Origin of the sequence: Parazoarcus communis SWub3 = DSM 12120, assembly GCF_003226565.1 — a bacterium.
Lineage (GTDB): Bacteria > Pseudomonadota > Gammaproteobacteria > Burkholderiales > Rhodocyclaceae > Parazoarcus > Parazoarcus communis.
The window spans coordinates 1-56,762 of record NZ_QKOE01000021.1 but is presented as its reverse complement, the minus strand read 5'-3'; the positions used below and the strand labels follow the sequence as shown (position 1 = coordinate 56,762).

Here is a 56,762-nt window from a genome sequence, read left to right as displayed (position 1 = left end):
GTGTAGCCGCCGTCAATCACGAGTTCGGCACCCGTTACCCAGCGCGCTTCATCCGACGCCAGATACACGGCGCCCCAGGCAATGTCGTCAGGGGTGCCGGTGCCGCCCAACGGGTGCAGGGCGTCCAGATGCGCTTTGGCAGCGTCACGTGCAAGCCCGTTATCCTGAACGTAACGGTCAACCAAGGGGGTGAACACGAAGCCCGGGTGAATTGAGTTGAAGCGGATGCGCTCCTTTGCGTAAAGCAAGGCATCGTTCTTGGTCATTGTCCGCACCGCGCCTTTTGCCGCGTGGTAGGGCGGAATGTCCCCACCACCGACGATGCCGTAGATCGACGATATGTTGATGACGGAACCACCGCCTACTTGGCGCAGATGGGGAATCACATGTTTCGTGCATAGGAAGACGGCTGTCACATCCACCGCCATCACCCGGTTCCATTCTTCCAGGGTCAGGAGGTCTGTAGGTATGTTCTCCCCTTCGATTCCAGCGTTATTGACCAGTACGTCGATACGTCCGAAATGGGTGGCTGCGATCCGCATCGCCTCGCAGACCCGTTGTTCATCGGTCACGTCGCCTTGCACGAAGAGTGCCTTGCCTCCGGACGAGCACATGGCGTCCACCACAGCCTGCCCTTGAGGATCGCGGTCAAAGATGACGACTGACGCCCCCTCCTCGGCCATACGCCGGGATATGGCGAGTCCGAGTCCACTGCTACCGCCGGTAACGACGGCTGTCCTGCCGGAAAGTCGATCCATGATGTTCTCCTTTCCGCTCAGCGCATCGCAAAGCCAGGGTAGCCCTTGCTGGCCAATTCGTCGCATTGGCTGTTGTAGTTGCCTACGCCGCCGATGTACGAGATCAGACGGCGCGGCTTGCCGTCCACATTCGAGCCCATGTACCAGGAATCCGTCTTGACCACCAGCGTCTTGGCGGCGGTCTCATCGTGGTGCCGTACCCAGTCGTCCTCGAACTCTTTCGTCGCCTCCACCACCTTCTTGCCGTTCTCGCGGGCATAGGCGATGCAGTCGGTGATCCAGTCCACCTGCTGCTGAAGGCAGGTGGTCATGTTGCAAAGGGCCGCGGATGGAGCGAGGGGGGCTCCGGTGGTGAATAGATTGGGATACCCGTGTACCTGCAGACCCATGGAGGTTCGGATCTCCTTGCTCCACTGTTCCTTGAGGGAGCGTCCATTACGCCCGCGGAAGTCGATTCGGGTCAGCGCACCGGAGCCGGCGTCAAAACCGAGGGCGAGGATGATCACGTCAACCTCGTGCACCTTGCCGTCGGCGGTCTGGATGCCTTCCGGTACGACGCGCTCAATGGGGGCTCTTTGACAGTCCACTGCCTCCACATTGGGCTGCAGATACACCTCAAGGTATTTGTTCTCCAACGGAACGCGGTGGGTACCAAAGCCGTATTCCTGGGGGATCAGCAGATCGCAAAGGTCTTCCCGGTTCTGCAGGCGTTCGCGCATCTTGGCTCGAACGAACTTCGACACTTCCTCGCTGACCTCCTCATCGACGAACATTTCTGGGAAGGACGCCAGCCACAGAGCCAGAGAGCCATCGTTCCACAGGCGTTCAAGAACCTCTGCGCGCTGTTCAGGAGTCTGCTCGTGCCACGGACCGGCGTCGAAGTCATAATCAAAACCAGCAAAGGTCGTGCGGACGCGCTTCTTCAACTCGTGGAAACGTGATCCCCATTTCGCCCAATCCTCCCTGGTGTACTTGGGATTTCGCATGGGAATGACATACTGGGGCGTACGCACGAAGATCTTCATGGAGCCGACGTCGGGAGCGATGGTCTGGATCACCTGAATGCCGGTGGCTCCGGTGCCCACAACAGCTACCCGCTTACCTTTCAGGTCTACCGGTTCCTTCGGCCACAAGCCAGTAATGTAAAGCTCGCCTTTGAAGGAAGCTTGGCCGGGGAAGCGCTCGACAATCGGTGCTGACAGCATGCCGCAGCAGGCGATCAGAAACTGCGCCGTCACGCGTTCTCCATCGGCGGTGGTGATACGCCACACGTCGTCTTGTTCGTCATAGTGCGCCGAGGCGATCCGGGTATTGAACTGGATATCCTTCTTCAGATCGAGCTTGTCGGCAACGTAGTTCAGCCAGCGTTCTGTTTCTGGCTGGGCAGGGAAGCGTTCCGAAGGCTGCCAGGATTTGTATAGCTCCTCGGAGAACCAGTACTGGTAGATCTCTGCCTGTGAATCGAAACGTGCCCCGGGGTAGCGATTCCAATACCAGGTGCCGCCTACTCCGGAGGCGGTCTCAAAGGCGCGGACGTTCATTCCCAATTCCCTCAGGCGGTGCAGTTGGTAAAGACCAGCCACACCCGCCCCAATTACGACGGCATCAAAATGTTTTGAGGGGGTTTGATTCTGAACTGCTGGGCCTTGGCTGTGGGCGATGTTCATATTGTCTCCTTCACATTGTCGAACGGTAGCGTTGCCCGTGGTTTCGGGGCTTGCTCGATGGCACGGACTGACGCTTGAGTAGAAGCGACAGGTTCCGTGTTGTGAGGGAATGTATGGGTGGGGCGCACATTGCATCTTGTCCATTCTTGGCGTTTTCTTGAATGAACGGTGGAAGCCTCCGATATTTCCTTTGGCCTATGGAGGGCATCAACTAGATTTCCATGCGGCCGAGCCCCGGAGTGGACTAATGGCAAGAGAAAACACTTCTGGATGGGGAGGCTGAATTGGAACGATTAGTTGGCGCCATTCCTCGCTGAGTCACCGCCGAGCCTTTCGGTAGAGCAGATCGGATGTGCGCCCCCACCAAAGGAGACATTTCTCGTGAAAAAAATAGCCGTACAGGTATCTGCAGTCAGTTCCTATCCCCGTCTCGCCGCTCGGGTCTGTCATGGCGCCAAGAAACGTTCTGGACGCATCATTGCTGGGTTCTTGCTACTTTTCATGTCACCGCTCGTGTTAGCAGTGAGTGTCGATGCAGGAGACTATGATTACGTGCCTGCAGGCACTCAGCTGGGATTGCTCTACTATCAGTATTCGAGTGGAGATTCTCTATATGCTGGAGGACGCAAAGTTTCTGACGATGCGCGCGCGCGGGCCCAAGTAGGGATCCTGCGGGTGGTCAAGTATTTGGATGTTGGAGGGGTCACGGTTGCACCCCAAGTCCTTCTACCCTTCGGGGCTGTTCAGACGGCAGGCGATCTCGACGGAGCCAGCGTACGTAACGGTATGGGTGATCTGATACTGGCGAGCACGGTTTTTCTCTATAAGGACGATCAGCGGCGAGTGCTTGGGATAACCCCTTGGCTGTGGTTACCTACTGGCCAGTACGACCGAAGCCGTACGTTGAATCCCTTTGGCGAGAATCGGTGGAAGTTTGCGCTTCAGGTCGCGGGGGTGTTGCCACTAGGGGAGTCCGTTACTCTGGACCTCGTGGGTGACGTGCAATTTTATGGCGATAACCGTGACTTCGGCCCGTCAGGCCAGATATTGAGCCAGCGCCATAGTTGGGACTCTCAGGCGCACCTGCGATATCACCTCTCTGCAGCGACGGCCTTCAGCGTCAGCATTTCCCAGTTAAATGGTGGCGAGACCGAACTCGATGGGGTGCGTCAGAACGATAGACAGCGTCGCAGCCGTGTTTCTGTTGGTGCGTCACATTTTTTGACTTCAGGCTGGCAGATCCTTGGTACGCTGGGCAAGGATCTATCAGTCGAAAACGGTGTGCGTGAGGATGTTCGTATGAACCTGCGCTTGCTTTACGTCTTCTGAGGGCTTCCTGGTTGAACTGGGGTTCGGCGCCTGGTTTTGCCCGCTTCAGTGAAGAGCGCTATCGAAGTCCCGACGGTAGCGCGATTCCTGAAGCCGAGCGTGTGGTGTGTAATCGTTCCCGATGTGAGGAGGCTGGTCGGAAACGCTCCGTTGTGGCCACGTGCTCACCCGCCAAGCACCGTGTCCATCATCATCATCGTAATGAAGCCGACCATCAGGCCGCCGGTGGCCAGGGTTTCGTGACCGCGGCGATGGGATTCCGGAATGATCTCGTGGCTGACCACGAACAGCATGGCACCCGCTGCACCTGCCAGCCCCCAGGGCAATATCGCGGCTGAGACCGATACCATCATCGAGCCTGCAATGGCTGCGATCGGCTCCATCAGGCCAGTGACGGCGGCTACCGCGAAGGCAAACAGGCGGCTGTATCCGGCCGTGACCAGCGCGATCGCCACAATCAGGCCTTCCGGCACATTCTGCAGCGAGATGCCGGTCGCAACTGCGTCACCATTACCAGCGCCCGTACCGTTCATGCCTGCGGCGACGCCGATCGCGAGCCCTTCCGGAATGTTGTGTACCGCAATCGCGAATACGAACAGCCAGACGGCAGTGCTGCTGCGTGAGCCATCCGGCGAATGGTTGTGGGGCAAGGCGCGGTCCATGCCAAGTAGCAGGGCGGCACCGACGGCGAGGCCGACTGCGACCAGCATCGCCGCACCCGTGTCACCCATGCCCTGTTCCTGCGCCGCAGCGAAGGCTGGCAACAACAGCGAGAACACGCTGGCAGCCAGCATCACGCCGGCCCCGAAACCGAGCAGCATCCCTTGAGCGCCCGCACTGATCCGGCGCATCACCAGCAGTGGCAAGGCGCCTAGTGCGGTTGCCGCTGCGGCCATGGCGCCGCCGGCGATGGCGCCATCCATCGCCTGATCGAACCCTTCCAGCTTGCCAGCAAGTTGTGCGATGAGCAGGGCCAGACCCGTCAGCACGATCAGCCAACCGCTGAGGGCGCGTAGGGCACCGACCGGGCTCGCTGGTAGGAAATGCAATTGGGCGACTTTGGCAACCATGACTCGACTCCTGTGACAATGTCGTTTCGCGCATGATGCGAATGACCTGAAGTCAGTATGGCGTGGGTTGTGGAATAGTTCTAATTAAATGAATCTAATAAATTGATAGTTTTCTGTGTAGCGGAGACATGCCCGGCGCGAGCGTTGTTGCGCTGATCGCTTTTCGGTGGCCTGTGTCACGGGCGCAGGTAACCACCAGGTACGCCACGTGGTGACAGCACGATCTGCCAGAGCTGATTGCTGCGTGCTCGAAAGGTGCCTGCGCAGGCCAGCAGGTAGTAGCGCCACATGCGATGGAAGCGCTCTCCATAGCGTGACTCGAAACGGGGCCAGGCGGTCTCGAAGCGCTCGTGCCAGGCCATCAAGGTGCGATCGTAGTCGGCGCCGAAGTTATGCACATCCTCGATCACAAAGTGGTCCTCGCTGGCATCGGCAATCTGGCTGAGCGAGGGAAGGTCGCCGTTGGGAAAGATGTAGCGGTCGATCCACGGGTCGGTGGGGGTGCGACGCACGTTCTTGCCAATGGTGTGCAGCAGGAACAATCCATCGCTCTCGAGGCTGCGCGCGGCAACTTCGAAAAAGGCGGGATGATTCTTCTGGCCGACGTGCTCGAACATGCCGATCGAGGCAATCCGGTCGAAGCGTTCGCTGCCGCCACGGTTGAACGGGCGATAATCCTGCAGCCGGAAGCTGATCGGCAGGCCGGCGCAGCGTTGTTGACCGTACTCCGCCTGTTCGCGCGAGATGGTCAGCCCTACGCAGCTGACGCCGTAATGTTCGGCCGCGTATTTCATCAGGCTGCCCCAGCCGCAACCGATGTCGAGCAGGCGCATGCCTGGCGCCAGACCAAGCTTGCGGCAGATGAGATCGAGCTTGGCGGCCTGGGCGTCCTCCAGGGTGTCAGCCTCTTTCCAGTAGCCACAGGTATAGGCCATATGACCGTCCAGCATGGCTTCGAAGAAGTCGTTGCCAAGGTCGTAGTGCAGTTCGCCAACCTGCCAGGTGCGGCGCAGGTTCTGCAGGTTGAACAGGCGGGCACGCAGGCCCTGTACCAGCAGGGCCGTGCCGCCGACCTTTTCGTCCAGGCGGGCGATCAGCACGCGGGCGATGAATTCGTCCACCCGGGGGCAGTCCCACCAGCCCTCCATATAGCTCTCACCCAAGCCCAGACTGCCCCGTGCCAGGATGCGATCAGCAGTCTGGGGGTGATGGACGGTCATGTCCCATGGGCGACCGCCTCCGATCTCGATGTCGGCTTCGGCCAGCAGGGCCGCAATCGCTGCGAGTGCCGGGTCGCGTGTATCGGTCCGCTCGCGAACTGAGGGCGGGGACGGCAGCGATTTCGATCGGTGCTGGGGCGGGGGCATGCGGCGCTCCTGGTCAGTGGGTGAGTGTCTCCGTGGTTCTGGGGTGCGGCCGTGATTGGCGGTCCCGCACATAATCAGAAGTTGTAGGTGAATGCTGCGCAAAATTCGCAAAGCAGTTCGAAGACCGAGTCCTGTGCAAGGTTCGACATGATTCATGCTCCCCGAAGATGGAGGTGGGTGTTGAATCCAGCATAGGAAATCGGCTTTGATAGCGCCAATTGATAGAGCCAAACTCCCGTATTGGTTTTTTTGATTGAGGGCCTCGATGGTCTCCGGCTTGGTGCGGGGGCTCTGCTAGAATGCCGGCCATGAGCTATCAGGTTCTCGCACGCAAATGGCGGCCCAGATCATTCGGCACGCTGGTGGGGCAGGAGCACGTGGTCCGCGCGCTGTCTCACGCGCTGGAAACGGGCAGGCTGCACCATGCCTGGCTGTTTACCGGGACGCGGGGGGTTGGCAAGACGACAATCTCCCGCATCCTGGCCAAGGCGCTCAATTGCGAAACCGGCATTACTGCCGAACCCTGCGGTGTGTGCGACGCCTGCAAGGCGATCGATGCCGACCGCTTCGCCGACTATGTCGAGATGGACGCCGCTTCCAACCGTGGGGTGGATGACATGGCGGCCTTGCTGGACAAGGCGGTGTATGCGCCGGTACAGGGGCGCTACAAGGTCTACATGATCGATGAAGTGCATATGCTGACCGGGCATGCCTTCAATGCAATGCTGAAGACGCTGGAAGAGCCGCCCGAGCACGTCAAGTTCATCCTGGCGACCACCGATCCGCAAAAGATTCCGGTCACCGTGCTGTCGCGCTGCCTTCAGTTCAACCTGAAGCAGATGCCGCCCGGGCATATCGTCGATCACCTGTCGCGCATCCTCGAAGCTGAGGCGGTGCCGTTCGAGGCTGGGGCGCTGCGGCATATTGCCAAAGGGGCCAGCGGCTCCATGCGTGATGCTTTGTCCCTGCTCGATCAGGCGATTGCCCATGGTGCGGGCAAGGTACTGGAGGAGCAGGTCACTCACATGCTGGGTACAGTGGGTGACGATCATCTGCATGCGGTGCTGGATGCGCTGGCGGCAGGTCAGATGGACGCGATGCTGGCGGTGGCCGATGCGATGGAGGCGCGAAGTCTGTCCTTCGATGCCGCCCTGCAGGCTTTGGCGTCCTTGCTTGGGCGGGTGGCGCTGGTGCAGTTTGCGCCGACGGCCGTTGCTGACGAGGTCGAGCGTCAGCGTTTGCTGGCGCATGCAGCCCAATTCGACGCCGAGTTCCTGCAGCTGGCTTATCAGATTGTCATTCATGGCCGTGACGAACTGGCGCTGGCGCCGGATGAGTACACCGGCTTTGCGATGACCTTGCTGCGTCTGCATGCCTTCCGTCCGGAACAGCCGCCGGCCTTGGGCTCGTCAGGGGGGGCAGCACCGCAGGGTGGCACGACGATGGCTCGCAAGCTTCCTCCATCGGCCAGCGCGTCCGGTCGGGCTGCGGTCTCAGGTGAGGCGTCGAGCCGAGCTTCGGTCGGTCTTTCTTCCGCCGCGGCGGGGAAGGCGGCGGTGCCTGCAGCATCGGATAGCGCTCGGGTCGCCTCTGAGGTGGCCTCACCCGTGGCGGCGTCTGCCTCGCCGATGCCGGGCCCGTCGCGCGACGTCGCGCCTTGGGAGGATCTTCCGCCTGAGGCACTGCTGCAGGATGACTCCTACACAGGGCAGGTGGGCGCACCGGACGAGGTTGTCGAAGAGCCTTCGCAACTCCCACGGCAGCCAAAACCCGCCGAAGCGTCGCGTCAGCCACTCGGGCCGCGTGACGGCGGCGCGCTGCGGACCTTGACTCCGCCTGCAACCGGCGCGTCTGCCGAGGTGGCCGGGTCGGGGCCCGATACGCCTGCGCTCCGTCAGGCATTCGACCGGGCCGACTGGAGGGGGGTGATTCGTGCGCTGGGGCTGGGTGGCCTTGTTCGTGAGTTCGCCCAGCATTGCGAGTGGCTTGGGTTTGCCGATGACCAGCTTGATCTGCGGCTGTCGGAAACGCATCGTCATCTGCTGGAGATGAATCGGGCTGCGGTTGACCGGGTCCAGGACATGCTTTCGGCCGGACTGGCTCGTCCGATCCGTGTGCGTATTGCAACTGGAGCCATCGCCGGCGAGACGCCGGCGCAGCGTGACGAGGTCGAGCGCCGGGCGCGCCATGCCGAGGCTGTGGCTGCGCTGGAGTGCGATCCTTTTGTACGCGAGTTGATCGAACGTTTCGATGCCACCCTGGTTGAGGCTTCGGTCCGACCGCTTTGAATTCTTCGTTCTTGTTCATTGTTCTATTGGAGTTGTCATCATGATGAAAGGCGGTATTGCCGGCCTGATGAAGCAGGCCCAGCAAATGCAGGAAAACATGAAGAAGATGCAGGACCAGCTCGCCAGCGTCGAGGTCGACGGTCAGTCTGGTGCTGGCATGGTCAAGGTCGTGATGACCTGCAAGTACGACGTGCGCCGGGTGTCGATCGACGAGTCGGTGATGGACGACAAGGAAATGCTCGAGGATCTGGTGGCTGCCGCCGTCAATGATGCGGTTCGCAAGGTCGAGTCGACCACGCAGGAAAAGATGGCAGGCTTTACCTCGGGTCTGAACCTGCCGCCGGGCTTCAAGCTGCCGTTCTGAGATGAAGTGCTCTGTATCCGCGGGGCTGCAGTTGCCGTCAGTGCCGGAAGGCGGGGCGGAGCGCGTCTGAAACATGTCTCCCTCCAGCCTTGATGAACTGATCGAAGCATTGCGCTGCCTGCCAGGGGTTGGGCCCAAGTCTGCTCAGCGCATGGCGTATCACCTGCTGCAGCGCGATCAGCGCGGTGCTGCCCGGCTGGCGGTGGCGATGCGTCGCGCGCTCGAGGTGTTGCGTCATTGCGAGCGCTGCAATACGTTCTCCGAAGACGCCATCTGTCCGCGTTGCGTCAATCCGCGGCGCGACGCCGGCTTGCTGTGTGTGGTCGAGATGCCGGCCGATCTGGCCATGATCGAACAGACGCAGAGCTACAACGGTCTTTACTACGTGCTGATGGGGCGGGTGTCGCCGCTCGATGGCGTAGGGCCGCGTGAGCTCAAGCTTGACAAGCTGCTGGCGCGGGCGACCGATGGCAGCGTTCGCGAGGTGATCCTCGCCACCAATTTCACCAATGAAGGCGAAGCGACCGCCCATACGCTGGCGACATTGCTTGCTGCTCGTGGTATTGCGGTCAGCCGACTGTCACGGGGGGTTCCGGTGGGTGGTGAGCTTGAGCACACGGATATCGGTACTATCGCGCAGGCGCTGGTGGAGCGTCGCTCGCTTTAGATGTTTCATGCTGCGGCGCAAGATTGCGCCGTGTCCTGGCTTGCATGCTTCCCGGGCAAAGCCTTGTCGGCTCAAGGTTTTGGCATCATCAGCTTTCTCTGCTGCAGCGAGTCCGCTATAATCCTGTGGTTTTTGTATCCAGGTCTTTCGTTTTCCATTTTGGGAAGAGGGTCATGAGCGTTGATCAAAAGATGGACAGCGGCCGCCGCACATTGTTGCTGGCGACGTCTGCCGCAGGCGGGGTTGCCGCCGTGGCGACGGCAGTGCCGTTCGTTGCCAGCCTGACGCCGTCCGAGCGTGCCAAGGCTGCCGGGGCGCCGGTCGAAGTAGACGTGGGCAAGCTCGCGCCGGGCGAGATGATGACGGTCGAGTGGCGCGGCAAGCCGGTATGGATCCTGCGCCGTACCGAAGACATGCTGGCTTCGCTCGACAAGGCGGAAGACAAGGTCAGCGATCCGTCGTCGGACAAGCCGATGCAGCCGGCTTACGCCAAGAACAAGCATCGCTCGATCAAGCCCGAGTTTCTCGTGGCGGTCGGTATCTGTACCCACCTGGGGTGCTCTCCGTCCGAAAAGTTCAAGCCGGGTGCCGAGGGTGGCATGAGCGCCGATTGGCCGGGCGGCTTCCTGTGTCCCTGTCACGGTTCGATGTTCGATCTCGCCGGTCGTGTTTACAAGAGCATGCCGGCACCGGACAACCTCGAGATCCCGCCGCACCAGTACCTCGCGGATACCACCATCCTCGTCGGTGAAGACGGAAAGGCCTAAGTCATGACGACCAAAACCCAAGCCTTGCTGAACTGGGTCGACGAGCGTTTTCCGCTGACGTCGTCCATCAAGGGTCATCTGACCGAGTACTACGCGCCGAAGAACTTCAACTTCTGGTACTTCTTCGGTTCGTTGGCGCTGCTGGTGCTGGTGATCCAGATTCTGACCGGTATCTTCCTGGTCATGCACTACAAGCCGGATGCCTCGCTGAACGCAGCAGGTGTGCCGGTGGCCTTTGCGAGTGTCGAGTACATCATGCGCGAAGTGCCGGGTGGGTGGCTGATCCGCTACCTGCATTCGACCGGGGCGTCGGCCTTCTTTGTCGTGGTGTATCTGCACATGTTCCGTGGCCTGCTCTACGGTTCCTACCGCAAGCCGCGTGAGTTGATCTGGATCTTCGGTACGCTGATCTTCCTGGTGCTGATGGCTGAAGCCTTCATGGGCTATCTGCTGCCGTGGGGGCAGATGTCGTTCTGGGGTGCTCAGGTCATCGTGAACCTGTTCTCCGCCATTCCGATCATCGGGCCGGATCTGTCGCTGGTCATCCGCGGTGACTACGTGGTGTCCGACGCGACGCTGAACCGCTTCTTCTCCTTCCACGTCATCGCTGTGCCGCTGGTTCTGATCGGCCTTGTTGCCGCGCACATCATTGCGCTGCATGAAGTCGGTTCGAACAATCCGGACGGCGTCGAGATCAAGAAGAAGAAGGACGCCAACGGCATTCCGCTGGACGGCATTCCCTTCCATCCCTACTACACGGTGAAGGATATTGTCGGTGTCGTGGCTTTCCTGTTCTTCTTCAGCGCAGTGGTGTTCTTTGCGCCTGAGGCAGGTGGCTACTTCCTGGAGTTCAACAACTTCCTGCCCGCAGATCCGCTGACCACGCCGCCGCACATTGCGCCTGTCTGGTACTTCACGCCGTTCTACTCCATCCTGCGCGCGGTGACCTATCCGCTCTTTGGCCTGGATGCGAAGTTCTGGGGTGTGGTGGCCATGGGGGCGTCGGTGGTGATCATCGCCTTCCTGCCCTGGCTGGACCGCAGTCCGGTGAAGTCGATCCGTTACAAGGGGCCGATCTTCAAGTTTGCGGTCGTCGTGTTCGTGATCTGCTTCTTCATCCTTGGCTACCTCGGTGTGTTGCCCCCGACCCCGGGTCGCACCCTGGTGTCGCAGATCTGCTCGGTGCTGTATTTCGCGTTCTTCCTGGCGATGCCGTGGTACAGCAAGATCGACAAGTGCAAGCCCGAACCGGAAAGGGTGAATTTCAAATGAGCATTCGAGTCATCAACTTCATTAAGCGTGCGGCAGCGGTGCTGCTGTTCGCTCCGGCGGTGGCGTTTGCAGCCGGTGCTTCCGTGCATCTGGACAAGGCACCGGTCAGCACTGACCCAGCTGCCCTGCAGCATGGTGCGAAGCTGTTCGTCAATTACTGTCTGAACTGCCACAGCGCCTCGTTCGTGCGCTACAACCAGCTGGAGAACATCGGGCTGTCGGAGCAGTTGATTCGTGACAACCTGTTGTTCGCGGGCGAGAAGACAGGCGATCTGATGAAGATCGCAATGCGCCCGGACGAGAGCAAGGTGTGGTTTGGCAAGGCGCCGCCTGATCTGACCCTGGTTGCGCGTGCGCGCGCATCGGGCGATGGTTCGGGCGCAGACTGGCTCTATACCTATCTGCGTCAGTTCTACCGTGACACCGAGCGTCCGACCGGCTGGAACAACGTGATCTTCTCCAACGTCGGCATGCCGCACGTGTTGTGGGAGCTGCAGGGCGAACAGGTGGCCAAGGTCACCCAGAACGCCGATGGCACGACCACAACGACACTGGAGCTGGTCAAGCCTGGCAAGCTGTCGCCTGCCGAGTACGACAAGGCGATGGCCGATCTGGTCTCCTTCCTGGTCTGGATGGGTGAGCCTGTAGCCGAAAAACGCAAGTCGATCGGTGTTGTGGTGCTGATCTTCCTGGCTGGCCTGTTTGTCCTGTCCTATGCTCTGAAAAAGAACTACTGGAAGGATATTCATTGATTGGAGCAGTGATGGGCCGAAAGGCCTGACACCTGTTTCCGTCAGACGCACCGCGCAGTGATATGCGTGGTGCGCTTTTGTTTTTGTATCCGGAGTCGCAACATCATGATGAATCTGTATTCCGGCACGACCGATCCCTTCAGTCACCGCTGCCGGATCGTGCTCTTCGAGAAGGGCATGGATTTCGAGGTGATCGATGTCGACCTCTACAACAAGCCCGAAGATATCGCGGTCATCAACCCATACAACCGAGTACCGGTTCTGGTTGATCGCGATCTGGTGCTGTACGAGTCGAACATCATCAATGAATACATCGACGAACGTTTCCCGCATCCCCAGTTGATGCCGCCTGACCCGATCATGCGTGCGCGTGCACGGCAGTTGCTGCATACCTTCGAGCACGAACTGTTCTCGCACATCGAGGCGCTGGAGGCGAACCAGAAGGGTGTGGACAAGACTCGTACGCATGTGCGTGATCATCTGACCCAGTTGGCGCCGATCTTCACCAAGCAGAAGTTCATGTTGGGTGATGAGTTCTCGATGCTGGATGTGGCGATTGCACCGCTGCTTTGGCGTCTGGAGCACTACGGCATCGAGCTGCCCAAGGCAGCTGCGCCGATGATGAAGTACGCCGAGCGCATCTTCAGTCGTCAGGGCTTCATCGATGCGCTGACCCCGTCAGAGAAGGTCATGCGTCGCTGATCTGGCCGTTGTCATGGGCCGGCGTGCGGGTCTGACTCGCCGCCGGTTGATCCACAGGTGAAGAGGTAGACATGGTCTCCACCAAGCCTTACCTGGTCCGGGCCATCTACGAGTGGTGCATGGACCAGGGTTTCACGCCTTTCATTGCTGCACGGGTCGATGCCAATACCCGGGTTCCGCCCGGCTATGCGCGAGATGGTCGGATCGTACTGAATGTCGCGCCCGATGCGACTCATCAGCTGTCGATGGATAACGAGTTGGTGAGTTTCCAGGCACGCTTCAATGGCGTAGCGCATCACTTGTCGATTCCGATGGGCAACGTGGTGGCGATCTACGCACGTGAGAACGGCCACGGTATGGCTTTCGAGCCTGATCTAGAGGATGGAGCCGCGCCGGAGGATGTGCGGGATGACGATGGGGCTCTGGTTGAGGAGCCCCCCCGGTCAGCGGCGGCAGAAGGCCACGAGCCAGAGCCGCCGGCGAAAGGAAGTCACCTCAAGGTCGTCAAGTAAGGCTGTCAGGCGGGATGCAGGCGTCCTCGGGCCGCCTGGTGATTGCTGATCCAGGATCCGTAAAGTTCCACCAGTCGTCCACTGAGCGTCTCTGTCCGCCACGTTCTGGCATATCGTCGCGCCTCGCGCCCCAGTGCTTGCAAGGTGGCCTGGTCCTGTAGCAGTTGACCGACCACGGTAGCGAACAGCGCAGGATCGTCCGGTGCAATGCGGCACCCTTGCTGGGACTCGAGGATGTCACGTGTTCCCATTGCGGCGAGTGCGACCACAGGCGTGCCCAGGGCCATTGCCTCCAGCAGCACCAGCCCCTGGGTTTCGGTTCGGGACGCAAACACGAAGAGGTCGGCTGCACGGTAGCAGTCGTGCAGTTCGCTGTCCCGGTCCAGGTAGCCCAGGAAGCGTACATGCTCGTCCAGTGCAGCCTGCTGTACCTGGAGCTTCAACCCGTCGAGTGCGGGCCCCTCGCCGGTGATCAGCAGCAGCGCCTGAGGTTCGCGCTGGCGCAGCATGCTCATCATTTCGATGAGAAAGCCAATATTCTTTTCATGCGCGACGCGCCCAACGAACAGCAGTAGTTTGCGCTCTTTCGAGATCTGGTAGCGTTGGCGGAAGTGGCACCCATCGCCGCCATGAAATTGCTGCTCCGAGAGGCCGGTGGGCAGAATATGTACGGGCCGCTGCACGCCGTAGTCCGCCAGTGTGCTTGCCATCGCGCGTGAGGGAACGATCACTGCGTCCAACTGGTTGCACTGGCCGCGTGAGAAGCGCCGGGCCAGTCCCTTGAGCCAGTCCTTGGGCAGGAAGGGGATGTAGTGGAACAAATACTCTTCGAAGAAGGTGTGATAGGTCGCCACGCAGGGCACGCCGAGCTTCCTGGCCAGTTCGATGCCCGCATAGTGGGCGACGAACGGGGTGTGAATATGAACCAGGTCGAAACGTCGCTGGGTCAGGGTTGCATCCAGGCTGCGGATTGCGCTGCGCCGCATCATCCTGTCTTCCGGGTCGAGGGGGACCTGTCGTGATGGCACGCGCAGCAGGGTTTCGCTGTCCGGTGATGTGCGGTTGGGATAATCAGGGGCGATCAGCGTGCTGTTCACGCCAAGGTTATGTAGGGAGTTGCGGAAGGTGTCGATCGATGTGCTGACCCCGTTGATGCGGGGAAAGAATACATCGGAGATCATCAGGATATTCATGGCAGGACCGGACTTCAGGTTCAGCCAATGTAGGCCTCCGGCATGACGCGCGTGTTGCAGCGGTACGGGGGGCTTGATGTCCATCATGTCGCCGCTGCAGCGTTTACGCTATAAAGCGGGCGAGTCGGGTATCGGAAGTCTTACAGGAGAGTGGTGCATGGCGCAGATGCAATGGACGGAGCAGCTTGAGCTGGGTTTGGGCCGGATGGACGATACGCATCGCGAGTTCGTCGATCTCTACAATCAGGTTGCCAGTGCGCCTGCCGAGCAGTTTCTGGCGCGACTGGATGCGTTTATCGAACATACCGAGGCCCATTTCGACCAGGAAAATCGCTGGATGGAAAAGGTCAATTTCCCTGGCTGTCATCGTGCCGAGCACGATCGGGTAATGGTGGTGCTGCGTGACGTGCGCAATCGTGTCGAACGCGGCGACGGTTTTCTGGGCCGACGCTTGATTGAGGAGTTGCCCGCCTGGTTCGACAATCACGTGGGCGGCATGGATGCAGCGCTGGCCTTTCACCTGGACAGTATCGGCTTCGATGTCGAGACGTGCGAAATTCGTGGCGATGCCGCTGCAGCGTGCGCAGATGGACGCACGTCAGGCGGTTGTGCGTGTGCGACTCCCTCTGCCGAAGGCGTTGAGGCTGCAGTAGCACAGGGCTGATCCACTCGAGTGACTGGCAGGCCGGCAGTATGGCCAGTCGGTTCAACGTGGCGCCAGCACCGGGAAGGCCGGTACCGGCTGTTGATGGCTGCCCATCAAGGCGCTGAGGACTTGCGCTGATCCGCAGGCCAGGGTCCACCCTAGTGTGCCGTGGCCTGTGTTGTACCAGAGATTGAGCAGGCGACTCTTGCCGATGATGGGCAGGTTGCTGGGGGTGGCAGGGCGTAGCCCTGCCCATAGTGTGGCTTGGCCTGGGTCGATGGCGCCGGGCAGGCACTGTTCGACCCAGTCGAACAAAGGACGGCCGCGCGCTGGGTCGATGGCTGGATTGTAACCGTTCAGTTCGGCTGTGCCAGCAATCCGCAGCCGCTCTCCTAGGCGTGAACAGACAATGCGCCGCGATTCGTCCGTGAGGCTGACCTCGGGTGCATGCGTCGGGTCGGCGACCGGGGCGGTGATCGAATAACCCTTGACCGGATAGATCGGCAAGCGCTCGCCCAGCGGGCGCACCAGCAACGGGCTGTAGCTACCCAGGCAAAGTACGTAAGCATTGGCAGTCAGTGTACCGGTACGGCCTTCACGGTCGCTGACTTCCACCCCCTCGATCAGGCCGTTGCTGCTGCACAGCCGTTTGATTGTTGTGCCGAGATGGAAGGTGACGCCTTTTTGTCTTAGTACTGCTGCCAGTGCCTGGGTAAATTGCATGGCATCGCCTGACTCGTCGTTCGGCGCGTAGAGTCCGCCAGCCAGGTGGTGTGCGCGTGCAGCCAGTGCAGGCTCGATGGCGATGCATTCTTCCCTGGTGCAGGTGCGTGCAGCAACACCGAGTTCGTTCAGGATGCTGGCGCGAGTTTGGGCGTGGGCAAAGTCGGCGTTGCTGAAGAACAGGTGCAGGATGCCCTGCTGGCGGGCGTCGTATTGAGTTTCGATGCCAGCTTCGCGGCGCACGAGCTGCAACTGGCGCTGGCTGTGCAAGGCCAGGGCGGCAATCGCAGCGGTATTGCGGCGCGCACGCCAGGGCAGGCATTCGTGCAGAAAGCTCATTGCCCAGCGCCACTGACGAATGCTGGCGCGGGGGCGGAAGCGCAAGGGCGAGTCCTCCCTGCCCAGCCAGCGCAGGACGAGGAAAGGCGTTGCCGGATTGGCCCAGGGTTCCGGGTGGCTGACCGAGATCTGACCGCCATTGGCAAAACTCGTTTCCTGGGCGGCTGCGTCCTGACGGTCTACAATGCTGACATCGTATCCGGCCTGTCTGAGATACCAGGCAGTGGTGACACCGGTAATGCCGGCGCCGAGAACCATCACATGCATATGCGGGGCTGTGCTCGAATTGGGTACAGTGGTACGAGCCTGCGCCGGGGCAAGAGTTCCACAAAGCGCAGGATGATAACCGCGGATATGTGTATGCGTGCAACGGGGCGTGCGCATTGTGTCAGGAATCCGGATAATCCGGTCTGTTCAGGCTGTTTCAACTCATTTATCAGCGCTCGGGAGTTCACTCAATGCGTCGTGTCACCCTAACCCAGTTTCTTATCGAGCAGCAGCGCGCCGGCCGCGTCTCGGCCGATTTGCGTTTGCTGCTTGAAGTCGTTGCCCGTGCGGTCAAGGCGATCAGCGTCAATGTATCGAAGGGCGCGCTTGCGGGTGTGCTCGGCGAGGCTGGTACGGACAATGTTCAGGGCGAGGCGCAGAAGAAGCTCGACGTGATTGCCAATGAAATTCTGCTTCAGGCCAACGAGTGGGGGGGGCATCTGGCTGGCATGGCGTCGGAAGAGGTTGAGACGGTGCACCAGATTCCCTTCGATTATCCGAAGGGTGGCTATCTGTTGTTGTTCGATCCGCTTGATGGCTCGTCAAACATCGACATCAACGTTTCGGTGGGGACCATCTTCTCGGTGCTGCGGAATCCGGAAGGGCGCACCGATGTGACCGAGGACAGTTTCCTGCAGCCCGGCAGCGAGCAGATTGCAGCGGGTTATGCAGTGTACGGGCCATCCACCCAGTTCGTCCTGACGGTGGGGCACGGCGTGCATGCCTTTACGCTCGATCGTGAGATGGGTAGTTTCATCTATACCCATCCGTTCATGACGGTGCCGGACGAGACCAGCGAGTTCGCCATCAATGCCTCCAACGCGCGCCACTGGGAGGCGCCCGTCAAGCGCTACATCGACGAGTTGCAGCAGGGCAAGACCGGGCCGCGCGGGCGCGATTTCAACATGCGCTGGGTCGCGTCGATGGTGGCCGACGTGCATCGTGTGCTGACTCGGGGAGGTATCTTCATGTATCCGCTGGACGAGAAGTGCCGGGCGCAAGGCGGCAAGCTGCGTCTGATGTACGAGGCGAATCCGATGGCCATGCTGATCGAGCAGGCAGGTGGTGCCGCAACCACCGGCCGCGAGCGCATTCTCGATGTGGTGCCTGGCAAGCTGCATCAGCGTGTGCCGGTCATCCTGGGTTCCAGGGCCGAAGTCGAGCGGGTGACGGCCTATCATCTTGAGGGCTGAGTACTGCGCCGGGGCGCGCAGTTGCTTGCTTGCGTGCCTCTTTGCGTTTTGCTCGGGAGCGCTTCAGGCTCAGACCGGTGTCACGGTTGCGCTGGAGGCTCCTGCCTCTGTGCGCCCTTTGTTGACCCAGCACCTCCGCTTGCTGCGGGAGGCGACGGTGGACGTTCCCGAACTTGCGGCGGATCGTCTTGCGCTGGTGCGTCGTACCCGGCGTGAAGTGACGGACCTGCTTGCAACCGAAGGGTTTTTCAGTCCGGAGGTCAGGCTCGATCGCAGTGAGCAGGGCCGCTGGTTGCTCACTGTCGAGCCGGGTGAGCGTGCCCGCATCGATGCCGTTGATATCCAGTTTGAAGGCGAACTGGCGCACAACGAGGCTGACACCGCATTTCGCGATGCCTTGCGTCAGGCGTGGGGGCTGGGGGTGGGGCAGCCGTTTCGACAGGCAGATTGGGATCGCGCCAAGCAGCAGTTGCTCGACAGCGTCAGCCGGAAGAGATTTGCTGCTGCACGTTATGCGGCCACCCGCGCCGAGGTGGATGCCGAGGCCGCCCGCGTCAGGCTGGCATTGGTGGTCGATAGCGGTCCGGTGTTCCGGCTGGGTGAGTTGCAGGTCAGCGGCCTGCGTCATCTGCCGCTGGATCTGGTCGAGCGCTACCGTCGATCGAATCCGGGCGACGAGTATGATCGCGACGCCCTGCTGGCCTTTCAGAGCGAGCTTCAGTCCGCACCACAGTTTGCGTCTGTGATCGTCGACATCGATCGTGATCCGATGCGCGCATCCGCAACGCCGATTCGCGTCCAGGTGTCCGAGGCGCAATCCAGGCGGCTGGGCTTTGGTGCCGGCCTTTCGAGCAATACCGGCTATCGGGTTGAAGCCAGCTATCGGGACGTCAATCTGCTCGACCAGGCCTGGGAACTCTCTACTGCGCTGAGGCTGGAGCAGCGCCGTCAGTCGCTGTTCGCCGACGTGTTTCTGCCGCTGGAGCGTGCGCGCCATCGCGACAGCTTTGGTGTGTTGTTCGATCGCAGCGACCTGGAAGGCCTCAAAGTGTCGAGTCAGGCCATCGGTGCGACGCGGACCACCATACGCGGTGACATCGAGACGCAGCTTGGCCTGCGATTGCAGCACGAGGCCCTGCGGCCTGATGGTGCGGACCCGAGTTCGCAGAATACGCTGACCGCGAATTGGGGCTGGGTACAGCGCGCGGTGGATGATGTGCTGGATCCACGACGTGGTTATGTGCTCGAGGTCCAGGTCGGTGGCGGCGCCAGCGTTGCGCTGGCCGAACAGGATTTCGTCAGGGTCTATGCGCGCTATCAGCATTACCTGCCGGTGGCCGAGCGGGATGTGCTGATCTTGCGCACCGAGGCCGGCGCAACCCTTGCTCCGTCGCGCGATGGCATTCCCCAGGATTTCCTGTTTCGCACCGGTGGAGCGCAGTCGGTGCGTGGCTACGCCTACCAGAGCCTGGGGGTGAAGGAGGGCGAGGCAACCGTAGGTGGGCGCTACCTGGCGACTGCCAGTGTGGAGTATGTCCGCTGGTTCGCGCCGGACTGGGGGAGCGCGTTCTTCATTGATGCGGGTGATGCCGCTGATTCACGTGAGAGCTATCGCTTGCGCACCGGCTACGGCGTGGGGGGGCGCTGGCGCAGTCCCGCCGGGCCGCTGGCCATTGATCTGGCCTGGTCTCATGAGGACCAGCGCCTGCGTCTGCACTTTGGCGTGGCTGTCGCGTTCTGAGTGCGTAGCGTGAGATGAGGCGGGGGTGCCTGCCGATTTTGTCGTTCCCGCCAGGTTGGGTTCGCTGCGCACAATGTTGATTCAATATCTTCGCCAGCTGGGGCCAGCTGTCTATTGGCGGGTGCTTGGGGTGAGGGGCCTGATCGGCACATCGTTGCTTGCTGAGAGCGGGGGCAGACACGAGCAGTGCGAGACGTTCAACGTGGGCTGTGATAAAAATTTCTCGTGATGTGGCACTTGAAATCGCTTATGCCCGTCCCTATTATTAGCACTCGTTGGCAGTGAGTGCTAACAAGCCTGGAGCCGCTCCAGGTCACTGCGAATTTTTCACGGCGAACACTGTTCGCCAACGTTGAACTGAACCAAGGAGTGAACTCGATGAAGATTCGTCCCCTGCACGATCGCGTGATCGTCAAGCGTCTGGAAGCCGAACGCAAGACCGCCAGCGGTATCGTGATCCCCGACTCCGCCGGTGAAAAGCCCGATCAGGGCGAAGTGCTGGCTGTCGGCAACGGCAAGATCCTGGACGACGGCAAGGTTCGTCCGATGGCCGTCAAGGCGGGCGACAAGGTGCTGTTCGGCAAGTACGCCGGCCAGTCGGTCAAGGTCGATGGCGAAGAGCTCCTCGTGATGCGCGAGGAAGACATCATGGGTGTGGTCGAGGCCTGAGCCTCCCCCGTCCTGCATCGATCCACATCTGAATAATCTAGGAGTTTCACAGCATGGCTGCTAAAGAAGTCAAGTTTGGCGATTCCGCGCGCGAGCGCATGGTTGCTGGTATCAACATCCTGGCCAACGCGGTCAAGGTTACCCTCGGTCCCAAGGGCCGTAACGTGGTGCTCGAGCGCTCGTTTGGCGCCCCGACCGTGACCAAGGACGGCGTGTCCGTCGCCAAGGAAATCGAACTGAAGGACAAGTTCGAGAACATGGGCGCTCAGATGGTCAAGGAAGTGGCTTCCAAGACCTCCGACATCGCGGGTGACGGCACCACCACCGCCACCGTGCTGGCGCAATCCATCGTCCGTGAAGGCATGAAGTTCGTTGCCGCCGGCATGAACCCGATGGATCTGAAGCGCGGCATCGACAAGGCTGTCGTCGCCACCATCGAAGAGCTGAAGAAGCTGTCCAAGCCCTGCTCGACCAACAAGGAAATCGCCCAGGTCGGCTCGATCTCGGCCAACTCCGACGCCGATATCGGCGGCATCATCGCCAACGCGATGGAAAAGGTCGGCAAGGAAGGCGTGATCACCGTTGAAGACGGCAAGTCGCTGAACAACGAACTGGACGTCGTCGAAGGCATGCAGTTCGACCGCGGCTACCTGTCGCCCTACTTCATCAACAACCCGGACAAGCAGGTTGCCATCCTCGACAACCCCTTCGTCCTGCTGTTCGACAAGAAGATCTCCAACATCCGTGACCTGCTGCCGGTGCTGGAGCAAGTGGCCAAGTCGGGCCGTCCGCTGCTGATCATCGCTGAAGATGTCGATGGCGAAGCACTGGCCACCCTGGTGGTGAACAACATCCGTGGCATCCTGAAGACCTGCGCCGTCAAGGCTCCGGGCTTTGGTGATCGTCGCAAGGCCATGCTCGAAGACATCGCCGTGCTGACTGGCGGTCAGGTGATCGCCGAAGAAGTCGGCCTGACCCTCGAGAAGGCAACCCTGGCTGAGCTGGGCCAGGCCAAGCGCATCGAAGTGGGCAAGGAAAACACCATCGTCATCGACGGTGCTGGCGACGCCTCGCGCATCGAAGCCCGCGTCAAGCAGATCCGTGTGCAGATCGAAGAAGCCACCTCCGACTACGATCGCGAGAAGCTGCAAGAGCGCGTGGCCAAGCTGGCCGGCGGTGTTGCAGTGATCAAGGTGGGTGCGGCGACCGAAGTCGAAATGAAGGAAAAGAAGGCCCGCGTGGAAGACGCCCTGCACGCCACCCGCGCTGCAGTGGAAGAAGGTATCGTCCCCGGCGGCGGCGTTGCCCTGCTGCGTGCCCGTGCCAATCTGGCTGGTCTGAAGGGTGACAACCACGACCAGGACGCCGGCATCAAGATCGTGCTGCGCGCCATGGAGCAGCCGCTGCGCGAGATCGTTGCCAACGCTGGCGACGAGCCCTCGGTGGTGGTCAACAAGGTTGTCGAAGGTTCGGGCAACTTTGGCTACAACGCCGCGACCGGCGAATACGGCGACATGGTCGAGATGGGTGTGCTGGATCCCACCAAGGTGACCCGCACCGCGCTGCAGAATGCTGCTTCCGTTGCTGGCCTGATGCTGACCACTGACTGCATGGTCGGTGAGCTGGCTGAAGACAAGCCCGCCGGCGGCATGCCGGGTATGGGCGGCATGGGTGGTATGGGCGACATGGGCATGGGCATGTAATTGTTGCCTGACCCAGCCTGAGAGAAACCCCGTGGAAACACGGGGTTTTTTTACGTCTGTGTGTCTGGATTGGCGCTTTCGACTCGCTAGCAAGGGCTGGGGCGAGCACGCGCTGTCGTCTTCGGTCGTGGCATCAGCAAACGCTAACGCGGTAGATCGAAGGCGTGGAATAATGAAGGGCTGGCGAAAAGGCGGCAGGGAGCACCACCGCACGCAGCAGGCGATGCTCCCCGGAGCGACGTGGCACGGATGCCGGGGTCGCTCCCGAAGACCGAGTAAAAGGAGAACAGCGGAGCTGACTCTAATGGCGTCCGCTTACATTGAACTTACATCCGGAACCCTATGCGCATCCTGCTTGCAGAAGATGATCCAGTCATTGCTGACGGGATTTGCCGGGCGCTCAAGCGCGGTGGCTACGCGATCGACCATGTTGCAACCGGGAGCGACGCCGATGCCGCGCTGGCCTCGCAACCCTACGATTTGCTGATCCTTGATCTGGGCTTGCCCAAGCTGCCGGGCATCGAGGTGCTCAAGCGCCTGCGGGCGCGCAAGTCTGCCATTCCCGTGCTGATCCTGACGGCTCAGGACGGGGTCGAGGACCGCGTGCGCGGACTGGATGCCGGGGCCGATGATTACATGACCAAGCCTTTTGCCTTGCCCGAGCTTGAAGCACGGGTGCGGGCGCATACGCGCCGCGGTACCGGTCAGCCACGTTGCATCGAGATCGGCAACCTCAGCTACGATCAGGCCGATCGTGTGGTCAAGATCAATGGTCAGATGATCGAACTGTCGGCACGTGAGGTCGGCTTGCTCGAGGTCTTCATTCTTCGTGTGGGTAGACTGGTCAGCAAGGATCAGTTGGTTGACCACCTGTGCGGTTGGGGTGAGGAGGTCTCGAGCAATGCAATCGAAGTCTATGTACACCGTTTGCGCAAGAAGCTCGAGGATAGTGGCATCCGCATCGTGACGGTGCGTGGCCTGGGGTACTGCCTGGAAAACCCCGATGTTCTCCAGACTGCGAAAGTCTGAACGTAACGCCAAGGGGCAGCGTGCCACCGGACAGCCCAATTCGCTGTTCGGTGAGATTCTCGACTGGATGCTGGCGCCACTGTTGTTCCTGTGGCCGATTTCCATCATCGTCACGCACAACGTCGCTGACAACATTGCCAATCAACCCTATGACCGTGCAATGGCGGACAGCGTGCGGGCGCTTGCAAGACTGGTCACCGTGGAGAACGACCAGGTCGTGGTGCATTTCCCGGCGCCGCCGCGGGCCCTGTTCCGCGCCGATCAGGACGATACGGTCTACTACCAGGTGGCGGATCAGTCTGGTCAGCTGATTACCGGTGACCGCGAGATTCCATGGGCACCGGCGCCGGCAACCGTGCTGGCAGAAGAGGTCAGATACCGCGATGAGGTGATTCATGGCGAGGAGGTTCGGGTCGCCTATCAGTTCGTGCGCGTATGGCCGGAGCCTGCCAGTCCCTTGGTGCTGGTCCAGGTCGCCGAGACTCGCAACAAGCGTTCGGATCTGGCGTCGCGGGTGGTCACTGGCGTGTTGTTGCCACAGTTCGCGATCATTCCACTCGCAGTGGTACTGGTGTGGGTTGGGCTGACGCGCGGCATTGCACCGCTGAATCGGCTGCAAAGCCTGATCCGCAGGCGTCGGCCGACCGATCTCTCGCCGATTGTGCCAGCCAGCGTGCCGGAAGAGGTTCGCCCGCTGATCATTGCCTTCAACGACATGATGGCTCGCCTGGAGGAGAACCTGCAGGCACAGCAGCGTTTCATCGCCGATGCCGCGCACCAGATGAGAACCCCGCTGACCGGGCTCAAGATGCAGACCGATCTTGCCTTGCATGAGAGCGATCCCGAACAGTTGCGGCTATCGCTGACCCGGATTGCAGACAGCACCGAACGTGCCAGTCATCTGATCAACCAGCTGCTCTCACTGGCACGTGCCGAGGCCAGCTTCGAAAAGCTTTATGTGGTGGAGATCCTGGATGTCGAGGCGGTCGTGCGTGAGGTCGCGCAGGATCTGTTCCCACGGGCGTTGGCCAAAGGCATCGACCTGGGTGTGGAGGGAAGCGGTCAGGGCATGCTGGTCGAGGGGAACCCCGTACTGCTGCGCGAGATGATCAAGAACCTGATGGACAACGCAATCAAGTATACGCCGCGTGGCGGCAGCGTGACGGCGCGCACCCGGCATGCTGGAACGCCCATCCTGGAGATCGAGGATACCGGCGAGGGTATTCCCGATGCGGATCGTGAGCGGGTGTTCGAGCGCTTCTATCGAGTGCTGGGGAGCGGTGCCGATGGTTCGGGCCTGGGCTTGCCGATCGTCCGGGAAATTGCCGACCTGCATCGTGCGACCGTCACCCTGTGCCCCAACCCTGCGGGGCAGGGGACGCTTGCGCAGGTGGTGTTCCCCCGCAGCCAGTTGCAGCCTCCACCGCCTGTACATGGGGATTTTTATCCGCTCGGATAAATTATGCTTGACGCTCCGTGTAGGTCCGCTATAATGCGCACCTCGTTGGCCAGTTAGCTCAGTTGGTAGAGCAGCGGATTGAAAATCCGCGTGTCCGTGGTTCGATTCCGCGACTGGCCACCAAAAGACAAGAAAATGCAAAAAGCCTGGTCGAATAGATCAGGCTTTTTGCATTTTTCTTTGTGTCTCTGGGTGTGGTGTCCATTCAAGAGTCAGCGCGTAAGGCCAATCACGCCCAGTTCCCGGTAGATGCCTTCCGCCATGCGCGCATAGCCTGCCGCGTTAGGATGTATTGGATCTGCACGAAGTTCTGGCGTTGCCAGTGTCTCGGAAAATACGCCCGGAATGAGTGGCGTGCCCTCCTCTTTGGCCAGTTCGGCATAGAGCGGGGCGTCGGATGGGCGCTGAGCGACGATGCTCAGCAGTGAGGCTGCGGGTACGGCAATCAGTACCGCGTGGGCGCCTGCAGCCTGGGTGGTGCGAATGATCTGGCGGATGTCTTCCTTGACCGCGCTTGCGGGCCGGCGGCGGATGAAGTCGTTGCCGCCGATCTCGATGAGCACCAGGCGGGGCTGGTGTTCGGTCAGCAGACTCTCGATCCTGTGCTTGCCGGCTTCTGCCGTGTCACCCGGGATGCCTCCATTGATGATCTGCCATCCTGTACGGTCGGCCAGCAAGCTGGGCCAGTCTTCGCCACGACTCGCGCCGGTGCCGAAGGTGACGCTGTCGCCAAATGCCAGCACGGTTTCGCCCGCAGGAAGTACTGGCAGCTTAGGACGCTCCGAGCAGGCACCGAGTGCTGCCAGGGTCAGCGACAGCAGGAGGAAGTTTCGGCGTTTCATCGGTATCTGCTTGTGGTACGGGGGTGAGGGTTGAAGAATCTGCAAGGTTCTCCCGAAGCCTTGAATACTTCCTTGCTGGGTTCGATCCGGCTTTTGAAGCCCAGCGCCTGACATCCGTAGGGTTGATCTGGATGGTGAGTGATGAAGTAATGGGCGCAGCGATGACAGCGTATGTCTGCGGGTGTAGAGGCCGTCTGCATGGTGTGTCAGGAAACGCTCAGGAGTCCATATTGTGCCCTTACGCGGTTCGTTACGGCTATCCGGGCTGAATGCCATGATCGGGGTAGGGGCTGTGACGGGCGGGGTGGGGGAGGGGGCGAAATGAGGTGTTCCTGCTGTGAAGGTGGCAAGTCTGCGGCTTCTGCGGGCGTGAGGGGTATAATCACCGGCTTATCCGGATTTCCGACCGCTGATGCAGCTTTACGCCCTTGGACTGAACCACCACACCGCACCGCTTGCGATTCGCGAGCGTGTGGCGTTTCAGCCTGAGCGGCTGGATCTGGCGCTGCACGACCTGACGCGTGGCTCGGCGGTTCGCGAGGCGGCGATCTTATCGACCTGTAATCGCACCGAGCTCTATTTTGCTGCCGAGCAACCGCAACATGCGGCTGACTGGCTGGCTGGCTTTCATCAGTTGCCGCTCAATGAGGTTGCGCCTTACCTATATGCGCACCCTCAGCGCGACGCGATCCGGCATGTGTTCAGAGTCGCCAGCGGACTGGATTCGATGGTCCTCGGCGAGCCGCAGATCCTGGGGCAGGTGAAGGATGCAGTGCGGCGAGCGGAAGAAGCGGGCACGCTGGGGACCTTGCTGCACAAGTTGTTCCAGAGCACCTTCGCCGTCGCCAAGGAAGTGCGTTCGACGACTGCGATCGGTGCGAACACCGTGTCGATGGCCGCAGCGGCGGTCAATCTGTGCGCGCGTATCTTCGAACGGGTGTCCGATCAGCATGTGCTGTTCATCGGTGCGGGCGAGATGATCGAGCTCTGTGCGGCGCATTTTGCGGGCGCCGGGCCCAAGTCAATGACCATCGCCAATCGTACCGAAGCCCGCGGGCAGGCGCTGGCAAGCCGATTTGGTGCGCAGACGATGCGTATCGACCTGGTGGGTGACATGCTGCCCCGGTTCGACATCGTGGTGTCCTGTACGGCCGCGCCCTTGCCCATTGTCGGCCTGGGTATGGCCGAGCGCGCGATCAAGGCGCGCCGTCATCGGCCCATGGTGATGGTGGACCTGGCGGTACCACGCGACATTGAGCCGGAAATCGGCAAGATGGACGATGTCTTCCTCTATACGGTGGATGATCTGGCACAGGTTGTTGATGCAGGCCTGGAGTCCCGCCAGCAGGCGGTGATTGAGGCTGAGGGCATCATTGATAGCCGGGTGGATGGATTCCTGCACTGGATGCAGGCGCGCGACTCGGTACCGGTGATCAGGGCCTTGCGTCAGCATGCCGAGAACGTGCGCGAGGCGGAGGTCGAGCGCGCGTTGCGTCTGCTTGCTCGGGGAGGGGATCCTCAGCAGGTGCTTGAGGCGTTGTCGCATGGGCTGACCAACAAGCTGATGCATGGCCCCACCCGTTACCTGAATCAGGCCGAGGGCGAGCAGCATGCCGATGCGGGACGCATCGTGCGGCAGTTGTTCAACCTTCCGCCTCAACAACACTAGCCGATACGGCCGCCGCGCCGTGGTCGGCCATGGCGCGGTGCATTCCCCGATCCAATGAAGCAGAGTATCCGCGACAAGCTAGAACATCTCACCGGCCGGCTCGACGAGCTCGACCGCGAGCTCGCCTCTTCCGACGCCGCGCAGAACATGAACAGCTTTCGCGAGCGGTCGCGCGAGCGTGCGGAAATCGAGCCGGTGGTGGTGCTCTATGAGGCTTATCGTCAGGCTGAGGCGGACTGCGCGACTGCACGCGAACTGCTTGACGATACGGAAATGGCCGAGCTGGGCCGGATGGAGCTCGAGGCTGGCGAAGTGCGCATTGCGGAACTTGAGGAGGCGCTGCAACGTGCGCTGTTGCCGCGTGATCCCAACGATGAGCGCAACCTGTTTCTGGAAATCCGTGCGGGTACCGGGGGGGATGAAGCGGCCCTGTTTGCCGGCGACTTGTTGCGGATGTACTCGCGGTATGCCGAACGTCAGCGCTGGCGCGTCGAGATGGTGTCGTCCAGTGAGTCGGATCTGGGCGGCTACCGGGAAGTGATTGTCCGCATTGTCGGGGTGGGCGCCTACTCCCGCTTGAAGTTTGAATCGGGGGGGCATCGGGTGCAGCGTATTCCTGTCACCGAGACCCAGGGGCGTATCCATACTTCGGCATGCACGGTGGCCGTGATGCCGGAGGCTGACGAGCTCGATGCGATCGAGATCAATCCCGCGGATCTTCGTATCGATACCTTTCGCGCTTCGGGTGCAGGCGGGCAGCACATCAACAAGACCGACTCTGCGGTCCGCATTACCCATGTTCCGACCGGCCTGGTCGTGGAATGTCAGGACGATCGCTCGCAGCATCGCAACAAGGCGCAGGCCATGGCCGTGCTGGCGGCGCGTTTGCACGACATGCAACTGCGTCAGCGTCAGGCGGCCGAGGCTGCAACACGCAAGAGTCTGGTTGGCAGTGGCGACCGGTCGGAGCGTATCCGTACGTATAACTTTCCTCAGGGGCGTGTCACGGATCACCGGATCAACCTGACGCTGTACAAGCTCGATGCCGTGATGCAGGGCGAGATTGACGAGTTGGTCGATGCCCTGACGCTGGAGCATCAGGCGGATCTACTGGCGGCCCTGTCCGAGGAGCAGGGGTGAGCGAGCAGCCCGACATCGCCGGCGCGCTTGGCTGGGCCCGGCAGCAGATCGATCAGCTGGATGCCCGTGTGCTGTTGCGTCATGTGCTGCAGTGCCCACCGTCCCGTCTGGTCGCCTGGCCGGAGCAGAAGCTTGATGCCGAGGCCTGGCGGGTGTTTCGAGACCTGGTGGAGCGGCGTCGGGCGGGCGAACCCGTGGCGTATCTGACTGGCGAGCGCGAATTCTATGGACGTCACTTCATGGTGACGCCCGCCGTGTTGATTCCGCGTCCCGATACCGAACTACTCGTCGAGTTGGCTTTGGCGCATTTTTCCAGTGTTCCCAGGGCGCGGGTGCTGGACATGGGGACAGGGTCGGGCGCGCTTGCGGTCACATTGGCGCTGGAGCTCGACGCGGCAGATGTCACTGCCCTCGATCGTTCGCGTGAGGCGCTGTGGGTGGCGATGGCCAACGCTGCACGGTTGGGAGCGAGTGTGTCCTTCGTCCAAAGCGACTGGTTCGCCGGCCTGGGCGAGGAGCGTTTTCAGCTGATTGTCGCTAATCCTCCCTACATCGCAGCGGCAGATCCTCATCTGGAGCAGGGCGATCTGCGCTTTGAGCCCCGGACCGCCCTGGCTGCGGGGTCGGCAGGGCTGGACGATCTGGTGGAGATCGTTGCGGGCGCGCCCGCGCATCTGGAGCCGGAAGGCTGGCTGCTGCTGGAGCATGGCTACGATCAGGCTGCATCGGTGCGGGGTTTGCTCGCCGATGGCGGGTTTGCCTCGATTACGTCCTGGAAGGATCTGGCAGGCATCGAGCGCGTGTCCGGCGGGCGCTATCTGGGCCGGCGCTGAAGCATGGAACGCTGTTTGCTTGATGTTGCCTGGCTTGGCAATATTGACGGAGTCTTGTGGCAGGCCTAGAATTTCCCGACTAATTCACTCGGTTTATTGGATACAGAAATGGACATTCAGGACGTCATTCGCGAGCAGGTGTCGAGCAATGCGGTGGTGCTTTACATGAAGGGCAGCGCCCAGATGCCGCAGTGCGGTTTCTCGTCGACGGCGGTGCAGATTCTGAAGGCGTGTGGCGTGACCGATTTCGTCACCGTCAACGTACTGGCCGACGAGGCCATCCGTCAGGGCATCAAGGCGTTTTCCAACTGGCCGACCATTCCTCAGCTTTACGTCAAGGGGGAGTTCGTCGGCGGTAGCGACATCATGCGCGAGATGTATCAGAGCGGCGAGATGCAGCAGTTGCTGAAGGACGCAGGCGTCGTTGCCTGATGTCCTGACTGTTGCGCCCAGATGGTGCGTGTGTGCTTGAAATAGGCGGTCAGGTGTCGAAGTTTTTTACACTTGGCCGCCAGTTATTTCCAGGGACCTCGCCTGGAAATTTCAAGTGCTTGAAAGCAATCAATTTTATTTGATTTATTTGCCGGGCTCGTTTTTTGCTTGATAAGCGTGAGTGTGATTGTTTTCCTGTACTCTTGTGTGGCGGCAGCGCATATTCACAGGCAATCGCGAGTGTCTCCTTATTGAGGTTTTTATGTCATCCCCCGTGCAAGCGCATACCGAACAGCGTAGAAAACTGATCAAGGCCGCAGCAGGCGCATCAGCCGTGTTCACGCTGCCCAGCGGGGCTGCACTTGCCAATGTCAGCGCAACCTGTGATCAGAAAAGCCTGAAGTTGTATCAGGATGCCGCCAAGCCGACGGGCTTCAGTGCTGCTACGGACGGCTGGATGCGGGTAAAGCTGCAAAAGTACAACGTAAGGGCCAAGCTTCCGGGTGAGACCAGCAATACGACTGGCGCCGGATTCAATTATGCTGGCAAGTGGTTCAGGGTAATCAGCTCCACTACGGGCGGTAACAAGGCGGTCGAGGTTCTGCCGGTTAACACTACGATCGTAAGTAACGAGTTCTTTTATGGGCTGGTTCACTACGACACTAATGCAAAGATGGGCAAGCTTGTGCTTGACCAAACGGCAGAAACTGTAAACCCCATTGCAGGCGCCTCCTGCTGGAATTCCCTGACGGGTGCGACCCTCAATAGCAATACAATCATTCCTTGAGATTTGATCCACCCGCAACGGGCGCAGTCTCTGATGAGACTGTCCTGATGCGTCGGCTGGGCGACGCGGCAGTCGTGTTCGATGGCCGAGACGGGCAAACCCATGTCCTGCCGCCTGAGGCGGTCGCGGTGGCCGATTGGGTCGCTGAGTTTCAGCAATTGAACGGGCGGGTCTCGATTGAAGTCTTGAACGCCCGTTTGTGCGAAGAGTTCGGCATCGATGAGCATGTGACCGGTTATCGGGATCTCCTGAACATGTTGCAGGAGATCGGTGTCCTGCGCGCATGACGGCTTCTCCTTTGTTTTTTTCCGATGCGACTCCAGATCGAATCGATGCCGCGCTTGCGTCAGATGGGCTGTGGCTGTCTTATGGTGCGTGTCGTGTGCGGGTGCGTGCAGAGGCCTCGGGCTTCGCCAGGATACTGCAAGACGTCTACGGGGCGTTTCCGTTTCAGGATCAAGGTGAGTTCGCCGACTTTCACGTGCGGCTCGAGCGTGGGAGAGGGCTGCGGCGATTGGTGAAACCGCAGGTACGGTTCTCTATTGATGGTGTCGAGCCTTTCGAGCCTTTCCCCGTTTCCAATGCCTTGCCTTTGTTTGAATGGGGCGTCAACTGGTGCTTTGGGCAGCGCTTCAATCAGTATGTGCTGCTCCATGCCGGTGTGTTGGGACTGAACGGGCGCGCCCTTGTCATGCCTGCGGTGCCGGGTTCCGGCAAGAGTACGCTGACAGCAGCGCTTATGTTGAGTGGCTTCCGGCTGCTGTCTGATGAATTCGGCGTGCTCAGACCGATGGATGGTCGTCTGCTGCCGATGCTCAAACCCGTGGCGCTCAAGAACGAATCAATTGAGGTGATCCGCCGTTTTGCACCCGACGCACGCATGGGGCCCGTGTTTGCGGGGACACGCAAGGGCGATGTCGCACATCTTGCACCCAATGCTGAAAGCGTTGCTGAGCTCGATTGTGAGCTTGCACCGGCACTGGTGTTGTTCCCGCGCTGGGAGGCTGGGGCTGCCTTGTCGCTGCTGCCGCAGGCTCCGGAGCAGGCATTTGCCCGTCTGGCATTCAACAGCTTCAACTACGGTTTGCTTGGCGCACGCTCGTTCAATGCAGTAGCGGATCTGGTGGAGCGCAGCCAGTGTTACCAACTGGTCTACAGTCGCCTGGACGAGGCTCTGGACTGCATACGGTGCTTGATGACTGATGAGGACGTTTGAGGTCATGCCCGGAAACAAGGCACATTGGCACTTGCTGTCATTGTTGCGGGATGTGGATCACGTTCGGCGGATGACGCTGGCCGACTGGGATCTGACCCTGCGCCTGGCCCGACAGGCTCGCCTGCTGGGTACGATTGCGCATCGAGTGGCTGCGAATTCTGTTCTTTGGCGTTTGGTGCCGCCTGAGGTGCAGGGGCATCTTTGTTCGGCGCTGGTCTATGCGGATCACCGTGCAAGGATGGTCCGGCTCGAGCTTGGCGCACTGGCTTCGGTCATTCCATCATCCGTACCGGTCGTGCTGCTCAAGGGGGCGGCCTATGTGGCCGAGGCGCAGCCTTTTGCAGCTGGACGGTTGCCGGGCGATGTCGACATCATGGTGCCACGTGACCGGTTGGACGAGGTTGAGCACGCCTTGCTCGATGCGGGCTGGAAGTTCGAGTCGGTGGACGACTATGATCAGCAGTACTACCGGCAGTGGAGTCACGAACTGCCTCCAATGCGATATCCCGGACATGCACTTGAGGTTGATCTGCATCATACGATCACGCCGGTGACCAGTCGCACGCGTGCGGATACGGGTTTGTTGTTCCGCGATGTCCGCGCTGTTACTGCAAGTCGTTATCTGGTTCTGTCGCCCGCAGATCAGATCGTGCACGCGGTGATCCATCTGTTTCAGGATTCCGAACTTGACGTTCGTTTGCGTGACCTGGTTGATATCGATGCCTTGCTGCGTGCATACATGCAGGCCGATGCAGATTGGTGCCAACTGGCGACGCGTGCCCAATGCCACGGCGCCTCGGGGTTGCTGGCTTATGCGCTGAAATACTGCGGGCTTTGGCTCGGGACGCCGGTGCGCGAGGTTGTTGCGCCGCCGATGGGCCTGGCGTGCCGTGGCATGGACTGGTTGATGTCGGCGACGATGTTGCCGCATGATCCGGATACTGTCCCTGGCTTGAAGCGCCGCATGGGGGGGTGGGCTGCGCAGGTTCGGTATCACCGCCTCCGTATGCCGCCGGGCTTGTTGATCCGCCATCTGTCGACGAAGATGGGGCGGCAGCTTGCGCATGCCGTCCGCTTCCGTGCCGCATCAAAGGTTCGCGATACGGGCGCTGGCCAGAGACAGCCGGGTGGATAACACCTCGAGGAAGGCCTTGTAGAAGTGCATCCTGCAGGTGTCGGATGCGCGCTGTAGCGCGCGGGCGCGAATGGTGATGACGTCGACCTCGGTATTGGCTTCGACAGAGGCTGACCGGATCCCGCCACCGGCAGAAAACAACGCCATCTCGCCGAAACACTCACCGGCGGTCAGGATGTTCAACAGCTTGCCTCTTTTCTTGACCTGGGCTTCGCCGTTGGCCAGAAAGCAGAAGTGGTCTCCGGCTTCGCCTTCTTTCATGATGACGGTGCCTGGTTTGAGGTGGCTCCATTGAGCCAGGGTGATCACCTCCCACAGTTCGGCATCGGCGAACTCGCGGAAAAAGGCAATGCTGCGCAGGGTCTGAAACTTTTCGGCCTCGGGCAGGGCATGACGGTCGAGCGCCACGCTGCGGTTGCGGAAGGCCAGGGCGAGGTCATGCGAGAACTCTGCCCAGCTCTGGTAGCGGCGGTCGAGCTCCTTTTCCATTGCGCGGCGTACGATCGCGTCTAGCGCCAGAGGGATCTCCGGCCGCAGGTCAATGGGGGGGACCGGCGTTTCGTGGGCAATACGGTAGATCAGTCCGTAGTTGTTATCGGCTTCGAACGGCAGGCGACTGGTCAGCAACTGGTACATCACCACGCCCAGTGAGTAGATGTCGGTGCGGTGATCGAGCGGCATCTCCCGCACTTGCTGGGGTGACATGTAGGCGGGTGAGCCGATGCCGGTAATCTGGGTGGTGTCGCTGGCAGTCTGCAGCGCCGCACCGAAGTCCGAGATCCGGATGTCGCTACCGCCGGCCGCAGTCAGCAGGATGTTGGCCGGCTTGATGTCACGGTGGGTGATGCCTTGGTGAAAGGCGTAGTCGAGCGCGCGGGTGCACTTGAAAATGATTTCGATCAGGCGCTCGAACGGTAGCAATTGACCTGGGCGGGTCAGTGGCTCGAGCGTCCCGCCAGGGACATACTCCATGACCACATAGGCATCGTTGTCGCTGATGACCGCATCGTAGATCTGCACGATGTGTGGGTGAGCGAGCTTGCCGGCAAGCGCGGCCTCGTTGAGCAGCAGTTGCCGGTACAGACGGCCTCGCTGCTGGTCGCTGACGACTTCAGGGAAGAGCTGCTTGATGGCTACATCACGCTGGCGGAAGGGGTCCCAGGCCAGGAAGACAGCACTGGTGGCCCCTTCGCCCAGCAGGCGACGAATCTCGTACTTGCCGATCCTGTTCGTCGCCATGTCCGATCAGGCCAGTCGTTTGCGTGCAGCAGCAACTGCGGCACGGACGCGTTCCGGGGCCGTGCCGCCGACATGACTGCGGGACGCGAGCGAGCCTTCGACGGTGAGCACCTCGAATACTTCCGGTCCAACGCGCTCTGCCGCGCCGGGGACATGTGCCATGGCCGCCCGTAACTCTTCGAGGCTGAACTGGGGCAGGTCGCAGCCCCGGCCTTCTGCCGCGCGCACCGCAAGCGCAACAGCCTCGTGCGCATCACGGAAGGGCAGGCCTTGTTTGACCAGGTAGTCGGCCAGGTCGGTTGCCGTGGCATAGCCCTGCGACAGTGCGCCGCGCATGGCGTCGGCCTTGACCTTGATACCGGTGATCATGTCAGCGTAGATGCGCAGGGTATCGATGACCGTGTCGGCGGTATCGAACAGGGGTTCCTTGTCCTCCTGGTTGTCCTTGTTGTAGGCCAGCGGCTGACCCTTCATCAGGGTGAGCAGGGCGATGAGGCTGCCGTTGACGCGCCCGGTCTTGCCGCGGACCAGTTCCGGTACGTCCGGGTTCTTTTTCTGCGGCATGATCGAAGAACCGGTGCAGAAGCGGTCCGCCAGGTCGATGAAGCCCACGCGAGGGCTCATCCACAGGATGAGCTCCTCCGACAGTCGCGACAAGTGGGTCATCAGCAACGCCGCTGCAGCGCAGAATTCGATGGCAAAGTCACGGTCGCTGACCGCGTCGAGCGAGTTGTAGCAGACCTCGTCGAAGCCAAGTTCGGCTGCGACGAACTCGCGATCGATCGGGTAGCTGGTGCCCGCCAGGGCCGCACTGCCCAAGGGCAGGCGATTGACGCGCTTGCGGCAGTCAGCGAAGCGCTCGGCATCGCGGCGGCTCATTTCGTAGTAGGCCATCAAGTGGTGGCCGAAAGTCACCGGTTGGGCCACCTGAAGATGCGTGAAACCCGGCATTGGAGTGGCAGCATGGGCTTCGGCAACATCGAGCAGCTTGCGCTGGAACTCGCCGATCAGGATCAGGATCTGGTCGATGGCGTCGCGTAGCCAAAGGCGTATGTCGGTTGCAACCTGGTCGTTGCGGCTGCGGCCGGTATGCAGGCGTTTGCCTGCATCGCCCACCAGGGCGGTGAGGCGCTTCTCGATGTTGAGGTGGACGTCCTCGTCATCAAGGCTCCAGACAAACTCGCCACGCTCGATCTCCCCCAGTATCTGGGCCATGCCTCGTTCGATGTCAGCCAGATCGGCCGCTGCAATGATGCCCTGGCGGGCCAGCATCTTCGCATGCGCGAGCGATCCACGGATATCCTGCTGCGCCATGCGCTGGTCAAAATACACCGATGCGGTGTAACGCTTGACGAGATCCGAGACCGGCTCGGAGAAGCGTCCGGACCAGGCCTTGCTGGTGTTGGCAGAGTCGATGTCGTGGGGCTGGGGCGCGGCTTGATCTGTCATAATGCCTTAACTGAGGATGATGTCGCGGCGGGCATGTCAGGCCCGTTTCGCGGTAGTGCTTGCTGACGGAGTGCTACTTGTGCGAGAGCCTGCTGTGCTGCCTGCTCCGAGATGAAAAGTATAAAGCAAAAGCCTCGTACGCCTGCTGCTGCGCCCCTGCCGGATTTCCGCAATCTTGGCGTGATGCTGCGCGCCATGCTGTTGGTCAATCTGCTTGCGGTCTTGACCGTGCTGGTGCGTGTCGATGTGCCTGCCGACTTGATGTCAGAACTGTTACTGATGGCGGGTCGTGTCGAGCTGCCGCTGTTTCTCGCAATGCTGACTTTGTATGGGGTGGCGCCGGCGCTAAGCAAGATGGCGTCTCGACTGGCTGCGCTGGTCGTTGCCGGCGTGGCCCTGGCGTCGGTGGCGCTGACCTGGCCGATTCTGCAGGGCAGTGAGAATGGCAGCCTTGTGCGCTGGATGAGTTGGGCTCTGGGGGCGGCGCTAGTGAGTCTGATGTACTTCGACTATCGCAGCCGCTTGTTCTCGCCCGCGCTGACAGAGGCACGGCTGCAGGCCTTGACCGCACGGATCCGGCCCCATTTTCTGTTCAATACCCTCAATGCCGTGCTCGGGGTGATCCGCTCCGATCCGCGCCGTGCCGAGCGTGGCCTGGAGGAACTGGCCGAGTTGTTTCGTGCGCTGATGCGGGAGAATCGAAACTTGGTGCCACTGGGTGAAGAGCTTGCCTTGTGTGAGCGTTACCTGGGGCTGGAGCAGTTGCGCCTGGCCGAGCGACTGGAGGTGCAATGGCAACTGGAGGGGGATGTGGCGGCCTTGAAGCGCATTCTGGTGCCGCCCCTGCTGCTGCAGCCCTTGCTCGAGAACGCGGTGTATCACGGCGTCGAGCCCTTGGCCGGAACCGGTGTTGTCCGGGTCCGGATCCAGCGGCAGGGGCGGGATCTGCTGCTCGAAGTCGAGAATCCGGCGGCGCCAGGTGGGTCGCATCATCATGGGAACAACATGGCGCTTGAGAACATTCGCGAGCGGCTGATGCTGTTTTACGATCTGGAGGCGAGGCTTGAGATCGATGGTGGGGCCGATCGCTACCGCGTACGTATTCATCTACCGGTGAGGATGTCTGCAGAATGAGCCATGTGCCGTTGAATGTGCTGATCGTCGACGACGAGGCTCCGGCCAGGACGAGGTTGCGCGATCTGTTGGGTGACCTGGCCGTCAGTTGTCCGACCCGAATTGTCGGAATGGCGGCAAACGGGGTGGAGGCCTTGCGCCTTCTGGAGGCGACTGATGCCGATGTGGTACTGGCCGACGTCCGCATGCCGCTGATGGATGGTGTGGAGCTCGCCCGCCATCTGGGGGCGCTTGCCCGCCCGCCTGGGGTGATTTTTACCACTGCTTATGACGAGTACGCCGTCCAGGCCTTCGATGTGGCAGCGGTGGACTACTTGTTGAAGCCGGTGCGGGCCGAGCGGCTTGCTGCGGCGTTGGGTAAGGTCAGGCGCGAACCGCTGGATCGTCAGGTGCTCGAGTCATTGGCGACCGGGCGACGGCAGCATTTCAGTGTCAGTGAGCGGGGGCGGATCCTGCTGGTGCCGGTCGATGCGGTGCTTTACCTACGCGCCGAGCAGAAGTATGTCACTGCGCGGACGGGGGAGCGGGATTACTTGCTGGACGAGACGCTGGTGCAGATCGAGCACGAATTTGGTGAGCGCTTCCTGCGTGTGCATCGCAACTGCCTGGTAGCACGCAGCGCGGTTGCAGGCGTGGTGCGGGCCGGTGAGCACGAGGGGGAAGCGCATTGGGCAATCCTGCTAAGGGATTCCGATGAGCAATTACCTGTCAGTCGCCGGCAATGGCCGGTCGTCAAGCAGGCTCTCGGCGTCTAGGACAGGGCGCATTGCCAGCCCGGAGTCCGGGCCGGCTGCGTCATGCGTCGTGGTCAGCCGCTGTTGCGAAGGCCCGCGGCCACTCCGTTGATCGAGATATGGATGCCGAGGCGGATACGCTCGTCGTCACCTTGTTCGCGGTGTCGCCGCAACAGTTCGACCTGCACATGATTGAGCGGATCCAGATAGGGGAAGCGGTTGCGGATCGAGCGCTTCAGCAAGGGGTTGTCAGCCAGCAATTCCGCCTGTCCGGTAATGGCAAGCAGCGCATCGACCGTTGCCTGCCATTCATGGCGGATGCGCTCGAAGATCGAGGTCCTTAGCGCGACGTCCTTGACCAGGGCGGCGTAGCGTGACGCGATGGCGAGGTCGGTCTTGGCCAGTACCATGTCCATGTTCGACAGCAGGGTGCTGAAGAAGGACCAGTCGCGGTACATGGCTTGCAATTGCGCCAGTCCGTCATCCGGATGGCTGGCGAGCCACTGCTTGACTGCCGATCCGAAGCCATACCATCCTGGCAGCATCAAACGGCATTGTGACCATGAAAACACCCACGGAATGGCGCGAAGGTCTTCGATGCGGGTGCCTTTCTTGCGCGACGCCGGGCGCGAGCCAATGTTCAATCCGGCAATTTCAGCGATGACGGTCGATTCCCAGAAGTACTGTTCGAAACCGGGTGTCTCGTACACGAGGCCGCGGTAGCTCTGGAATGCGGTATCCGACAGTTGCTGCATGGCGTCGATGAACGTGGCCGGCGTCGGTTTGGCGCCGTCCGCGCGCAGGCTGCTTTCGATCGTCGCTGCGACCAGCACTTCGAGGTTACGTCGACCCACCTCCGGGTTGCCGTACTTGGCGGCGATGACCTCGCCTTGTTCGGTCAGCCGGATCTGGCCTTGTACCGCGCCTTCGGGTTGGGCCAGGATGGCCTGGTAGCTGGGGCCGCCACCGCGACCCACCGAGCCACCCCGGCCATGGAACAGGCGCAGGCGGATACCGTGACGTCCGAAAACCTCGATCAGTTCGCCTTCTGCCTTGTAGAGCGCCCATCCTGAGGTGAGGAAGCCGCCATCCTTGTTGCTGTCCGAGTAGCCCAGCATCACCTCTTGCGAATCGTCACGCGATTCGCTCAACAGGCCGCGATAGAGCGGGATGGAAAACAGCCGGTCCATGACCGCGGCGGCGTTGTCCAGGTCGCCGATGGTCTCGAACAGCGGAATGATGTTCACGTCGAGTGCGTTCTCCAGCGGGCGCAGCAGGCCGGCCTCCTTCAGCAGGACAGCCAGTTCAAGCAGGTCGGAGACGTCGTCAGTCTTGGAGATGATGCAGTTGCGGATGGCGGCCTGGCCGAAACGCAGGTGTGCGGCACGGGCGGCGCGGAAGATCGCCAGCTCGGATTCGGTGTCTGCCGAATAGCTGACGTGGGGCGAGGCCAGCGGGCGTGCAGTGGCCAGTTCGTTGAGCAGCAGTTCGCAGCGACCGGATTCGTCCAGTGAAAGGTAATCGGTGCCGGGCTGAGCCAGCGCGAGCAACTCGGCAACGACGCGTTCGTGTACGTCGGAGTTCTGGCGCAGATCGATGGGTGCGAGGTGAAAGCCGAACACCTTGAGTGCGCGGCGCAGTTGCCGCAGCCTGCCTCGTGCCAGGGCCGCGCTGCCATTGGCGACCAGCGAGCGATGAATGGTGTCGAGATCAGCCGCGAATGCATCCACACTCGGATAAGGCGCTGCGTCGGCAACCGGATGGCGTACCGGGTCGGTACCCAGCAGTGCGCGGTGAGTGGCTGACAGCCGCGCATAGATGCCGGAGATGGCCCGGCGGTAGGGTTCGTCGCTGCGATGGGGTGAATGATCGGGCGAGTGGTCCGCCAGTGCGAGCAGGGCGTCCGATGCGCTGACCAGACCCAGCGCCAGCGACAGTTGCGAGCCCAGGGTGTGCAGCTCGTCGAGGTAGTAGCCGAGCGCGGCGCTGGCCTGCATTGTCAGCGCGCGCTCAAGCACTTCAGCGGTGACGAAGGGGTTGCCGTCACGGTCGCCACCGATCCAGCTGCCGACCTGCAGAAATGCCGGCAGTTCGTGTCCGGCTAAGTTAGGGTCAGCGGCTGCGAGGCGATCTTCCAGCCCGGCGTAGAGACGCGGCAGTTCGCTCAGGAACGTGGTCTCGAAGTAGGACACGCCGTTGCTGACCTCGTCAATGACCGACAGTCGGGCGGGGCGCAGCATGCGGGTCTGCCACAGGGTGAGCACGGCGCGGCGCAGTGCGTCCAGGTTTGCCGCAGACTCTTCAGGCGTCAATTGCATCCGGTCGCGTTCGTCGAGCAGACGGGCGATGACGGTCTGACAGTTGAGGATGCTCTTGCGCTGGACTTCGGTCGGGTGGGCGGTCAGCACCGGCGAGACCAGTGCGGTGTCGAAGAAGCTGCCCAGTTCGGCCGGGCTGGCAATGTTGTTGTCCAGCACGTGGGCGATTGCGTGGCTGAGGCTGCCTTCGCGCGGCGCGGAACCTGCCAGCAAATGGGCGCGGCTGCGTCGGATATGGTGCTGGTCCTCGGCAATGTTGGCGAGATGGGAGAAGTAGCTGAATGCCCGGACGACCTGGATGGTCTGTTCGCGCGACAACGCATCCAGGGTGCCTTCGAGTTCGCGGCGTGCGGCAAGGTCGTCGTCGCGCCGGAAGCGTACCGAGGTCTGGCGGATACGCTCGATCAACTCGAAGCTGGCTTCGCCCTGCTGATCACGCACGGTGTCGCCGAGCAGGCGGCCGAGCAGGCGGATGTCTTCGCGCAGGGGCGCGTCCTTGTCTTGGGTCATGATGATGGCTGGCAGGTTATCGGGGTTTTCAGCGTGATTCGAGGCGCTTGCGGGCGTCCATGATGGCGTTGTTCAGGTATTGTCCATAGAAATCTGGCAGGCGCATGCCGATGATGGGGTCTCCAAGCTCCCGTCCATCAGCGTCATACAGGACAACAGTGGGGGTCAGGCTGGCCTTCTGTGTCCGGGCAAAGGCGCCATGGTTGCTGCGCCGACCCGCGAAGTCCGTCATTGCTGTCTGTGTGTCGATGTCTACCTGCCGGAAGATCGCGAGGTCGCGGCTTTCCCTGGCGGTCGACATGGGCACCAGGTAGCGCCTGGCCTGATCGCACCAACTGCAGTCCGCACGGCTGTACAAGATCACCATGGGCTTGCCATGCTTGCGCATGTCTGTTGCATCGGCGGCCAGGTCGCCTGCCTTGGGCAGGGTCGTGGCCGCACTCAGCGTCATGGGTACGCATGCTAGAATCACGGCCATCTTGCGCGCCATTGGTGCCAACCCTGATGCTGCGATGCCGCAAAACACTGCATTCAGCCGCATGAACTTCGATCTCCCTGCATGAGTTCCTCTACCGTGAGCACTGTCTACCCTGGGGCCAGCGCGCCCGTGCCGCCCGAGCGCATTACCATCGCCACGCGTGAAAGCCGTCTTGCGCTGTGGCAGGCCGAACATGTCAAGGCACGTCTCGAGGGATTGTATCCCGGCTGCCGGGTGGAGTTGCTTGGCATGACGACACGCGGTGACCAGATCCTTGATCGGCCGCTTGCGAAGGTGGGGGGAAAGGGCTTGTTCGTCAAGGAACTGGAAACGGCCCTGCTCGATGGGCGTGCAGACATCGCCGTGCACTCGATGAAAGATGTTCCCATGGTCATGGGTGACGAATTCACGCTGGCCTGCATCTCGGCCCGTGAGGTGCCGCTCGATGCCTTCGTGTCAAATCGCTACGACTCGCTCGCCGATATGCCGCCTGGGACGGTGGTGGGTACCTCCTCGCTACGGCGTGAGTCCCAACTGCATGCGATGTACCCGTTCCTGGGGGTCACCAGTCTCCGGGGTAATCTCGACACCCGGCTGCGCAAGCTCGACGAGGGTCAGTACGATGCCATCATCCTGGCTGCCGCAGGCCTGATCCGCCTGGGGCTGGCGGATCGCATCCGCAGTACCTTGCCGTCCGAGGTTTCGTTGCCGGCCGCGGGGCAGGGCGCGTTGGGAATCGAGTGTCTGTCGTCGCGGCGCGAGGTCATCCAGTATCTGCAGCTGCTCAACGATGCCGACACTTCGGCTTGTGTGCGTGCCGAGCGGACGGTTGCGCGGGCGCTTGCCGGTAGCTGTGAGGTACCGCTGGGCGCCTATGCCGAGATTCGCGGTGGAATGCTGTGGTTGCGTGGTTTTGTCGCGCTGCCCGACGGTAGTCGCATCATCCGGGCCGAACGCGAGGGGAACCCCTCCGCCGCCGAGGAAATCGGCCGCGCGCTTGCCGATGATCTGCTGGCCCAGGGCGCGGAAGGCATCCTGGCCGAGCTGGGCTGAGAAACCGCATCGCGATGACCGCGCGCGGGGGCCATCTCGCGAGTCGTGCTGCCACCGTCCTGAAGGACCGGTTGATTGCGGTGACGCGACCCAGGGAGCAGGCCGGGAGCCTTGTGCAGGGCATTGAGGCGCTCGGTGGGCGTGTGTTGTTGTTTCCGGTATTGGACATAGCGCCGGTTTGGGCGCCGGATCGCTTCGATGACGTGGCTGCGCGTCTCGGTACCTTTGATCTGGCCTTCTTCGTCAGCCCAAATGCCGTCAGGTATGGTCTGGACGGCCTGCTTGCGCGACGTGACTGGCCGGGCAGTCTGGCCGTTGCGACGGTTGGCAAGGGTAGCGAGCGGGCGCTGGCTGAACGAGGCTTTGCTCGGGTCGTGGCGCCGGCGAGTGGCTTTGACAGCGAGGCGGTGCTAGCTTTGCCTGAATTTGCGGCAGATGCCGTCCGTGGAAGGCACGTGCTGGTGTTACGTGGCGATGGCGGCCGCGATCTGTTGGGTGAGACGCTACGTGCCCGCGGTGCGACGGTGGAATACCTGAGCTGCTATTGTCGCAGTTGCCCGGTCATTGATCCTGGCATCATGTTGCAGCCCGCCCGCGAAGGGAGACTGGATGCCTTGGTGTTGACCAGTAGTGAAGGTGTCCGGAACCTGCGGGCCTTGGTCGGCGATGAAGGCATCCATCTATTGGCCGAGGTTCCTGTTTTTGCAAGTCATCCGCGTATTGCGGCTCAGAGCCGGGATTGTGGTTTTGGCCACGTGGTCGAGACTGAAGCCGGCGATGAGGGCATCCTGCGCGCGTTGACTCGTCACTTTGGTTAAACTCTCGGCATGAAAGAAGAAACGCCCGCCCTTACGCTTCCGTCTCCCTCTCCCGCTGCGGAGCAGGTCGAGCCCTCAAAGGATACCGCGACCGCCAGTGTTGCCGGTGCCGCGTCCCTACCGTCTGCGGATGTTCCGCGTAGTGGAGCTCTGCCCGGTTGGGCGCTGTTGCTGGCCGTGATTGCTCTGGGTGGCGCCGGTGTGGCCGGTTGGCAGGCGTGGTCCGTACGCGGCGAGGCCGATGGACTGCGTGCGGAGTTGGCCCGTCGATTGACCGATAGCGATCTGCAGGTTTCCGAGGTGAAGGCGCTGGCACGCCAGCAGCAGGATGTCATTGCCTCGCTGCAGGGCAAGCTGGCGGTGGTTGAGTCCAAGATGGAGGCTGCCGAGGGGCAAGCGGCGGCGCTGGAGTCACTGTACCAGCAGTTTTCCCGTTCACAGGATGACGGTGTGATCGCCGAAGTGGATCAGGCTGTCACGCTGGCCGCGCAGCAGTTGCAGTTGGCAGGCAACGTCGAGGGTGCTCTGGTGGCCCTTCAGTCGGCTGAAGCGCGCCTTGCGGTGCATGACCGCGGACAGCTTGCGCCGCTACGTCGGGCGCTGGCGACCGATATCGAGCATCTGCGTCGGCTCGCCGTGGTGGATGTGTCGGGTATCGCCCTGCGCCTGGAGCGCTTGCTTGACCGCGTGGATGTGCTGCCGCTGACTTTTGCGGGAGAGGTTGAGGCAGTGCAGCCCGAGGTGTCCACACCGCTTGTAACCGAGGGTGGGTCCAAGGTGCTGGATTTCGCCGCTCAACTGGCGCTGGATGTGTGGCACGACCTGCGTTCGCTGATCCGGGTCGAGCGTCTCCAGCAAGGCGCTGAGCCGGTGTTGCTGGCACCGTCGCAGAGCACCTATCTGCGCGAAAATCTGCGCATCCGTCTGCTGACTGCCAGATTGGCCTTGCTGGCAGGCGATGGGCGAAGCTATGCCGTTGACCTCGCTGAGGCGCGTACCTGGATCGAACGGTTCTTCGATTCGCGCGATGAGGGCGTGCAGCTTGCGCTGGCCGAACTGAAGGCGCTTGAGGCCATGCCGGTCAAGGTCGAGCGTCATGATCTGGCTGCCAGCCTCTCTGCCCTTCGTCTCTTTCAGTCACGAGGGGGGCGAGAGCCGCAGGTTGAGCCGCCCGAAGCCCGTCCGTCCGACGCCAGGCCCGAAGCGGGCGGTGCTCGCGGCGCAACCGTGAACCCCGGTTCCTGAGGGACGATCGATGCGTGTATTGATCTGGTTGATCGGGATTTTTGCGCTGGCAGCGGGCGTGGCCATGCTGGCGGGGCTGAACGAGGGGTATGTATTGGTGGTCATGCCGCCATGGCGTGCTCAGTTGTCGCTGAATCTGTTGATCGTCCTGCTAGTGGTGGCCTTTCTGGTGGGCTACCTGCTCGTCCGCCTGGTGCGCCGTACGCTGGCTTTGCCCGCAGTCGTGGGACAGTGGCGTGAGCGGCGGCGGCGTGAGCGTGCCGGACAGGCTTTGCGTGATGCGCTGCGAACCTTGTTTGAAGGACGTTTTGCCCAGTCGTTGAAAGCTGCGTCTACGGCATTTTCGGCGGGGGACAGTCCGGCGATGGCTGCCTTGGTCGCTGCACGTGCCGCTCATGCAATGCATGACGACACACGCTATCGCATCTGGATCGGCCGTGCCGCCGATCAGGGTGAGGAGTCAAGGGTCGCGCGCTTGATGACCGAGGCCGAGCTGGCGGTGGACCACCGGCGGTTTGCCGAGGCCGAAACCTTGCTCGAGCAGATCAAGGCTGCGGGTCATCGGCATATTGCCGTGCTGCGGCTTTCGCTGCGTGTTGCCTCTGCATTGGGGCGGTGGGATGAAGTGCTGCGTCTGACCCGGCAATTGCGCAAGCACAAGGCCTTGTCGGATGATCAGGCGCTACCGCTGCTAAGACGAGCCCATCTGGAGCGTTTTCGCGAGCGGGCCCGTGATGCGGCAGGTCTGGAGCAGTTGTGGAACGAGATTCCGTCTGCCGAACTCGATGACCGGCGCCTGGTCGAGCGTGCGTTGCCGGTGCTGGCCGAGGCGGGGCAGGGAGCGCTGGCCCGACGAAACGTCGAGCGCATGCTCGACGCCGAATGGGATGAGGCACTTGCCCGTCTGTATGCCCATTGCGGCGAAGGTGCTGGGGATGCGATGTCCTGCCTGGGGCGGGCCGAGAACTGGTTGAAACTTCATCCGCGCGATGCCGGGCTGCTTTTCTCGTTGGGGCGTCTGTGCATCGTCGCGCAACTGTGGGGCAAGGCGCAGAGCTATCTTGAAGCCTCGCTAGGATTGGCGCCCGCGGTGGATACGCACCTGGCGCTTGCCCGCTTGCTCGAGCAGCTCGATCGGAAGGATGAGGCGCAGCGGCACTATCGTGCCGCGGCAGAGCGGGTGACCGGGCAGCGCGCTGCGCTGCCACTTCATCAGGTGTAGGCGACTTCCGGCTCGTGCCCGCCGATGCGTTGGGCGCGGATCAGGGCTTCGGTGATGTTGGCGGTCACGTTGTCGTCACCCAACTGCTCGAGGAAACCCGAGCGGAACACCAGCGAACCGGGCTGAGAGTTGAGCCCGCTCAGCACCAGCGAGGCGCCACGCTTTTGCAGATTGCGATGCAGGGTCTGCAGGATATCCAGTCCGGTGGTGTCGATGTTGATGACCTTGTCCATGTCCAGGATCACGACATCCGGGTGTCCGTCCTGCATCAGCAGCAGGTTCTCCAGTTTGTTGGCGGCGCCGAAGAACAGGCTGCCGAACATCCGGTAGGCGAGGATGCGCGGGCTGCCATCGTCCCTCGTCAAGGCCTGGACGCCGTAGAAGTCCTCGAGCGGGATGCGCTCGATGCGGGTCAGGTCCGACATGCGGTAGATGAAGAACAGGCTGGCGAGCACCATGCCGAGCTCGACTGCCAGCGTCAGGTCGAAGATCACCGTGACGACGAAGGTGCCGAGGAGGACGGTGCGGTACTGTAGCGAGTAGCGCGCCAGTTCCTTCAGCGAGAAGGCATGCCATTCCCCCATGTTGATCGACACCACGACGACGATCGCCGACAGCGTCGCCAGCGGGATGCTGCTGGCCAGTGGCGCCAGCGCCAGCACGATGGCAAGCAGCACCAGGGCATGAATGATGCCCGCTACTGGGGTGCGTCCGCCGGTGCGGATGTTGGTGGCGGTGCGGGCGATGGCGCCGGTGGCGGCAAAGCCCCCGAACAGGGGGGCCGCCACGTTGGCGATCCCCTGGGCCATCAGCTCCTGGTTGGGGTCATGCCTGTCGTCGATCTGACTGTCGGCGACGCGTGCCGACAATAGGGATTCGATGGCGCCGAGCAGGGCAATGGTCAGGGCCGGTGCGATCAGCTTGCCCAGCGTGCTCAGGCTCAGTTCGGGCAGGCCGATGTTGGGCAGCTCCTGCGGAATGCCGCCGAAGCGACTGCCGATGGTGTCGACCGGTAGTGCCAGTACGGCGTTGATCGCGGTGGCGATGATCAGCACCGCAAGCGGTCCGGGCATGCGCCGCATCCATGCCACTTTGCTGGCTTGACGATTCCATAGCAACAACACAGCAAGTGAGCTGACCGCAACCGCGATGGTCGGGAGGTGCAGGCTGGGGAGCGCCTGATAGAGCGCCTCGAGCTTGGCGAAGAACTCGCCCGGCAGGTTGTCGATCTTCAGTCCGAGGAAGTCCTTGATCTGGGACATGAAGATGACGACGGCGATGCCATTGGTGAAACCGATGACCACCGACAGTGGAATGAAGCGGATCATGCTGCCGAGCCGGAATGCGCCCATGGCCAGTAGCATCACGCCGGACATCATGGTGGCGATCAGCAGGTTCTGCACGCCGTAGTCGACCACGATGGCGTAGATGATGGGGATGAAGGCGCCGGTTGGGCCCCCGATCTGGACGCGCGAGCCACCGAGCAGGGAAATCAGCAGGCCGGCGACGATGGCGGTCCAGATGCCCGCAGTCGGCGATAGTCCGCTGGCGATCGCAAAAGCCATGGCCAGCGGCAGTGCAAGTACGCCGACCGTGATGCCGGCAGAAAGGTCCTGGGTGAAGGACGCACGTCCATAGTCGGGCAGTGTGTCCAGAAGTTTGGGGCGAAAGCTGATCTTCACGTCGTCTCCGTATGCCTTTATGTGGGTGAGTTGCGTGCCACAGGGGTTACGGAGATCGACGCCCTCGGCCGGCGCGCGTGAGTGCGATCCAGCGTTTTGAGGGCGTCAGCGGCATGATCTTACTTGACCCGCATGCCCGGGGTGGCGCCATCGTCTGGCGCCAGGATATACAGCCCGGCGGTCGTGCCGTCCGGGTCAGAGGCGGCCAGTACCATGCCTTCGCTCATGCCAAATTTCATCTTGCGAGGAGCCAGGTTCGCAACCATGACGGTCAGCCGGCCGACCAGCGTGACGGGATCGTAAGCTGACTTGATGCCGGCAAAGACCTGCCGGGGTTTCGGGTTGCCCGCCTCGTCGCATTCGCCGATATCGAGTTGTAGCCGGATCAGTTTGTCTGCGCCTTCCACATGCTGGGCATCGACGATGCGCGCGATGCGCAGGTCGATCTTGGTGAAGTCGTCGATCGAGATGTGGGGTGACGTCGTCTCTGCTGCCTGTACTGTGTGTTGTTGCTTCTCGGCATGGCGCTGCGGCGAGGCCGCGACGGCCTTCGCTTGCGGCTGGGCCGTGCTTGGTGCGAGGGATTCGCGGTTGGCTTCGAGCAGGGCATCGATCTGCTTGCGCTCGATTCGGGTCATCAGGTGACTGTAGGCCTCCACCTTGTGGCCGGCAGGCAGGGGCGCCCAATCACCCTGCCATTGCAGGGCGGGAACGCCCAGGAAACGTTCGACCTGGCTGGCCAGTGACGGCAGCACTGGCTTCAGGTAGCGGGTCAGGTCGCGGAACATGGTCAGTGCCGTGCTGCAGACCTGATGCAGCCGGGCGTCCTGCCCTTCCTGCTTGGCCAGCTCCCAGGGCTTGTGGTCGTTGACGAACTGGTTGGCGACATCGGCAAGGCGCATGATTTCGCGCAGCGCACGACTGTAGTCACGCTCTTCATAGGCGCTGGAGAGACTGTCGGCCGCCCAGGCAGCGGCAAACTCGCTGCAGGCCGTGACATCGGTTTCGCCCAGCTGGCCGTCGAAACGCTTGGTGATGAAGCCGGCACAGCGGCTGGCGATATTGACGAACTTGCCAACCAGGTCGGAGTTGACCTTGGCGATCATGTCGTCGAGATTGAGGTCGACGTCTTCCATGGTGCCGTTCGACTTGCCGGCAAAATAGTAGCGCAGCCACTCGGGGTTGAGCTTCTGCTCCACGTAGGATCGCGCGGTGATGAAGGTGCCGCGGCTCTTCGACATCTTTGCGCCATCGACGGTAAGGAAACCGTTTACGCACAGCTGGCTAGGGGTGCGGTAGCCGGCAAACTTGAGCATTGCCGGCCAGAACAGCGCGTGGAAGTAAAGGATGTCCTTGCCGATGAAGTGCACCATCTCGGTGCCGGCGGCCTCACTGCGGACGGCGTCGGTGTAGTCCTCGACCGCGATATCGCCGCGCTTGTCCGCCAGATTGCGGAAGCTTGCCAGGTAGCCGATCGGGGCGTCCAGCCACACATAGAAGTACTTGCCGGGTGCTCCTGGAATTTCGAAGCCGAAGTAGGGTGCGTCCCGCGAGATGTCCCAGTCGGATAGTTTGTTTTCGCCTTCTTCGCCCAGCCATTCCTTCATCTTGTTGGCAGCTTCGGTCTGCAGGCGCCGGCTGCCGGCTGCATTGGTGCCGCGTGTCCATTCGCGCAGGAAGGCCACTGCACGGTCGTCGGAGAGGCGGAAGAAATAGTGCTCCGAGGTCTTCAGTACCGGTTTGGCGCCGGAGACTGCCGAGTAGGGGTTCTTCAGCTCGGTAGGGGCGTAGGCAGCGCCACAGGCCTCGCAGTTGTCACCATATTGATCCGCTGCGCCGCACTTGGGGCATTCGCCCTTGATGAAACGATCGGGCAGGAACATTTCCTTGACCGGGTCGTAGTATTGCTCGATCGAGCGGGTGTCGATCAGCCCACCGCGACTGAGCTTGCCGTAGATGTCTCCGGCGTAATCGCGGTTTTCGGGGCTATGGGTCGAGTGGTAGTTGTCGAAAGCAACCCCGAAGTCGGTGAAGTCACGCAGATGTTCGCCATGCACCCGGTTGATCAATTGTTCGGGCGTGAGACCTTCCTTCTCCGCACGCAACATGATCGGCGTGCCGTGGGTGTCGTCGGCACAGACGTAGTGGACCGTGTTACCCCGCATGCGCTGGAAGCGCACCCAGATATCGCCCTGAATGTAGCCGACAAGGTGGCCTAAATGAATGTCGCCGTTGGCATAGGGCAGTGCATTGGTGACGAGAATCTTGCGGGGCATGATGGGCTTTGCGTGAATCGAAAGCCTAGAGTTTAACAAAGCCCGGGGCCTCTCCCGCAGTTCGATGTCGGGCGCACCTAGGCGTGAAACCCCGGTGCGTCCGACACAGCCGCTGACGGCAGCGCGTCAGACTGGATCAGCGATCCAGGGTAAGGACGATTTCCACCCTGCGATTGCGTGCGCGGCCCGCTTCACGGCCGTTGTCTGCAATGGGTTCGGCCTCGCCCTTGCCATCCGCGCTCAGGCGGGCGAGCACGATTCCACGGCTGCGCAGATGCTCCATGACCGCCTCACCACGTTTGATGGATAACTGCAGGTTATACATCTCGCTGCCGACGCTGTCGGTGTGACCGACGATGTGGATCAGCACCTTCGGGTGGTCGTTGAGTGGTGCGACCAGACTATCCAGTACTTGCACGAGTGTTGGTTTGAGCGCGGCGCTACCGGACGCGAAGCCGTCGGAAACCGGTATGCGCAGATGAAGGCCGTTACCTGCTGTCGTCGTGACTTCCGCACCCGGGATCTCCGCTAGTGCCCCGGACAGTGCCTGCTGCAAAGGCGCCCAGTCGTACGCGGGTGTAGCGCCAACAGTGGTGGCAGGGGGTTCGGCACTCGGTTCGACGTGTCTGCCTTGGGTGGCACAGCCCGAAAGCAGCAGTGCGCTCAGGGCGAGGGAGTACAGCACGGAGGGGGATGTGGTAAGACGGGACAGTCGCATCGGGAGGGTCCGGTAAGTGATTAGGCGAAAAGCATATTATCCGGCATTTTCAGCGAATAGAAACCCCTGTGCGGGCGAGGGTGAGTGATTGTGCATCGTCCGGTATGATCCGTGTCGTGCCGCCAGACCGCGGAAGAACCGATCTCGAAGGAACCCGATATGAGCATTACCCAGGAAGTCATTACCGATGCGCTGAAGTCCGTCATTGATCCGAACACCGGTAAGGATCTTGTTTCCGCGCGCTGCATCCGTAACGTCGTGATCAACGGTTCGGATGTCGGCTTCGAAATCGAATTGGGCTATCCGGCCAGGAGTCAGCATGATCTGATCCGGGATCTGGCCTGTCAGGCGCTGGCCGCTGTGCCAGGCGTTGGCGCGTTGAAGGTCGAGGTTCGCAGCAAGGTGGTTGCGCATGCGGTGCAGCATGGCGTGAAGCTGTTGCCTGGGGTGAAGAACATCATTGCCGTTGCCTCGGGCAAGGGTGGGGTCGGCAAGAGCACGACGGCCGTGAACCTGGCTTTGGCGCTGGCTGCCGAAGGGGCTCGTGTCGGCATGCTCGACGCGGACATCTACGGCCCTTCGCAGCCTCAGATGCTGGGCATCGGCGACCGCCGGCCCGAGTCGCTCGACGGCAAGACCATGGAGCCGCTGGAGGCTTATGGTCTGCAGGCGATGTCGATCGGCTTTCTGGTCGATATCGATACGCCGATGGTGTGGCGTGGCCCGATGGCGACACAGGCCCTGACCCAGATGCTGAAGGAAACGCACTGGAAGGATCTGGACTACCTCGTCATCGACATGCCGCCGGGTACGGGCGATATCCAGTTGACGCTGTCGCAAAGCGTGCCGGTGACGGGGGCGGTGATCGTCACCACACCGCAGGACATTGCCTTGCTGGACGCACGCAAGGGGCTGAAGATGTTCGAGAAGGTCGGAGTGCCCATCCTGGGGGTGGTGGAGAACATGAGCATCCACATCTGTTCGAAGTGCGGTCACGAAGAGCACATCTTTGGCCAGGGTGGCGGTGAGACGATGTGTTCGGACTACAGCATTCCTTTCCTTGGGGCCCTGCCGCTGGACCTGCAGATCCGTCAGGAGGCCGATCGTGGTGCGCCGACCGTGGTGTCGGATCCCGACGGCCGGATCGCGCAGACCTATAAGTCGATTGCGCGCAAGGTGGCCGTCAGCATCGCTGAGAAGTCCAAGGACATGACGCATAAGTTTCCCAATATCGTGATCCAGAATACCTGATCGATCGGGGCAGGCGCGGCTGACTTTCACTCACGCCGTGCTTGCCCTAAACTACGCGGATTTTTCGCGGCCGGAGTTCCCGGCCCACCGCACAGGAAGCGCTACTCATGTCCATCAAGTCCGACAAGTGGATCCGTCGCATGGCCGAAGATCACGGCATGATCGAGCCGTTCGCGCCGGAGTTGGTGCGGACCAACGACAGTGGGCGTATCGTCTCTTACGGAACATCGAGTTACGGTTACGATGTCCGTTGTGCGAACGAGTTCAAGATCTTCACCAATATCAACTCCACAATTGTTGATCCCAAGGATTTCGATGCGCGCAATTTTGTGGATTTCACTGGTGATGTCTGCATCATTCCGCCCAACTCTTTTGCGCTCGCCCGCACGGTGGAGTATTTCCGCATTCCGCGTAGCGTATTGACGGTGTGTTTGGGAAAAAGTACTTATGCGCGGTGCGGCATCATTGTCAATGTGACGCCGCTGGAACCCGAATGGGAAGGGCATGTGACGCTGGAGTTTTCCAACACGACACCCTTGCCGGCCAAGATCTACGCCAATGAAGGGGTTGCGCAGATGTTGTTTTTCGAGTCCGACGAGGTCTGTGAGACGTCTTACAAGGATCGTGGCGGCAAATATCTTGGCCAGACTGGCGTTACGCTGCCGAAGATCTGAGGCGGGCGTCCGGTTTTCTTGAAGTACGGGGCCGCAGGACGGCCCTTTCGTCTTTTTCGATCTATACCGGTAACGATCGGGCAACGATCCCCGCGTAAGATTCCTTTTTTGCCCTTGCGTCGCGTTGGAGACCTGAAGGATGCGCTTCCATTTTCCCATCATCATCATCGACGAGGATTTCCGCTCGGAGAACACCTCGGGGCTGGGTATCAGGGCGCTGGCAAAAGCCATCGAGGAAGAGGGTATCGAGGTGCTGGGGGTGACCAGCTATGGCGACCTGACCTCGTTCGCGCAGCAACAGAGCCGCGGCTCTGCCTTCATCCTGTCGATCGATGATGAGGAGTTCTCGTCGCCCGAAGCGGCGGCGAAGGCGATTGCCGATTTGCGCGCCTTTGTCGAGGAGATTCGTTTCCGCAATGCCGATATTCCGATCTTCCTGCATGGTGAGACGCGCACGACCCGGCACATCCCCAACGATGTACTGCGAGAGATGCACGGTTTCATCCATATGTTCGAGGATACGCCGGAGTTCATTGCCCGCTATGTGGTGCGCGAGGCAAAGAACTATCTCGAGTCATTGTCGCCGCCATTCTTCAGGGCCTTGGTGCACTATGCTGCAGACAGTTCGTATTCGTGGCATTGTCCCGGACATTCCGGTGGTGTCGCCTTCCTGAAAAGCCCGGTCGGGCAGATGTTCCACCAATTTTTCGGTGAGAACATGCTGCGTGCCGATGTGTGCAACGCGGTGGACGAGCTTGGGCAGCTGCTCGACCACACGGGGCCAGTGGCGGCCTCGGAGCGTAACGCGGCCCGTATCTTCAATTGCGATCACCTGTATTTCGTCACCAACGGTACGTCGACGTCCAACAAGATGGTGTGGCATACCACGGTCGCGCCAGGCGACATCGTCGTGGTCGATCGTAACTGCCATAAGTCCATCCTGCATTCGATCATCATGACCGGTGCGGTACCGGTGTTTCTGACGCCGACGCGCAATCATTACGGCATCATTGGTCCGATTCCGCTGGAGGAGTTCTCGATGGAGACCATTCAGCGCAAGATCGAAGCTAACCCGTTCGCACGTGAAGCCAAGAACAAGAAGCCCCGCATCCTGACCATTACCCAGTCGACCTACGATGGGGTGGTGTACAACGTCGAGACCATCAAGGAGATGCTCGATGGTGAGATCGACACCCTGCATTTTGATGAGGCCTGGTTGCCACATGCGGCATTCCATGATTTCTACGGCGACTATCACGCCATCGGCGAAGGGCGGCCGCGTTGCCAGGAGTCGATGGTGTTTTCGACCCAGTCGACGCACAAGTTGCTTGCTGGCTTGAGTCAGGCGTCTCAGATCCTGGTGCAGGATTCGGAGACGCGCAAACTGGATCGGGATATCTTCAATGAGGCCTACCTGATGCACACGTCCACGTCTCCGCAGTACGCGATCATCGCGTCGTGCGACGTGGCTGCGGCGATGATGGAGGCGCCGGGCGGTCCCGCACTTGTTAACGAATCGCTCTCCGAAGCCGTCGAGTTTCGTCGTGCGATGCGCAAGGTGGATGCCGAGTTCGGGGATGCTGATTGGTGGTTCAAGGTGTGGGGGCCGGAGTACCTGGCGGAGGAAGGGCTGGGCGAACGTGAGGACTGGATGCTGAAGGCGGGTGAGCGCTGGCATGGATTCGGCGATCTGGCACCTGGTTTCAATATGCTCGATCCGATCAAGGCCACCATCATCACGCCGGGGCTGGATGTGGATGGCGATTTTGCCGACCATAACGGTATCCCGGCTGCGATCGTGACCAAGTATCTGGCCGAGCACGGCATCATCGTCGAGAAAACCGGCCTGTACTCGTTCTTCATCATGTTTACCATCGGTATTACCAAGGGCCGTTGGAACACCATGGTGACTGAGCTTCAGCAGTTCAAGGATGACTACGACCGCAACCAGCCGTTGTGGCGGGTGATGCCCGAGTTTGCTGCGCGCTTTCCGCGCTACGAACGGGTTGGTCTGAAGGATCTTTGCAACCAGATCCATTCGTTCTACAAGGCGCACGATATTGCACGCCTCACGACCGAGATGTACCTGTCGGACATGGTGCCTGCCATGAAACCGGCGGACGCCTTCGCAAAGATGGCTCACCGAGAGATCGAGCGGGTTTCGATCGACGAGCTTGAGGGGCGCGTGACGGCAATGTTGGTGACGCCTTACCCCCCAGGTATCCCGCTATTGATCCCTGGTGAGCGTTTCAATGCCACGATCGTCCGCTATCTGCGGTTTGCGCGTGACTTCAACGCAGCCTTCCCCGGGTTCGAGACCGACATTCATGGTCTGGTGAAAGGTGAGGATGGGCGCTACTGCGTTGATTGTGTGCGTGCAGAGTAACGGGATGTAATTGGTTGGGTATGGATGATAACGGGGGCGATGTCCCCCGTTGTCATTTCTGGAGGTGTGGTTTCAACGACGGCGCTGGTACTCGACGAAGTCGAAGTCGTGGTCGTTGTCCGCGTCGGCAGCATGATGTTCGCGGGATACTTCGACGAAGTGCTCCGGAGAGAACTCGGGGAAGTACGCATCTCCGGAAACGTCCGCCGCGACCTCGGTGAGCATCAGACGGTCGGCGTGCGTCAAGAGCAGGCGGTAGATCTCCGCCCCCCCGATCACGAAGATGCGATCCTGCGTTTGCATGGCAGAGAGTGCCGCTTCTTCACTGGTGAATGTCTCGGCACCTGTGGGCGAGTAATTCGTGTCACGGGTCAGAACCAGGTTTTGGCGCCCGGGAAGGGGGCGGCCGAGTGACTCCCAGGTCTTGCGCCCCATCAAGACCGGATGTCCCAGCGTGACTCGCTTGAAATGGGCAAGGTCAGACTTCAGTCTCCACGGAAGGGCATTGTCGATGCCGATGACGAGGTTACGCGCAAGGGCGGCGATCAGGACGATCTCGGGCTTCTTGCTCATATGGCGACTGGTGCCTTGATATGGGGGTGAGGGTCGTAGCCGCTCAGCGTGAAGTCTTCAAAGCGGAAAGCAAATAGATCGTTGACTGCAGGATTCAATGTCATGGTTGGCAATGGACGGGGGGGGCGAGACAGTTGCTCGCGTGCCTGGTCCAGGTGGTTCAGGTAGAGGTGGCAGTCGCCGCCGGTCCAGATGAATTCACCGGGCTCATAGCCGCACACTTGCGCAACCATCAATGTCAGCAATGCATACGATGCAATGTTGAAGGGAACGCCAAGAAAGATGTCCGCACTGCGTTGGTAAAGTTGGCAGGACAGCTTGTTGTTTGCAACGTAAAACTGGAATAGCGCATGGCAAGGCGGAAGCGCCATCGCGCCAACCTCTCCCGGGTTCCAGGCGGATACCAGGTGGCGACGGGAGTCGGGGTTGCGCTTCAGCCCATCAAGCAGCTGAGAGATCTGGTCGATGGTCTGACCATCCTTCGCTTCCCATCGGCGCCACTGTTTGCCGTATACAGGCCCCAGGTCGCCATTTTCGTCTGCCCACTCGTCCCAGATCGATACGCCGTTCTCTTTGAGGTAACGGATGTTCGTGTCGCCCTGCAAGAACCATAGCAGCTCATGAATGATCGACCGGGTATGCAGCTTCTTCGTCGTCAGCAACGGAAAGCCATCCTGCAGTCGAAAGCGCATCTGCCAGCCGAACACCGACAGCGTACCGGTTCCCGTTCGGTCTGTCTTTGGGTCGCCATGTTCAAGGACGTGGCGCATCAGATCGAGGTATTGGTTCATGGCGGTTTCCGGGTAAAGTTCGAAATTCTAACGCTTGCCTTGGTCGTCAGCGTATTCTGTGCGCCTGTCATGCACAATCACTCGTGCAAGCAATTTCTGGCAAAGTGCTGTCCTGATCGGTGAGCCTGCGGTTGATTGAATCGGAGAGGGTAGTGAAGCGCAAGGGAGATGTTTTCGACTTTACGTCAGCGCATGGTGCGGCCGGTGGGCAGGATGCGCTGGTGCGTATTGACACGGCTGCCCGCTTGTTGACTGTTCAGCTGAGTGCTGACTCACGGCTTGGTGCAGAGACTCCCAAGCAGTTGGCTGCACTGGATGTCTTGCTTGCAGAGATTCACGCCTCGATGCCGGGCGCCTTGGGTGGCGTAAGTAGTGAGCCTGATCGTGCGGCGTGGCTGGAACTAGTCCTGGATCGGCTGCGAAATACGATTCCGTTGCTGGAACATGCTCTCGAAGATGCACACTCCGCCGCGTTGGCTGAAGGTCTGGCTAAACTTGCTTGTGAATGTGTGCGTTGGGAGCTCGTGGCCAAGCGGGTACCGGATGTTGATGTCTGGAGGGTGCTAGGTCACGGTTTCGCGACCGGGGGCGATTCGTCTCTTGCCCGGATTGATGAGCGTTATGGGGGCGTGGCGAAAGAGTATCTGCGTGCGATTGCCTACCATTCTGCCGGTGTGGATCTGTTGACGATAGAGCAGGCGGCTGCGGTTTGTCGTCTGGTTGATTTGCTGCTTCCGAGATTGACGCTGAATCGAGGGGCTGGTGCTTTTATCCTTTATGTCGTTGATCCACCTCAGTCGCCCGTGCCGGTGAGGTTGTCACGTGCATCAGGCATGACCTCCGGTTGGGGTTTCTCCCCGGGGGGCGCGATCGAAGTGCTAGCGGAGACGCACGGCCAGTTGCTGCGGGGAGATGTGCCGAGCGGGCTGACTGGATGGGAGCCCGGGACGCTACGCGATGCTGCTGCGCATTTGCGACGGCTGTGGTCGCATCGTCCTCCTGTGCGGAGATTCCGTCGTCACGGAGCAGATGGCAAGCTTCTCGTGGTCAAGGGGTACGGTGACATCAAGGCGCTTTTTCAGGCGAAGTCAGGTCTTGAGTTCCGGGGATGGAGAATTGCCGATCTGAGTCGAGGAGGCGTCGGTGCGCTGTTGATGCCCAAGGATGGTGGGCCCGTCCCTGATCATGGTGCGCTGCTGGCGTTCCGTCCGCATGATGGAGTGAACTGGCATCTTGGATTGGTTCGCCGAGTCAGGCTGGCCAAGGAGTGTGCTGAGGTGGGTATCGAGACCTTGTCCATTCGCCCGGAACTGGTCAGGGTTGACGACGGACGTGTCCCGTCTGAAATGTTGTTCTGCGACCCGGTCCTGAAGGGAGAGGCTGTCAGGGTTGTGGCGGGTGTGGGGGCATTTCGGGAGGGGGCGTCGTTGTTCGTCAACGTGGAAGGGCGTCTGAGCAAGCTGAAGCCTCTGGGTGGCATGTTGCAGGGTGAGGACTATGAGTTGCGTGTGTTTCAGGTGGTGTAAGTAGGATTTCTGGTTTTTTTGATTTTCTACTTGCAAGATTCTCTGGGGTGTCTATAATGCGCACCTCTTCACCGCTGCAGTGCAACGCAGCGATGCAGGAAGCGGCAGGATGTCAGGAGTTGCCGGGTGTTCTCGGTGGTTTGTGACGGTTTTG

At 61.1% G+C, this 56,762-nt stretch carries 50 protein-coding genes and 1 tRNA gene (1 of these 51 running past the window's edge); 35 read left to right on the top strand and 16 right to left on the bottom strand.

What is annotated here, in order from left to right; genetic code table 11:
* Together DNK49_RS19880 and DNK49_RS19875 are read right to left on the bottom strand one after the other, a co-directional pair.
* Positions 1–758, bottom strand: the 5' portion of a protein-coding gene (locus DNK49_RS19880) for an SDR family NAD(P)-dependent oxidoreductase (RefSeq protein ID WP_110528863.1). Its footprint begins 10 nt before the window's first position; only the first 758 of its 768 coding nucleotides appear in the window; the start codon lies at positions 756–758; its stop codon lies beyond the left edge, outside the window.
* Between the two features lie 17 nt (positions 759–775).
* The gene (locus DNK49_RS19875; protein ID WP_110528860.1) at positions 776–2,425 is read right to left on the bottom strand and encodes a flavin-containing monooxygenase; all 1,650 of its coding nucleotides are present in this window, start codon (positions 2,423–2,425) and stop codon (positions 776–778) included.
* A gap of 381 nt (positions 2,426–2,806) precedes the next feature.
* On the opposite strand from DNK49_RS19875, the gene DNK49_RS19870 reads away from it, so the two are divergent.
* Positions 2,807–3,754: a transporter gene (locus DNK49_RS19870; protein ID WP_110528858.1), complete on the top strand. Its 948-nt coding sequence runs from the start codon at positions 2,807–2,809 to the stop codon at positions 3,752–3,754.
* Between the two features lie 164 nt (positions 3,755–3,918).
* On the opposite strand, the gene DNK49_RS19865 is transcribed toward DNK49_RS19870, so the two are convergent.
* Complete coding sequence (locus DNK49_RS19865; RefSeq protein WP_110528855.1) at positions 3,919–4,824, bottom strand: ZIP family metal transporter; 906 nt, start codon at positions 4,822–4,824, stop codon at positions 3,919–3,921.
* A gap of 176 nt (positions 4,825–5,000) precedes the next feature.
* Entirely contained in the window at positions 5,001–6,191 is a 1,191-nt protein-coding gene (gene cfa, locus DNK49_RS19860; RefSeq protein ID WP_110528852.1) for a cyclopropane fatty acyl phospholipid synthase, read from the bottom strand.
* Positions 6,192–6,499: 308 nt separating this feature from the next.
* On the opposite strand from cfa, the gene dnaX reads away from it, so the two are divergent.
* From dnaX to DNK49_RS19820, 8 genes are all read left to right on the top strand, one after another.
* Positions 6,500–8,479, top strand: coding sequence for a DNA polymerase III subunit gamma/tau (dnaX, locus tag DNK49_RS19855; protein WP_110528881.1), 1,980 nt, complete (start codon positions 6,500–6,502; stop codon positions 8,477–8,479).
* Positions 8,480–8,519: 40 nt separating this feature from the next.
* Positions 8,520–8,843, top strand: coding sequence for a YbaB/EbfC family nucleoid-associated protein (locus tag DNK49_RS19850; protein WP_110528850.1), 324 nt, complete (start codon positions 8,520–8,522; stop codon positions 8,841–8,843).
* A gap of 73 nt (positions 8,844–8,916) precedes the next feature.
* Positions 8,917–9,510 carry a recombination mediator RecR gene (recR, locus tag DNK49_RS19845; protein ID WP_110528847.1) on the top strand — a complete coding sequence of 198 codons (594 nt, stop codon included), beginning with the start codon at positions 8,917–8,919 and terminating at the stop codon, positions 9,508–9,510.
* Between the two features lie 173 nt (positions 9,511–9,683).
* Positions 9,684–10,277 (top strand): ubiquinol-cytochrome c reductase iron-sulfur subunit, encoded by a 594-nt coding sequence (gene petA / locus DNK49_RS19840; protein ID WP_110528844.1) that lies wholly within the window; start codon positions 9,684–9,686, stop codon positions 10,275–10,277.
* A 3-nt stretch (positions 10,278–10,280) separates the two neighbouring features.
* Positions 10,281–11,549, top strand: a complete 1,269-nt coding sequence (locus DNK49_RS19835; RefSeq protein ID WP_110528841.1) for a cytochrome b — start codon at positions 10,281–10,283, stop codon at positions 11,547–11,549.
* Complete coding sequence (locus tag DNK49_RS19830) at positions 11,546–12,301, top strand: cytochrome c1 (protein ID WP_110528838.1); 756 nt, start codon at positions 11,546–11,548, stop codon at positions 12,299–12,301. Before DNK49_RS19835 ends, DNK49_RS19830 begins: the two co-directional genes overlap by 4 nt.
* A 105-nt stretch (positions 12,302–12,406) precedes the next feature.
* Complete coding sequence (locus DNK49_RS19825) at positions 12,407–13,003, top strand: glutathione S-transferase N-terminal domain-containing protein (RefSeq protein WP_110528835.1); 597 nt, start codon at positions 12,407–12,409, stop codon at positions 13,001–13,003.
* Positions 13,004–13,074: 71 nt separating this feature from the next.
* A complete protein-coding gene (locus DNK49_RS19820; protein ID WP_110528832.1) occupies positions 13,075–13,515 on the top strand; it encodes a ClpXP protease specificity-enhancing factor in 441 nt (146 codons plus the stop codon).
* A 5-nt stretch (positions 13,516–13,520) separates the two neighbouring features.
* Here the strand turns inward: DNK49_RS19820 and DNK49_RS19815 are convergent, their stop codons facing one another.
* Positions 13,521–14,795 carry a glycosyltransferase gene (locus DNK49_RS19815; protein ID WP_243632456.1) on the bottom strand — a complete coding sequence of 425 codons (1,275 nt, stop codon included), beginning with the start codon at positions 14,793–14,795 and terminating at the stop codon, positions 13,521–13,523.
* Between the two features lie 70 nt (positions 14,796–14,865).
* On the opposite strand from DNK49_RS19815, the gene DNK49_RS19810 reads away from it, so the two are divergent.
* Positions 14,866–15,372: a bacteriohemerythrin gene (locus DNK49_RS19810; protein ID WP_110528829.1), complete on the top strand. Its 507-nt coding sequence runs from the start codon at positions 14,866–14,868 to the stop codon at positions 15,370–15,372.
* Between the two features lie 42 nt (positions 15,373–15,414).
* Here DNK49_RS19810 and DNK49_RS19805 read toward each other — a convergent pair whose 3' ends face one another.
* Positions 15,415–16,683 (bottom strand): D-amino acid dehydrogenase, encoded by a 1,269-nt coding sequence (locus tag DNK49_RS19805; RefSeq protein WP_110528826.1) that lies wholly within the window; start codon positions 16,681–16,683, stop codon positions 15,415–15,417.
* A gap of 191 nt (positions 16,684–16,874) precedes the next feature.
* Between DNK49_RS19805 and DNK49_RS19800 the strand changes: the two genes are divergently transcribed.
* From DNK49_RS19800 to DNK49_RS19770, 7 genes are all read left to right on the top strand, one after another.
* Positions 16,875–17,876 carry a class 1 fructose-bisphosphatase gene (locus DNK49_RS19800; RefSeq protein ID WP_110528823.1) on the top strand — a complete coding sequence of 334 codons (1,002 nt, stop codon included), beginning with the start codon at positions 16,875–16,877 and terminating at the stop codon, positions 17,874–17,876.
* A gap of 25 nt (positions 17,877–17,901) precedes the next feature.
* Entirely contained in the window at positions 17,902–19,617 is a 1,716-nt protein-coding gene (locus DNK49_RS19795) for an autotransporter assembly complex protein TamA (RefSeq protein ID WP_207807053.1), read from the top strand.
* A 378-nt stretch (positions 19,618–19,995) separates the two neighbouring features.
* Complete coding sequence (gene groES, locus DNK49_RS19790) at positions 19,996–20,286, top strand: co-chaperone GroES (RefSeq protein ID WP_110528817.1); 291 nt, start codon at positions 19,996–19,998, stop codon at positions 20,284–20,286.
* Between the two features lie 53 nt (positions 20,287–20,339).
* Positions 20,340–21,989 carry a chaperonin GroEL gene (groL, locus tag DNK49_RS19785; RefSeq protein ID WP_110528814.1) on the top strand — a complete coding sequence of 550 codons (1,650 nt, stop codon included), beginning with the start codon at positions 20,340–20,342 and terminating at the stop codon, positions 21,987–21,989.
* 342 nt (positions 21,990–22,331) lie between these two features.
* Complete coding sequence (locus DNK49_RS19780; RefSeq protein ID WP_110528811.1) at positions 22,332–23,018, top strand: response regulator transcription factor; 687 nt, start codon at positions 22,332–22,334, stop codon at positions 23,016–23,018.
* The gene (locus DNK49_RS19775) at positions 22,993–24,477 is read left to right on the top strand and encodes a sensor histidine kinase (RefSeq protein ID WP_110528808.1); all 1,485 of its coding nucleotides are present in this window, start codon (positions 22,993–22,995) and stop codon (positions 24,475–24,477) included. The genes DNK49_RS19780 and DNK49_RS19775 overlap by 26 nt, the downstream gene beginning before the upstream one ends.
* 47 nt (positions 24,478–24,524) lie before the next feature.
* Positions 24,525–24,600, top strand: a tRNA-Phe gene (locus tag DNK49_RS19770).
* A gap of 89 nt (positions 24,601–24,689) precedes the next feature.
* Here DNK49_RS19770 and DNK49_RS19765 read toward each other — a convergent pair.
* Entirely contained in the window at positions 24,690–25,319 is a 630-nt protein-coding gene (locus tag DNK49_RS19765; RefSeq protein ID WP_110528805.1) for a GDSL-type esterase/lipase family protein, read from the bottom strand.
* Between the two features lie 412 nt (positions 25,320–25,731).
* On the opposite strand from DNK49_RS19765, the gene hemA reads away from it, so the two are divergent.
* The 8 genes from hemA (at position 25,732) to DNK49_RS19720 (ending at position 32,531) form a co-directional block, all read left to right on the top strand.
* Positions 25,732–26,988: a glutamyl-tRNA reductase gene (hemA, locus tag DNK49_RS19755; RefSeq protein ID WP_110528799.1), complete on the top strand. Its 1,257-nt coding sequence runs from the start codon at positions 25,732–25,734 to the stop codon at positions 26,986–26,988.
* A 54-nt stretch (positions 26,989–27,042) separates the two neighbouring features.
* Positions 27,043–28,128, top strand: a complete 1,086-nt coding sequence (prfA, locus tag DNK49_RS19750) for a peptide chain release factor 1 (RefSeq protein ID WP_110528796.1) — start codon at positions 27,043–27,045, stop codon at positions 28,126–28,128.
* Positions 28,125–28,961, top strand: a complete 837-nt coding sequence (gene prmC, locus DNK49_RS19745; protein WP_110528793.1) for a peptide chain release factor N(5)-glutamine methyltransferase — start codon at positions 28,125–28,127, stop codon at positions 28,959–28,961. Before prfA ends, prmC begins: the two co-directional genes overlap by 4 nt.
* Before the next feature lie 108 nt (positions 28,962–29,069).
* Positions 29,070–29,393, top strand: a complete 324-nt coding sequence (grxD, locus tag DNK49_RS19740) for a Grx4 family monothiol glutaredoxin (protein ID WP_110528790.1) — start codon at positions 29,070–29,072, stop codon at positions 29,391–29,393.
* 262 nt (positions 29,394–29,655) lie between these two features.
* On the top strand, positions 29,656–30,180 hold the full coding sequence (locus DNK49_RS19735; protein WP_110528786.1) for a hypothetical protein: 525 nt from the start codon (positions 29,656–29,658) through the stop codon (positions 30,178–30,180).
* Positions 30,181–30,227: 47 nt separating this feature from the next.
* A complete protein-coding gene (locus tag DNK49_RS19730) occupies positions 30,228–30,467 on the top strand; it encodes an HPr-rel-A system PqqD family peptide chaperone (RefSeq protein ID WP_110528783.1) in 240 nt (79 codons plus the stop codon).
* Positions 30,464–31,396, top strand: coding sequence for an HprK-related kinase A (locus DNK49_RS19725; protein WP_110528781.1), 933 nt, complete (start codon positions 30,464–30,466; stop codon positions 31,394–31,396). Before DNK49_RS19730 ends, DNK49_RS19725 begins: the two co-directional genes overlap by 4 nt.
* Positions 31,397–31,400: 4 nt before the next feature.
* The gene (locus DNK49_RS19720) at positions 31,401–32,531 is read left to right on the top strand and encodes a nucleotidyltransferase domain-containing protein (protein WP_165843393.1); all 1,131 of its coding nucleotides are present in this window, start codon (positions 31,401–31,403) and stop codon (positions 32,529–32,531) included.
* Here the strand turns inward: DNK49_RS19720 and DNK49_RS19715 are convergent.
* Together DNK49_RS19715 and argH are read right to left on the bottom strand one after the other, a co-directional pair.
* Positions 32,484–33,770 carry a serine/threonine-protein kinase gene (locus DNK49_RS19715; RefSeq protein WP_110528775.1) on the bottom strand — a complete coding sequence of 429 codons (1,287 nt, stop codon included), beginning with the start codon at positions 33,768–33,770 and terminating at the stop codon, positions 32,484–32,486. The two genes, DNK49_RS19720 and DNK49_RS19715, sit on opposite strands and share 48 nt — an antisense overlap.
* Positions 33,771–33,776: 6 nt before the next feature.
* Entirely contained in the window at positions 33,777–35,219 is a 1,443-nt protein-coding gene (argH, locus tag DNK49_RS19710; protein ID WP_110528772.1) for an argininosuccinate lyase, read from the bottom strand.
* A gap of 111 nt (positions 35,220–35,330) precedes the next feature.
* On the opposite strand from argH, the gene DNK49_RS19705 reads away from it, so the two are divergent.
* Positions 35,331–36,353, top strand: a complete 1,023-nt coding sequence (locus DNK49_RS19705) for a sensor histidine kinase (protein ID WP_110528769.1) — start codon at positions 35,331–35,333, stop codon at positions 36,351–36,353.
* Positions 36,350–37,108, top strand: coding sequence for a LytR/AlgR family response regulator transcription factor (locus tag DNK49_RS19700; protein ID WP_110528766.1), 759 nt, complete (start codon positions 36,350–36,352; stop codon positions 37,106–37,108). Before DNK49_RS19705 ends, DNK49_RS19700 begins: the two co-directional genes overlap by 4 nt.
* 53 nt (positions 37,109–37,161) lie before the next feature.
* On the opposite strand, the gene ppc is transcribed toward DNK49_RS19700, so the two are convergent.
* On the bottom strand, positions 37,162–39,915 hold the full coding sequence (gene ppc, locus DNK49_RS19695; RefSeq protein ID WP_110528763.1) for a phosphoenolpyruvate carboxylase: 2,754 nt from the start codon (positions 39,913–39,915) through the stop codon (positions 37,162–37,164).
* 28 nt (positions 39,916–39,943) lie between these two features.
* Complete coding sequence (locus DNK49_RS19690) at positions 39,944–40,366, bottom strand: thioredoxin fold domain-containing protein (RefSeq protein WP_133255134.1); 423 nt, start codon at positions 40,364–40,366, stop codon at positions 39,944–39,946.
* Between the two features lie 108 nt (positions 40,367–40,474).
* On the opposite strand from DNK49_RS19690, the gene hemC reads away from it, so the two are divergent.
* From hemC to DNK49_RS19670, 4 genes are read left to right on the top strand one after another with little or no spacing between them, the layout of a single operon-like run.
* Positions 40,475–41,446: a hydroxymethylbilane synthase gene (hemC, locus tag DNK49_RS19685; protein WP_110528756.1), complete on the top strand. Its 972-nt coding sequence runs from the start codon at positions 40,475–40,477 to the stop codon at positions 41,444–41,446.
* A 14-nt stretch (positions 41,447–41,460) separates the two neighbouring features.
* Positions 41,461–42,264, top strand: coding sequence for a uroporphyrinogen-III synthase (locus DNK49_RS19680; RefSeq protein WP_110528753.1), 804 nt, complete (start codon positions 41,461–41,463; stop codon positions 42,262–42,264).
* A gap of 9 nt (positions 42,265–42,273) precedes the next feature.
* A complete protein-coding gene (locus DNK49_RS19675; RefSeq protein ID WP_110528750.1) occupies positions 42,274–43,509 on the top strand; it encodes a uroporphyrinogen-III C-methyltransferase in 1,236 nt (411 codons plus the stop codon).
* Between the two features lie 10 nt (positions 43,510–43,519).
* Positions 43,520–44,731 (top strand): heme biosynthesis HemY N-terminal domain-containing protein, encoded by a 1,212-nt coding sequence (locus tag DNK49_RS19670; RefSeq protein ID WP_110528747.1) that lies wholly within the window; start codon positions 43,520–43,522, stop codon positions 44,729–44,731.
* On the opposite strand, the gene DNK49_RS19665 is transcribed toward DNK49_RS19670, so the two are convergent.
* The 3 genes from DNK49_RS19665 to DNK49_RS19655 form a co-directional block, all read right to left on the bottom strand.
* On the bottom strand, positions 44,722–46,413 hold the full coding sequence (locus DNK49_RS19665; protein ID WP_110528743.1) for a SulP family inorganic anion transporter: 1,692 nt from the start codon (positions 46,411–46,413) through the stop codon (positions 44,722–44,724). The two genes, DNK49_RS19670 and DNK49_RS19665, sit on opposite strands and share 10 nt — an antisense overlap.
* A 119-nt stretch (positions 46,414–46,532) precedes the next feature.
* On the bottom strand, positions 46,533–48,689 hold the full coding sequence (gene metG / locus DNK49_RS19660) for a methionine--tRNA ligase (protein WP_110528740.1): 2,157 nt from the start codon (positions 48,687–48,689) through the stop codon (positions 46,533–46,535).
* A 136-nt stretch (positions 48,690–48,825) separates the two neighbouring features.
* Positions 48,826–49,407: an OmpA family protein gene (locus DNK49_RS19655; RefSeq protein WP_110528737.1), complete on the bottom strand. Its 582-nt coding sequence runs from the start codon at positions 49,405–49,407 to the stop codon at positions 48,826–48,828.
* Between the two features lie 159 nt (positions 49,408–49,566).
* Between DNK49_RS19655 and apbC the strand changes: the two genes are divergently transcribed.
* From apbC to DNK49_RS19640, 3 genes are all read left to right on the top strand, one after another.
* Positions 49,567–50,658 (top strand): iron-sulfur cluster carrier protein ApbC, encoded by a 1,092-nt coding sequence (gene apbC, locus DNK49_RS19650; protein WP_110528733.1) that lies wholly within the window; start codon positions 49,567–49,569, stop codon positions 50,656–50,658.
* 107 nt (positions 50,659–50,765) lie between these two features.
* On the top strand, positions 50,766–51,332 hold the full coding sequence (gene dcd / locus DNK49_RS19645) for a dCTP deaminase (protein ID WP_110528730.1): 567 nt from the start codon (positions 50,766–50,768) through the stop codon (positions 51,330–51,332).
* A gap of 139 nt (positions 51,333–51,471) precedes the next feature.
* On the top strand, positions 51,472–53,718 hold the full coding sequence (locus DNK49_RS19640; RefSeq protein WP_110528727.1) for an arginine/lysine/ornithine decarboxylase: 2,247 nt from the start codon (positions 51,472–51,474) through the stop codon (positions 53,716–53,718).
* Between the two features lie 72 nt (positions 53,719–53,790).
* On the opposite strand, the gene DNK49_RS19635 is transcribed toward DNK49_RS19640, so the two are convergent.
* Positions 53,791–54,291 (bottom strand): dihydrofolate reductase, encoded by a 501-nt coding sequence (locus DNK49_RS19635; protein WP_110528725.1) that lies wholly within the window; start codon positions 54,289–54,291, stop codon positions 53,791–53,793.
* On the bottom strand, positions 54,288–55,082 hold the full coding sequence (locus tag DNK49_RS19630; protein ID WP_110528722.1) for a thymidylate synthase: 795 nt from the start codon (positions 55,080–55,082) through the stop codon (positions 54,288–54,290). Before DNK49_RS19630 ends, DNK49_RS19635 begins: the two co-directional genes overlap by 4 nt.
* A 131-nt stretch (positions 55,083–55,213) precedes the next feature.
* On the opposite strand from DNK49_RS19630, the gene DNK49_RS19625 reads away from it, so the two are divergent.
* Positions 55,214–56,608: a hypothetical protein gene (locus DNK49_RS19625; RefSeq protein WP_133255133.1), complete on the top strand. Its 1,395-nt coding sequence runs from the start codon at positions 55,214–55,216 to the stop codon at positions 56,606–56,608.
* The last annotated feature ends 154 nt before the right edge of the window (positions 56,609–56,762 follow it).

Coding starts and splice junctions, on each gene's coding strand:
- DNK49_RS19875 (WP_110528860.1), bottom strand. CDS start 2,425: ATGAACATCGCCCACAGCCAAGGCCCAGCAGTTCAGAATCAAACCCCC.
- DNK49_RS19865 (WP_110528855.1), bottom strand. CDS start 4,824: ATGGTTGCCAAAGTCGCCCAATTGCATTTCCTACCAGCGAGCCCGGTC.
- cfa (WP_110528852.1), bottom strand. CDS start 6,191: ATGCCCCCGCCCCAGCACCGATCGAAATCGCTGCCGTCCCCGCCCTCA.
- dnaX (WP_110528881.1), top strand. CDS start 6,500: ATGAGCTATCAGGTTCTCGCACGCAAATGGCGGCCCAGATCATTCGGC.
- DNK49_RS19850 (WP_110528850.1), top strand. CDS start 8,520: ATGATGAAAGGCGGTATTGCCGGCCTGATGAAGCAGGCCCAGCAAATG.
- recR (WP_110528847.1), top strand. CDS start 8,917: ATGTCTCCCTCCAGCCTTGATGAACTGATCGAAGCATTGCGCTGCCTG.
- petA (WP_110528844.1), top strand. CDS start 9,684: ATGAGCGTTGATCAAAAGATGGACAGCGGCCGCCGCACATTGTTGCTG.
- DNK49_RS19835 (WP_110528841.1), top strand. CDS start 10,281: ATGACGACCAAAACCCAAGCCTTGCTGAACTGGGTCGACGAGCGTTTT.
- DNK49_RS19830 (WP_110528838.1), top strand. CDS start 11,546: ATGAGCATTCGAGTCATCAACTTCATTAAGCGTGCGGCAGCGGTGCTG.
- DNK49_RS19825 (WP_110528835.1), top strand. CDS start 12,407: ATGATGAATCTGTATTCCGGCACGACCGATCCCTTCAGTCACCGCTGC.
- DNK49_RS19820 (WP_110528832.1), top strand. CDS start 13,075: ATGGTCTCCACCAAGCCTTACCTGGTCCGGGCCATCTACGAGTGGTGC.
- DNK49_RS19815 (WP_243632456.1), bottom strand. CDS start 14,795: ATGATGGACATCAAGCCCCCCGTACCGCTGCAACACGCGCGTCATGCC.
- DNK49_RS19810 (WP_110528829.1), top strand. CDS start 14,866: ATGGCGCAGATGCAATGGACGGAGCAGCTTGAGCTGGGTTTGGGCCGG.
- DNK49_RS19805 (WP_110528826.1), bottom strand. CDS start 16,683: ATGCATGTGATGGTTCTCGGCGCCGGCATTACCGGTGTCACCACTGCC.
- DNK49_RS19800 (WP_110528823.1), top strand. CDS start 16,875: ATGCGTCGTGTCACCCTAACCCAGTTTCTTATCGAGCAGCAGCGCGCC.
- groES (WP_110528817.1), top strand. CDS start 19,996: ATGAAGATTCGTCCCCTGCACGATCGCGTGATCGTCAAGCGTCTGGAA.
- groL (WP_110528814.1), top strand. CDS start 20,340: ATGGCTGCTAAAGAAGTCAAGTTTGGCGATTCCGCGCGCGAGCGCATG.
- DNK49_RS19780 (WP_110528811.1), top strand. CDS start 22,332: ATGCGCATCCTGCTTGCAGAAGATGATCCAGTCATTGCTGACGGGATT.
- DNK49_RS19775 (WP_110528808.1), top strand. CDS start 22,993: ATGTTCTCCAGACTGCGAAAGTCTGAACGTAACGCCAAGGGGCAGCGT.
- DNK49_RS19765 (WP_110528805.1), bottom strand. CDS start 25,319: ATGAAACGCCGAAACTTCCTCCTGCTGTCGCTGACCCTGGCAGCACTC.
- hemA (WP_110528799.1), top strand. CDS start 25,732: ATGCAGCTTTACGCCCTTGGACTGAACCACCACACCGCACCGCTTGCG.
- prfA (WP_110528796.1), top strand. CDS start 27,043: ATGAAGCAGAGTATCCGCGACAAGCTAGAACATCTCACCGGCCGGCTC.
- grxD (WP_110528790.1), top strand. CDS start 29,070: ATGGACATTCAGGACGTCATTCGCGAGCAGGTGTCGAGCAATGCGGTG.
- DNK49_RS19735 (WP_110528786.1), top strand. CDS start 29,656: ATGTCATCCCCCGTGCAAGCGCATACCGAACAGCGTAGAAAACTGATC.
- DNK49_RS19730 (WP_110528783.1), top strand. CDS start 30,228: ATGCGTCGGCTGGGCGACGCGGCAGTCGTGTTCGATGGCCGAGACGGG.
- DNK49_RS19725 (WP_110528781.1), top strand. CDS start 30,464: ATGACGGCTTCTCCTTTGTTTTTTTCCGATGCGACTCCAGATCGAATC.
- DNK49_RS19720 (WP_165843393.1), top strand. CDS start 31,401: ATGCCCGGAAACAAGGCACATTGGCACTTGCTGTCATTGTTGCGGGAT.
- DNK49_RS19715 (WP_110528775.1), bottom strand. CDS start 33,770: ATGGCGACGAACAGGATCGGCAAGTACGAGATTCGTCGCCTGCTGGGC.
- argH (WP_110528772.1), bottom strand. CDS start 35,219: ATGACAGATCAAGCCGCGCCCCAGCCCCACGACATCGACTCTGCCAAC.
- DNK49_RS19705 (WP_110528769.1), top strand. CDS start 35,331: ATGAAAAGTATAAAGCAAAAGCCTCGTACGCCTGCTGCTGCGCCCCTG.
- DNK49_RS19700 (WP_110528766.1), top strand. CDS start 36,350: ATGAGCCATGTGCCGTTGAATGTGCTGATCGTCGACGACGAGGCTCCG.
- ppc (WP_110528763.1), bottom strand. CDS start 39,915: ATGACCCAAGACAAGGACGCGCCCCTGCGCGAAGACATCCGCCTGCTC.
- DNK49_RS19690 (WP_133255134.1), bottom strand. CDS start 40,366: ATGACGCTGAGTGCGGCCACGACCCTGCCCAAGGCAGGCGACCTGGCC.
- hemC (WP_110528756.1), top strand. CDS start 40,475: ATGAGTTCCTCTACCGTGAGCACTGTCTACCCTGGGGCCAGCGCGCCC.
- DNK49_RS19680 (WP_110528753.1), top strand. CDS start 41,461: ATGACCGCGCGCGGGGGCCATCTCGCGAGTCGTGCTGCCACCGTCCTG.
- DNK49_RS19675 (WP_110528750.1), top strand. CDS start 42,274: ATGAAAGAAGAAACGCCCGCCCTTACGCTTCCGTCTCCCTCTCCCGCT.
- DNK49_RS19670 (WP_110528747.1), top strand. CDS start 43,520: ATGCGTGTATTGATCTGGTTGATCGGGATTTTTGCGCTGGCAGCGGGC.
- metG (WP_110528740.1), bottom strand. CDS start 48,689: ATGCCCCGCAAGATTCTCGTCACCAATGCACTGCCCTATGCCAACGGC.
- DNK49_RS19655 (WP_110528737.1), bottom strand. CDS start 49,407: ATGCGACTGTCCCGTCTTACCACATCCCCCTCCGTGCTGTACTCCCTC.
- apbC (WP_110528733.1), top strand. CDS start 49,567: ATGAGCATTACCCAGGAAGTCATTACCGATGCGCTGAAGTCCGTCATT.
- dcd (WP_110528730.1), top strand. CDS start 50,766: ATGTCCATCAAGTCCGACAAGTGGATCCGTCGCATGGCCGAAGATCAC.
- DNK49_RS19640 (WP_110528727.1), top strand. CDS start 51,472: ATGCGCTTCCATTTTCCCATCATCATCATCGACGAGGATTTCCGCTCG.
- DNK49_RS19635 (WP_110528725.1), bottom strand. CDS start 54,291: ATGAGCAAGAAGCCCGAGATCGTCCTGATCGCCGCCCTTGCGCGTAAC.
- DNK49_RS19630 (WP_110528722.1), bottom strand. CDS start 55,082: ATGAACCAATACCTCGATCTGATGCGCCACGTCCTTGAACATGGCGAC.